The organism is Sphingomonas flavida (assembly GCF_036663655.1).
Lineage (GTDB): Bacteria > Pseudomonadota > Alphaproteobacteria > Sphingomonadales > Sphingomonadaceae > Sphingomonas.
Genome location: NZ_JAXOJH010000002.1, coordinates 113,111 through 169,271 on the forward strand (window position 1 = coordinate 113,111; position 56,161 = coordinate 169,271).

Genomic DNA, 56,161 nt, shown 5'->3' on the forward strand with positions numbered 1-56,161 from the left:
CGGCGTTGGTCGCGCCTTCGTCGTTGGACTTGGGCACCGGCAGGCGGATGCTGATGGTGCGGCCGTCGCCGACCGTCTGGATGTTGGCTTCGCCCACGCCCAAGCCGTCGACGACCGAACGGACCCGGTCTGCCGAAGGCGGGGTGGGGAATTTCTCCTCGATCATCAGGCCGCCGACGAAGTCGACGCCCAGATTGAGGCCCTTCACGAACGTCACGCCGACCGCCAGCAGGGTGAGCGCGAGCGTCAGCCCGAACGCCCAGCCGCGCAGGCGGACGAAATCGATGTTCGTGTTGTCGGGGACGAGTTTCAGGAGGCGCATGATCTGTTCTCCTGCCTCAAATGTTGATGGTCTTGGGCTTTTCGCGGCGCAACCACAGCGCCACGAGCATCCGCGTGAAGGTAACGGCGGTGAACACGCTGGTCACGATGCCGATCAGCAGCACGACCGCGAAGCCCTTGACGGGCCCCGAGCCGAGCACGAGCATGATCACGCCCGAGATCGCATGGGTCACGTTCGCCTCGAAGATGGTGCGGCTGGCTTCCTTGTAACCCAGCTCGACCGCCTGAATGACGTTTCGCCCGCGCCGTCGCTCTTCGCGAATGCGCTCGTTGATCAGCACGTTGGCGTCAACCGCGGTGCCGATGGTCAGGATGAAGCCCGCGATACCCGGCAGGGTCAGCGTCGCGTTCAACATCGCCATGACGGCCAGGATGACCAGCACGTTGATGACGACCGCGATGTTCGCATAGATGCCGAACCGGCCATAGGTGACGGTCATGAAGATGATGACCGCGACCGCCGCGATCGCCGAGGCCAGGATGCCCGCGCGGATCGAATCGGCGCCCAGGTCGGGACCGACGGTGCGTTCCTCGACGACCTTCAGGTCGATCGGCAGCTTACCTGAGCGCAGCGAGATCGCCAGCTGGTTCGCCGTGTCGACGGTGAAGTTGCCGCTGATCGAGGCGCGACCGCCCAGGATCGGTTCGTTGATGTTGGGGGCCGACAGCACCTGCCCGTCGAGGATGATCGCGAAGGGCTTGCCGGTATTTTCCTGCGTGATGCGCGCGAACTTGCGCCCGCCCTGCGCGTCGAAGGTGATCGCCACCTGCGGTGCGTTGGTCTGCTGGTCGAACGTCTGCTGCGCGTCGATCAACTGGTCGCCCGAGATGATGACCGGCCGCTTGACCGCGATCACCGGCGCACCCAGCGGATTGCCCGGATAGGGCAGGACTTGGCTGCCCGCCGGGGCATTGCCCTTGACCACCTCGGCCGGATTGGCGGTGGTGTCGACCAGCTTGAATTCCAGCTTGGCGGTCTTGCCGATCAGGTCCTTCAGCGCCTGCGGGTTCTGCAGGCCGGGGACCTGCACCACGATGCGGTTCGAACCCTGCTGGAGGATCGTTGGCTCCTTGGTGCCCAGCGCGTCGATACGGCGCCGGACGACCTCGGTCGCGGTCTTCATCGCGGTGTCGACCGCCTGGGTCAGGCCCGCCTGGGTCGGCTTCAGGACGAAGCGCGAGGTGTCGACGACGTTGATGTCCCATTCGCGCTGGCCGGTCATGCCCGCCCCGCCGCCGGTGATCGTCAGCAGCCGCTCGCGCGCCGCATCGACCTGCGACGGATCGCGCAGCATGAAGCTGAGCTGGCCGTTACGCACCGAGATGTCGCCGATGTCGATGCGCGGATTGCCGCGCCGCATCTCGGCCGCGACCTGGTCGCGCATCGTCTCCAGCCGCGTATTGGCGAGGTCGGCGGTGTCCGCCTCCAGCAGCAGATAGCTGCCGCCCGCCAGGTCGAGACCCTTGTTGACGCGCGGATGGGGGATCGCCCCCCATTTGTCGGTCATGCTTTCGGGCAGAAAGCTCGGGATCGCCAGCAGGCACAGCGCGCCCAGCAGCGCGATGATGGAAGCGACCTTCCAGCGGGGGAAATCCAGCATGGGGTCAGTCGTTCGCGGGCTTGGCGGTGGGATCGAGAATGTCGGTCAGCGTCGCCTTGACCACGCGGACGCGGACGTTCGGCGCGATCTCGACCTCGACCAGCTGGTCCTCGACGCGGGTCACCTTGCCGACGATGCCGCCCGCCGTGGTGACCTGATCGCCCTTCTTGACCGCCTCGATCGACGCCTGCAGCGTCTTCATGCGGCGCTGTTGCGGGCGGATCATCAGGAAGTAGAAGACGACGAAGACGACGATCAGCGGCGCGAGGCTGATGAACGAGGCGACGCCGCTGGAGCCGGCGGCCCCGGTTGCGGCGGCGGCCGCGGCGACTGGGGCGGTGAAGGGAATGAACATTCGGACCCGTCTATGCTGAATGGGCACGGGCACCGGTCGACCGATGACGATCGACAAGCCCCCATGTCGGATAGCCTGCCCGCTACCATCGCAGGCGGACAGGCGCAATGGAGAGGCGGATGTGGTGTCGGCGGTATCGCAACATCAAGGCTTGCATCCCGGATAAAACCCGCCTAGAGGCCGCCGCTCGGTCGGGGCGTAGCGCAGCCTGGTAGCGCATCACACTGGGGGTGTGGGGGTCGCAGGTTCGAATCCTGTCGCCCCGACCAATCTTCTACTGACATCGGTGGACGACGATAGAGCGGGCGAAAGCCCGCTTTTTTCGTGTTGGGCGTGTCCTGTTAGTTCGGCATGACGTGGGCGCCGGGAAGACCTTTGCCCCATGGCGGATCAAGATGCCCGGACTGATTGTCTGCTATTGGTGGATAGGCGCCGTCACGGAAATCGGTCCCGGCGTCCACCCCCCTCACGGCTGACCACTTGCGCAACTCGTCATTACGCTCCAGGGCGTTGGAGGTTGGCAGGCCAATCACGATCGGGCGTAACGTCTGGATCGGGGCAGCGACATTGATCCTCTCCGGTCTCACCATCAGCGGCTGCTACGGATGGGAGTGAGATCGGCAATCCTCCCCGTCGCTGGTGCCCAAGGACAGCCGGCGACGCGACACTGCAGCCAGTGCGCGCCGATCAATCCCGTGATATCTCGTAATAACATTGCGTTAGACATTCCCATGCGAATGTAATTGTCCCGTTCCCCTTGATCGCCGGGTTTCACCATTATGAAGCGCCCCCAACTCACGCAGACCGCTCCCTGCCGTATAGATCCCGATGTCTATGCGGCGTTGATTTCGGATCTGGCGTACAGCGCGGTACCCACCGCAATCATGGGGATCACTTTGGTCGGTATCGCGTCGCTGGCCTGGCTCCGGATTGGCAATCCTGTTTTCGCCCTTGCCGCGCTGACGGGAGCGGCAGGAACAGGCGGAAAACTGTTCCTGATGAGCTACCAGCGTGAGGCACTGAGGAATGAAACACACTGTGCTTCTACCGCCCGCTTCTACCAACAGCGGCATTTGGTCGTGACGCTGGCCACAGCAACTTCGATCGCAGCAACGGTGAGCCTGCTATTTTTCCATATCGACGCGGAATGGCATGTACTCGGGACGGCGCTCCTGTTCGCCTATTGCGCGGGTGTAGTGGCGCGTCTTGCCGTTTGTCCCGCGCTGGCGGTCGCGGCGCTGATCGTTGCCGCTGTTCCCGTCATAGTGGCATGCTGCTTTTGGAGCGATGTTCCGCACCGGGTCACGGCGGCAATGTTCGCCGTGTTTCTTGCAGGCAGTTTCGAGACGGTCCGACACGTCTATCGCAATGCCGTGCGCCATATCGCGACCGAGCTGGATATGGCGACGCTGGCACGCAACGACCCCCTGACGGGGCTTCTCAATCGTCTGGGGTTCAGAGAGGCGTTTCGCGTGACATCGGGCACGCCGGGCGGCCTCGCAATTCATTGCTTCGATCTCGACGGGTTCAAGCCCATCAACGATTGTCATGGCCATGCCGCAGGCGACCAGGTGCTCGTCGATGTTGCCCGGCGCATCCGAGCCTCTGCACCGGGTGCTGCGGCTGCACGGCTGGGCGGAGACGAGTTTGCGATCCTCCAGGGCGGCGTTGCTTGCACCGAGGACGCCATATCGTTGGCGGATCAGCTACTCGCGACGTTGCGCAAGCCATACGATATCGGCGACACCAGCGTGTATGTCGGAGCAAGCCTGGGGTTCGCGGTCGCATATGATGACGGCATGGATTTCGACGCGCTCGTGCGTGCGGCCGATCTGGCATCGTATCAGGTCAAGCGTGCGGGCGGCGGTGTATCGCAAGGACATGTCGACCACATGGACCGCCTCGCCGGGGGTGATCTTCGGATTGTTACCTGACGATGGCGACATCGCGCACCCGGTCTCCGCTGGCAAAACTGTTAGTCCAGCCTGCGTATGCCGTGCCTTCGCCGTCTCGTATGGAATTGAGTTTTGGGAATGGCAGGGACTGGGCCAGGCCGTGTAAAAACGGCTTCACAGCAGCTGGTCAGTATTTTCGGCGCGGCGCGTTGAAGGTTGAGCGTTGGCGCTCAGCTCTGAATTGCTGCGATCATTGCCCGGACGCCGAGGATGGCAATCAGCCGCTTGAAGTTATAGGCCAGAATATGGAGGCAGGCCTCGGTTCTGACGTGCTTCAGCGTTTTCGTTTGGAAGTGCGTCGAGCCCATCCATGCTTTCAGCGTGCCGAACGGATGTTCGACAGTCTGCCGGCGGATCCGCATGGCCTCTGGCGCACGATCAAAGCGCCGCTCCATCGCCTCGACGACTGCCTCATGTTCCCATCGTTTGACCCGGCGTTCCTTGCCGGTCGTGCATTGGTCATGGAGCGCGCATGTCTGGCAGTTCGAGCTCCAGTAGCTATGGAGCGTCATACCGGCCTCGACCGAGGTGTACCGATAGATCAGGTCTTCACCGGCGGGACAGCGATAGACGTTTTCCTGCTCCAGATAGACGAAGTCCTGCTTGCCGAAGCGACCTTGCGCCTTCGCCCCCGAGGTCAGCGGCCTGGGCACGAAGGCGGTAACGCCCATCCCCCCGCAGGTCCGGATGTCCTCGCCCTTGAAATAGCCCTTGTCGGCAATGGCATCCAAAGCCTCCACCCCCATGGCGTCCTTGGCTTTCGCCGCCATGAGGGCAAGTTGCCCGCGGTCATATCCAATGTTCAAAAGCTCGTGCGCGACGATGAGGTGATGTTCGGCATCGACGGCCGCCTGGAGATTGTAGCCGACGATGCTCGTGCCGCGCCCCGCACTCGCCATGGCGCGGGCGTCCGGATCGGTCAGCGACACCTGCTGGTCCGGCGCATTCCGGACTTCCTCCTCGCGTACCGCAAGATCGCGCAACTGCGTGCGCAACCGGGCGATCTTCTCCGTCAATCGCTTCGCCTTCGGCTCGGCAATGTCACTTTCTTCGCGGTCGGCACGATCAAGCGCGTCGAGATACCGGTCGATATTGTCCTGCACCTGCTTCATCCGCGAGGCGACCTTCGCGGCCGTGTAGTTCTTGTCGCGGTTGTTGACCGCCTTCATCTTGCTGCCATCGATGGCGACCACCGCGCGCGTGAACAGCCCCAATTGCCGGCACAGAACGATGAACTGGCTGCACACCGCCCGGATCGCAGCGCCATTGGCCTGGCGGAAGTTGGCGATCGTCTTGAAGTCGGGCGCCAACCGCCCCGTCAGCCACATCAATTCCACGTTGCGCTGTGCTTCACGCTCGAGCCGCCGGCTCGACTGGATCCGGTTCAGATAGCCGTAGAGGTAGATCTTGAGCATCGTCGCCGGATGATAGGCGGGCCGCCCCGTCTTGGCCGGCGTCATGCCCGCGAACTCCAGCGCCTTCAGATCCAGCGCATCGATGAACGCCTCGACCGCGCGAACCGGGTTATCTGCCGATACGTAATCATCAAGCGATGCAGGCAGCAGATAGTCCTGCCGACGGTCTTCCCCCTGAACGAAACGGCCCATGCCCAAGCCTCCCGAAACGTCGGAAAACCATAGCAGATTCCGAAGTTTTTACACAGCCTCGGGCGTTAGCTGCCGTTATGCGGCTTGCGAAACCGAGCATATTTTTCGGGTGACGACTGCGACCTGTAGCGCCCTCCGGCCCGATAGAGCGGCAGACGGTCCACGATCCAGATTAAAGATCGCAGAACCACGCGGAGGAAGAGATAGTCGACGATCAGGAACACGATGATAGCGGCCAGGCCTATCGCATTTAGCATCATCTGGCTCACAGCTGCTCTCCCGGTCGCTTCCTGACATACCAGCAAGTTGCAGCGTCTGCTATTGGGCAAAGCTGCCGCTCCTAACGCACCGTCATCCCGGCTGCCGCGATCTGTGACAAGAGGTTCGCCCGCACGGCGTCCGATACCGGCGGCAAGGGCCGGGCCGCCTTGCCGTGGCGCAGGCGTTCGCGGTCCTTTTCGTCCGGTTCGACGCGGCGCACCCGTACCGCGGCCTTGCCGACCGCGCGCAGGCCCAGTTGCTCGGCCGCGCCGCGTGACAGGTCGATGATCCGCGACGATCCCGCGAACGGCCCGCGATCGTTGACCCGCACGATGATCCGTCGCCCGGTATCCAGCGCCGTCACCTCGACATAGCTGGGCAGGGGAAGGGTGGTGTGCGCCGCCGTGGCCCAGCCGGGGCGGAAGCGTTCGCCGTTCGCAGTGCGCTTGCCCGATTCGCCGCCATACCAGCTGGCATAGCCCAGCATGTCGTAGGTCGCGTCCTCGGCGGGGACATAGGTGACGCCGCGTACCGTATAGGGCCGCCCGATCCGCACCGGCGTGTCGCTGACCGGCCGGTAATTCCCGCCCGAACAGGCCGCCACCAGGCAGGCCGCCGCCGGTGCCCAGCGGCGCCCCCAGCGGCACCATCGTCTCATATCCACCATGGGTTCCGGATTAGGCCGCGAGATGGGGGTGATAAAGCGGTTTGCGCCTCCATCCGCCGCAGACTATCCCCGTGCCGACCGGTATGGGCTTCCAGCCCGATCGCCGGTCAATCGCACCGGTGCCCCTCGGGGCTTGAAACGGGAACGGGGTGCAAATCCCCGGCTGTCCCTGCAACTGTAAGCGGTGAGCGCGCGACGCTGGTGTCCCGTTCCCTTATTGGGGCGCGAGGCACGGCCACTGGAGCGATCCGGGAAGGCTGCATCGCCGACGCTTCGACCCGCGAGCCAGGAGACCTGCCGATGCGAGTCGCTCTTGCCGCGATCCAGGGGATGGTCATGGCGAAGATATATTGTATCATGTGAGCGACGCCACGTGGCCGATGCGAATCGAATCCGACTCTGACGTGCGTCCGTCTGTGGTCGGCCCGGTCGGCCTTTGTCGCCATGGCGCCCGGGGGAAGAGATCCGCCCATGTCCGAAGTTTCCATCCGACCCTCGCTCAAGCGCCGCGTCACGTGGCTGATGGGTGCGCTTGTCATCGTCAATATCGCCGTCTGGGGCTGGGCGCTGAGCGTGTTCGCGGGCAACAGCCTGATGCTGGGCACCGCCTTGCTCGCCTATAGCCTGGGGTTGCGTCATGCGGTCGATGCCGATCACATCGCGGCCATCGACAATGTCACCCGCAAGCTGATGCAGGACGGCCAGCGGCCCATCGCGGTCGGCCTGTGGTTCGCGATCGGCCATTCCGCCATCGTCCTGATCGCGGCGACCACGGTCGCGCTTGCCGCCAGCACCCTGTCCGATTTCGAGGCGTTCGGGCAGAGCGGCGGGACGATCGCCACCATCGTCTCGGCCAGTTTCCTGTTCGCCATCGCGATCATGAACCTGATCATCCTGCGCGACGTGTGGACCCGTTTCCGCCGCGTCGCGCGCGGCGAGCCGATGGCCGAGGCGGATGCCGACATGCTGTTTTCGGGGCAGGGGCCGCTGTCGCGCCTGTTCCGTCCGCTGTTCCGGCTGATCCGGCGGAGCTGGCACATGGCGCCGCTGGGCTTCCTGTTCGGGCTGGGCTTCGACACCGCGACCGAGGTGGCGATCCTGGGTCTCTCGGGCTCGCATGCGGCGGACGGCGTGTCGCTGGCGACGATCCTGGTCTTCCCGGTGCTGTTCGCGGTCGGCATGGCGCTGATCGACACCGCCGATGGGCTCGTCATGCTGGGGGCGTATGAGTGGGCGTTCGTCCACCCCTTGCGCAAGCTCTACTACAATATGACGATCACGCTCGTCTCGGCACTGGTCGCGCTGGTGATCGGCGGTATCCAGGCGACCGCGCTGCTGGCCGAGCGGTTCGGCTGGACCTCGGGGCCGTTCCGTTATGCAGGCGAGCTGTCCGAGCATTTCAATATACTCGGCTTCGCGATCGTCGGGCTGTTCGTGCTCTGCTGGGGAGCGAGTTTCCTCCTCTATCGCTGGCGCGGGTTCGCCGCGATGGAGGCGCGAATTGCCAAGCCCGGCGCGGCGGGATAAATGCCGCACATCGGGGGCGAAAACTCCCGAAGATCGCGCCGGTGCCCCTTGGGGCTTCAAACGGGAATGGGGTGCAAATCCCCGGCTGTCCCTGCAACTGTAAGCGGTGAGCGAGCGATGCTGGTGCTGTTGGAGGCACGGCCACTGGAGTGATCCGGGAAGGCGCATCCCTTCGCTTCGACCCGCGAGCCAGGAGACCTGCCGGCGTCATGGTCGCTCTTGCCTGGACCCAGGGGGTGGTCGGGGCACGGTTCTCCGTCGGGGAGCGACGAAGCCATGCGGCCGGGGCCGCATCGGTCGCCGGTCAGCGGGGCGGACGCAACTCGCGCGCCCGTTCGTCACCGCTTCGGCGACAGGTCCCGTGTCCGCGCTCGCTCGTCCGGCGCGTCGGAGAATTACCATGCGTGACCTAACCAAGGTCCCCGTCACCATCGTCACCGGCTTTCTGGGCGCGGGGAAAACCACGCTCATCAGCCACCTGATCCGCAATGCGGGCGGTCGTCGCCTGGCGGTGGTCGTCAACGAGTTCGGCACGCTGGGCGTCGACGGCGACATCCTGCAGTCCTGCGCGATCCCCGACTGCCCGGCGGAAAACATCGTCGAGCTGGCCAATGGCTGCATCTGCTGCACCGTCGCCGACGACTTCATCCCGACGGTCGAAAAACTGCTGGCGATGGAGCCGCGGCCCGATCACATCCTGATCGAGACGTCGGGCCTGGCTTTGCCCAAGCCGCTGCTCAAGGCGTTCGACTGGCCCGCCATACGTTCGCGCATCACGGTGGACGGGGTGGTCGCGCTGGCCGATGCGGAGGCCGTCGCGGCAGGCCGCTTCGCCCCCGATCTCGACGCGGTCGAGGCGCAGCGCGCCGCCGACCCCAGCCTCGACCATGAAACCCCGCTGTCCGAAGTGTTCGAGGACCAGCTCGCCTGTGCCGATATTGTCCTGCTGACCAAGGCCGACCTGGCCGGGCCGGAGGGTGTCGCCAAGGCCCGCGCGATCATCGCCGCCGAAGCGCCGCGCCCGCTGCCGATGGTCGAGGCGGTCGACGGCATCGTCTCCGCCGAGATCGTGCTGGGCCTGGAAGCGGCCGCCGAGGACGACATCGCCGCGCGCCCCTCGCACCATGACGGCGCGGACGATCACGAGCATGACGATTTCGACAGCATCTCGGTGATGCTGGGCGAGGTGGACAGTCCCGAGGCGATCACGCAGCGCATCGTGACCCTGGCCGAGCAGCAGGATATCCTGCGCGTGAAGGGCTATGCGGCCGTGGCAGGCAAGCCGATGCGGCTGTTGGTCCAGGCGGTGGGTCGCCGGGTCCGCACCAGCTATGATCGCCCATGGGGTGCGGGCGAGCCGCGCGGCACGCAACTGGTCGTCATCGCCGAGCATGACCGGATCGACCGCGCCGCGATCGAGGCCGTGCTGAAGGGCTGAGACCAGTGCATCTCGTCTTTCGCGAGAGCCATGGGCTGGAGGAACAGGCGGTTCCACAGGATCTGGGGCAGCGCCCCGGTAACGTGGTCGTGCTGTCCTTCTCCGACAGCGACCTGAGCGCCTTTGCGGCGGGCTGGCGGGCGGGGGGATTTCCCTGGTCGTTGCGGCTGGCCAATCTGGCGACGCTGGTCCATCCGCTGTCCGTCGACACCTATGTCGAACAGACGCTGGTGCATGCGAAGGCGATCCTGATCCGGCTGATCGGCGGGGCGGCCTATTGGGACTATGGCCTGCGCGAGGTCGAGCGGCTGGCGCGGGAGCGGGGGATAGCGCTGGCGGTGCTGGCGGCGGACGGGCGCGAGGACCGGCGGCTGATGGCGGCGTCTACCGTTGAGGCGGCGGTGGTGCGGCGGTTGGGGGCGCTGTGCGATGCGGGGGGAGCGCAGGCGGCGGGTGTTGCCTTGGGGGTACTTGCCGAGACGGTATTGCCGGGGGCCTTGCTCCTCCCCAACCCCTCCCCCTGCCGGGAGAGGGGCTCTCGCGATGCGGAAGGTGTCGGTCCTGTAAGCGGGCGTTTAACCGGTGACGCGAGTGAACCGTTTGAAGAAGTGCAAGCGCGCACCACAAACACGCCCCTCCCGCAGGCGGGAGGGGATGGGGGAGGGGCCTCGCCCCAAGCGACCCCGCCTCTAATCGCCCCCGTAGGCGGTTGGTCGCCCGAGGGTATCGCCTGCCCGGCCGCAAGCTTATTCGCCGCAAGCCGCCCCCGCATCCTGCTGACCTTCTACCGCGCCTATCTCGCCGCTGCCGACCTGGAGCCCATCGCGGCCCTCCACGCCGCCTTGGCCGAGCGCGGGTTCGACCCCGTTGCCCTTTTCGTCCCTTCGCTGAAGGCCGAAGGTGCCGGCCCCTGGATCGCGCGCTGGGTCAAGGCCCTGACTCCCGCCGCGATCATCAACGCCACCGCCTTCTCCGCGCGCGGCGAGGATGACACCACCCCGCTGGACGGTGCAGGCGTGCCGGTGTTCCAGGTCGCGCTCGCCACCAGCGACCGGCAGGGCTGGGAGGGGTCGGCACGCGGCCTGTCGCCCGCCGACCTCGCCATGCACGTCGTCCTGCCCGAAATCGACGGACGCCTCTTCGCCGGGGTGGTCAGCTTCAAGCAACCGGGTGAGCGCGATCCCGATTTCGACATCGCCCTGCGCCTGCACCGTGCCGAGCCCGCACGGATCGCGGCGGTGGCGGACAAGGTGGCGGGCTGGGCGAGGCTCGCGGAGACTCCGGCGGCGGACCGGCGGTTGGCTGTCATGCTGTCGACCTATCCGGGCAAGGACTGGCAGGCGGCACATGCCGTGGGGCTGGACGGCTTTGCCTCGACGGATGCAATCCTGAATGATCTTCGCGACGCCGGTTATGATGTGGAGGCACAGGCCGACCTGCCCGCCGCGCTGCTTGCCCACCGGATGACATGGCCGGTCGCCGCCTATTGCGAGGCGCTTGCCGCCTTGCCCGAAACGCTACGCGCCGATCTGCTGGACAATTGGGGTGCGGCCGAGGCGGATCCGCTGGTCGACGGAGACGCCTTCCACTTTCCCGCGCTGGAATTGGGCAAGGCCATCGTCGCGCTCCAGCCCGAGCGGGGTCGTCGCGAGGCACGGGCGGATGACTATCACGACCTCTCCCGCTGCCCGCGCCACTCCTATGTCGCCTTCTATCTCTGGCTTCGGGCGCGGGGCATCGACGCGCTGGTCCATGTCGGCGCGCATGGCACGCTGGAATGGCTACCCGGCAAGGCGGTGGCGCTGTCCGACGCCTGCTGGCCCGAGGCGCTGACCCGCGACTGGCCGGTCCTCTACCCCTTCATCGTCAATGATCCGGGCGAGGCAGCGCAGGCCAAGCGAAGGCTGGGCGCGGTGCCGATCGGCCATGTCCCCCCGGCTTTGGTACAGGCCAGGACGGGTGCGGGGCTGGGGCGGCTGGAGGCGTTGCTCGACGAATATGCCAATGCCGACGGCCTCGACCCCGCCCGCCGCGACCGGCTACGCGCCAGTATCGCCGAGGAGGCGGAGAGCGTCGGGCTGGGCGATACGCTTGGGCTGGCGGGGGCGGAGGATTCGCTCGCCCGGATCGACGCCTTTGTCTGCGATGTGAAGGACAGCCAGTTCGGCGAGGGGCTCCACATCTTCGGACGCGGCGAGCAGGGCGCGGCGGAGCGGGCGGGATTGCTGGCCGGGCTGGATGGCAAGCGCGTCGCGGCGGGGCCTTCGGGCTCGCCGTACCGAGGGCGCGCCGATGTGCTGCCCACGGGCCGCAACCTCTACGCCATCGATCCTCGCGCGGTGCCGAGCCGTGCAGCGCATCTCCAGGGCGTCAAGCTCGCCGAGGAACTGATCCGCCGTCACATGCAGGAAGAGGGCGATCACCTGCGCACCCTGATCGTCGATCTCTGGGGTTCGGCGACGATGCGCACGGCGGGCGAGGAATTCGCGATGGCGCTCCACCTGATCGGGGTCGAGCCGGTCTGGGACCACCGCTCCGAGCGTGTAACGGGGTTCGAGGTGATGCCGCTGATGCGCTTCGACCGGCCGCGCGTCGACGTGACGTTGCGCGTGTCGGGGCTGTTCCGCGATGCCTTCCCCCATCTGGTCGCGCTGTTCGGGCAGGCGGTGCGCGCGCTGGCCGCGCGCGAGGAAGCGTCCGAGTGGAACCCCTATGTCGGCCAGGCGACCCCGCGCGTCTATGGCCCCGCGCCGGGTCGCTATGGCATCGGGCTGGACCCGAATGCAGGCTATGACGAGGCGGCGCGGATCGAGGCGGGGCAGAGCTGGCTCGCCGCCTCGGCGACTGCGCTGGACGATGGCGACCGGCGCGATGCGGAGGGGATCGCGGCGCGCGTGGCGGGCGCGCAGGCGTTCGTCCATCTCCATGACCTTCCCGAAAGCGACCTGCTGCTGGCCGCCGATTATGCGGCGCATCAGGCGGGCTTCGCGGCGGCACGGGCAGCGCTGGGGGAGGGGGCGGCCTCGCTCTATCATCTCGATACGCGCGACCCCGCCAATCCCAAGGCACGGACGCTGGCGGAGGAGATCGCCCGCACCGTCCATGCCCGCGCCGCTAACCCGCGCTGGGTGGAGGGGATGATGGCACATGGTTTCCGGGGCGCGGCCGAGATCGCCGCGACGCTCGACCATCTGGGCAGCTTCGCGCATCTGGCCGACGCGGTGCCCGCCGCGCTGATCGACCTGTACTGGGATGCGACGCTGGCGCAGGATGCGGTGCGCGACTTCATGGCGCAGGCCAACCCGGCGGCGCTCGCGGCGATGGAGGCGCGGTTCGCGGCGCTTTACGAGGCGGGACTGTGGCGGACGCGGCGCAATTCGGTGCTGGCGATGCTGGACGGCGCGGCATGAGCGGGTTCGAGGTCAAAGGCTGGTGCCCCGATGCGTGGCGGCCGATGATGGCGGGCGACGGACTGCTCGTCCGCGTTCGTCCGCCGCTGGGTCGGTTGACGGCCGAACAGGTCGAGGGGCTGTGTCGGGCGGCGCTCCGCCACGGCAATGGCCAGATCGACCTGACCGCGCGCGCGAGCCTGCAAATCCGGGGTGCCAGCGAGAAAAGCTGGCCCGACATGCTTGCCGAATTGCAGGCGCTGGAACTGGTCGATCCCGATCCGGTGCGGGAGGGGCGGGGCGCGATGCTCGTCCAGCCGGAATGGCGCGAGGGCGACGATAGCCATGTCATCGCGACCGAACTGCGCGCGCGGCTGGGCGAGCTGCCCGACCTGCCGGGCAAGATCGGCTTCGTGGTCGATGCGGGCCCTGCGCCGATGCTGGGCGATGCGCCCGGCGACTTCCGGATCGAGCGGGCGGCCACGGGCGAACTGCTGCTTCGCGCCGATGGGCGAGCGACCGGCGTGATCGTCGCGCGGGGGAATGCGGTCGAGGCGATGATCCGGCTGGCGCACTGGTTCGTTGAAAGCGGTGGCCATGATGCGGGCAGGATGGCGCGCCATGCGGCCCCGCTTCCGGCATGGGCGACGGGCGACGCGAGGCCTGCGGCTTCCATCACGCCGCTGCACCCCGGCGCGCATCCGATGGGGGCGGTCTATGGTCTTCCCTTTGGTCGTATCGACGCGGAAAGGCTGGGTGCCTTTGCGGACGACCGACGCGCACCCATCCGCCTGACCCCGTGGCGGATGCTGCTGGTCGAGAATATTGCCCCCGTGTCCGCCAAGGGCATGGTCCTGCAAGATGCCCCCATCCTGCATGTCGACGCCTGTGTCGGCGCGCCCGCCTGTCCGCAGGCCAGTGTCGAAACCCGCGATCTCGCCGCGCGCCTTGCCCCGCTGGTCAAGGGCCGCCTGCACATATCGGGTTGCGCGAAGGGCTGCGCGCGGGCACGGGCGGCGGACTGGGTGCTGACCGGGCGGGAGGGGGCTTTCGATCTGGCCAGAGACGCCCGCGCCGGGGCCGCGCCCCTTCACACCGGATTGACGCCCGAGCGGGCGGTCGCGCTTCTCGGAGCCTGTTGATGCCGTACACTTACGAAACCGATGGCGCGGCGATCTATCGCCAGTCCTTCGCCATCATCCGCGCCGAGGCGGAGCTGGACCGCTTCGATGCGGAGGAAGAGCCGGTGGCGGTGCGCATGATCCATGCCGCCGGCTTGGTCGAACTCGCACCCTCCATCCATTTCTCGCACGGCTTTGCATTGGCGGGGCGGCAGGCGCTGGCGAATGGCGCGGCGATCCTGTGTGACGCGCATATGGTCAGCGAGGGGGTCACGCGCACGCGCCTGCCCGCCGACAACCCGGTGATCTGCACGCTGCGCGATCCCGCCGTGCCGGCGCTCGCACGGGAGATGGGCACGACCCGCTCAGCGGCCGCGCTGGAGCTGTGGAGGCCGCATCTGGCGGGCGCGCTGGTCGCGATCGGCAATGCGCCGACTGCGCTGTTCCATCTGCTGACCATGCTGGAAGACCCCGACTGCCCGCGCCCGACGGCGATCATCGGCTGTCCGGTCGGGTTCGTCGGCGCGATGGAGTCGAAGGATGCGCTGTGGGAGGCGCAGCCCGTGCCGTGCGCCATCGTGAAGGGCCGCCCCGGCGGCAGCGCGATCACCGTCGCGGCGATCAACGCGCTGTCGAGCCGCGCCGAATGACGGTCGGTACGATCCACGGCGTCGGCCTGGGGCCGGGTGCGGCGGACCTGATGAGCGTGCGTGCCGACCGGCTGGTGCGCGGGGCGCGGCATGTCGCCTATTTCCGCAAAAGCGGACGGCGCGGCCATGCGCGCACCATCGTCGACGGCATGTTGCGCGACGACGTGGTGGAGTATCCGATGGACTATCCGGTCACGACCGAGATTCCGTTCATCGACCCGCGCTATAACGAATGCCTGTCGGCCTTCTATGCGCAGTGCACGGCGCACATCCTGTCGCTGGTGCAGGGCGGCGAGGATGTGGTGGTGCTGTGCGAGGGGGATCCGTTCTTCTACGGCTCGTTCATGCACCTGCACAGCCGGTTGCGGCCCCACGCGCCCGTCGCGGTCGTGCCGGGCATCACCGGCATGTCGGGCGCCTGGACCGCCAGTGGCGCGCCGATCACATGGGGCGACGATGTGCTGACCGTCGCGATGGCGACCCTGCCCGAGGCGGAGCTGACGCGCCGCATCGCCGAGACTGACGCGCTGGTCGTCATGAAGATCGGTCGCCACCTGCCCAAGCTGCGCCGCGCCATCGCGGCGGCCGGACGGGAGGATCAGGCCTGGCTGGTCGAACATGCCGCCCAGGCGGGGGAGCGTGTCCGCCGTCTGGCGGAGGTGGAGGACGCCCCCGCCCCCTATTTCTCGATCGCGCTGATCCATGGCCAGGGGCGACGGCCATGAGCGGCTGGCTGGTCGTCGTCGGACTGGGGCCGGGCGCCGACGCCATGGTCACGCCCGAGGTGTCGGCGGCGCTGGCGGAGGCGACCGACGTGGTCGGCTACATCCCCTACGTCGCGCGCGTGCCCGAGCGGCCCGGCCTGACCCGCCATGCCAGCGACAACCGGGTCGAGCGCGACCGGGCTCTCCATGCGCTGGAAATGGCCGAAGCGGGTCGGCGGGTCGTCGTCGTATCGTCGGGCGATCCGGGGGTGTTCGCCATGGCGGCGGCGATCTTCGAGCGGGTGGAGGAAGACCCCAGACGCTGGCACGACCTCGACATTCGCGTCCTGCCGGGCATCACCGCGATGCTGGCGGCCAGCGCGCAGGCGGGCGCGCCGCTGGGGCACGACTTCTGCGCGATCAACCTGTCGGACAATCTGAAGCCGCAGGCGCTGATCGAACGGCGGCTGGCGCTGGCGGCGGAGGCGGATTTCGCCATCGCGCTGTACAATCCCCGGTCCAAGGCGCGGCCCGATGCGCTGGACGCGGCCTTTGCGCTGCTGCGTGAGACGTGCGGCGACGATCGCCCGGTGCTGTTCGCCCGTGCCGTCTCCACCCCGGAAGAGCATTTGCGCATCGTGCCCCTGCCCGATGCGCGCGGCGAGATGGCCGATATGCGGACCGTCGTCATCATCGGGTCCAGTCGCACGCGGATGATCCCGCATGCGGGCCGGCCGATCCTCTACACCCCCCGGACGACACCGTGATCCAGCCAGTCCAGCACCTGCGCGACGCTGCTCGCCTGCGGCCGGTCGGGTATGGCGGGCCGGTCGATCATCACGACCGGCAGGCCCAGTGCGCGCGCCGCATCCAGCTTCGCCCGCGCGCCCGAGCCGCCCGCATTCTTGGCGACGATGACCTGGATTTGGTGTTCGCGCAGCAGCGCCAGTTCGCCCGCCAGCGTGAAGGGGCCGCGATCCACCACCAGATAATGGTGCGGCAGCGCGGGCGGCGCGGCGGGATCGACGAAGCGCAGCAGGTAGAAATGCTGCGCCGCATGGCCGAAATCGCCGATGGTCTGGCGACCGAGTGCCAGGAAGACGCGCGCCGCCTCGGTGCCCAACGCGACGACCGCTTCCGCCGTATCGGCAACGCGAATCCAGCGGTCGCCGGGTCCCGCCTCCCAGGCCGGGCGGGTCAGCGCCAGGAGCGGCACACCGGCCAGTTCCGCCGCCGCGATGGCATTGGCGCTGATCCGCGCGGCGAAGGGATGGGTGGCGTCGACCAGATGGGTCACGCCCTCGCGGGTCAGATGTTCCGCCAGCCCCTCGACACCGCCGAACCCGCCCACCCGCGTCGGAATGGCCTGCGCGCGCGGATGATCGGTGCGGCCCGCATAGCTGAGCATCGCATGTTCGCCGCGCGTGGCCAGCGCGGTGGCCAGCGCGCTCGCCTCGGTCGTGCCGCCGAGCAGAAGGATATGGCGCATGGCTGACTCCCAGGCCTGGCTGACGATCGTCGGGATCGGCGAGGATGGCTGGGACGGCCTGACCGCCCCCGCACGCGCCGCGATCGATGCCGCCGATAGCGTGATGGGCGCAGCCCGTCACCTGTCGTTGCTGGCTGGGCGAGGCGGGGGGGAGCGGATCGTCTGGCCTATCCCCTTTGCCGATGGCGTGCCGATGCTGCTGGAACGGCGCGGAGAGCGGGTGGTGATGCTCGCCTCGGGTGATCCGTTCTGGTTCGGGGCGGGTTCGGTCGTGACCCGCCATCTCGATCCGGGCGAATGGGTGGCCTATCCGGCACCGTCCACCCTGTCGCTGGCGGCGGCGCGGCTGGGCTGGCCGGTGGAGACGATCCAGGGCGTCGGGCTCCACGCCCGGCCGGTCGAGACGCTGCGCCCGCTCCTGGCGCCTGGGCAAAGACTATTGGCGCTGATGCGCGACGGGGCGTCGGTGACGGCGCTGGCGGCGTGGCTGGCCGAACAGGGTTTCGGCGACAGCGCGCTGACCGTGCTGGAGGCGCTGGGCGGCCCGCGCGAGCGCGTCCGGCGCGTGGCGGCGAACATGCTCGACTGGACCGACATCGCCCACCCGGTCGCAGTGGCGATCGAGCCTGCCGGACCGGGCCGCGTCCTGCCCTGTGCGAGTGGGCTGGACGATGACTGGTTCGCACATGACGGACAGATCACGAAGCGCCCGGTCCGCGCACTTGCCTTGTCGGCGCTCGCCCCGCGTCCGGGCGAGTTGCTGTGGGACATCGGGACGGGATCGGGATCGGTCGCGCTCGAATGGTTGCTGAGCAACCCCACCACCCGTGCGGTCGGTTTCGAGCGTGATCCCGCCCGGCTCGCCCGTGCCCGCGCCAATGCCGCGCGGCTGGGTGTCGAGCGGCTGGACCTGGTCGAGGGCGACGCGATCACGGGCCTTGCCGACCGGCCGCACCCGGATGCGGTGTTCGTCGGCGGCGGCCTGTCGCCGCAACTGGTCGAGGCCCTGCGCATGCTGCCCCATTGTCGCCTCGTCGCGCATGCGGTGACGCTGGAAACCGAGGCGTTGCTGACCCAGTGCCAATCGCGCTTCGGCGGGGAGTTGCTGCGCATCGAACTGGCGCAGGCCCGGCCGCTCGGCACCAAGCGCGGCTGGAAGGCGAGCTATCCTATCGTGCAATGGCGGGTCGCGTGGTGATTGCGGGTTTCGGATGCCGCGCGATGGCGACGGAGGCTTCCTTTCGCGACGCGCTGGCCGCGATGGGCGTACGGCCCGATCGCCTTGCCGTGCCGGAGGATCGCGCCGCCCTGATCGCCGGATTCGCGCAGAGGGAGGGGCTGCCCGTGACCGTGATTCCCGCCACCGCGCTGAACGGCATCGACACACCCACCCGCTCCGACCCCAGCCTGATCCATCGCGGCGTCGGCAGCGTCGCCGAAGCGGTGGCGCTCGCCGCCGCCGGGGCGGGGGCGCGGATCATCGTGACCCGCGTGATTTCCGCCGACCGCATGGCGACCTGCGCCATGGCTCAAGGACCTGACCAATGACCGTCCATTTCATCGGCGCCGGACCCGGTGCCCCCGACCTGCTGACCCTGCGTGGGCGCGACCTGATCGCGGCTTGCCCGGTCTGCCTCTATGCCGGGTCGCTGGTTCCGCAGGCGGTGCTGGCGCATTGCCCGCCGGATGCGAAAATCGTGAACACCGCGCCGATGACGCTCGACGAGATCATGGCGGAAATCGGTGAAGCGCACGCCAGGGGGCAGGACGTCGCCCGCCTCCATTCGGGCGACCTGTCGATCTGGTCGGCAATGGGCGAGCAGGTACGGCGAATCCGCGAACTCGGCATCCCCGTCTCGGTGACGCCGGGCGTGCCGTCCTTCGCGGCGGCGGCGGCGGTGCTGGAGAGCGAGCTGACCCTGCCCGGCATCGCCCAGTCGGTGATCCTGACCCGCACGCCGGGCCGCGCCAGCGCCATGCCCGAGGGGGAGTCGCTGACCGCCTTCGCCGCGACCGGCGCGACGCTGGCCATCCACCTGTCGATCCACAACCTGGCGAAGGTCGTCGCCGACCTGACCCCGCATTACGGCTCGGACTGTCCGGTTGCGATCGTCTGGCGCGCGAGCTGGCCCGAGCAGCGCATCGCCCGCGCGACGCTGGCCACCATCGAGGAGGCTGCCGCCGACGGGCCGGAGCGTACCGCGCTGATCCTGGTCGGCCGCGTCCTTGCCACCAGCGATTTCGCCGAGAGCAAGCTGTATGCGGAGGGCTATGACCGCCGCTATCGTCCCGGGAACACGCTGGCATGACGTCCATGACGACTCCGGGCCTGATGATCGCCGCGCCCGCCTCGGGCACCGGCAAGACGACGGTGATGCTGGGCCTGCTGCGCGCGTTTCGCGATGCGGGGCTGAGCGTGCAGCCGTTCAAGAGCGGCCCCGACTATATCGACCCCGCCTTTCACCGGGCGGCGTGCGGGCGGGCGTCGTTCAACCTCGACGGCTGGGCGATGCCCGCCGCGCTGCTCGACACGCTCGGCCAGCGCGGGGCGGACGCCGAACTGGTGCTGGCCGAGGGTTCGATGGGGCTGTTCGATGGCGTTGCCAGGCCCGGCGCGACCGGCATGGGGAGCAGCGCGGAGACGGCCAGGCGCATGGGCTGGCCGGTGATCCTGGTCATCGACGTATCGGGCCAGGCCCAGTCGGCGGCGGCCACCGCGCTGGGTTTCGCGCGCTACGATCCCGAACTGCGCGTGGCGGGGGTGATCCTGAACCGCGTGGCGAGCCCGCGTCACGAGCGGCTGGCCAAACTCGGTTTCGAGGAGATCGGCCTGCCGGTCTTCGGAGCTTTGCCCCGGCGCGGCGACCTGGTCCTGCCGGAGCGGCATCTGGGGCTGGTGCAGGCGGTCGAGCATCCCGAACTCGACCGGCTGATCGGCGATTATGCGGCGTTCCTGGCGGCGCATGTCGATCTGGAGGCGGTGCGCGCGGCGGCCTATGCCAAGCCCTTCGCCGTCGCCTCCGGCACGCTCCCGCCACCGCCCGCGCAGCGTATCGCGCTGGCGCAGGATGCGGCCTTTTCCTTCGTCTATCCGCATATGCTGGAGGGCTGGCGCGCCGCAGGGGCGGAAATCCTGCCCTTCTCGCCGCTGGCCGACGAAGCCCCCGACGCGTCGGCCGATCTAGTCTGGCTGCCCGGCGGCTATCCCGAGCTTCACGCCGGACGGCTTGCGGCGGCGGAGACGTTCCGCGCGGGGCTTGTCGCCCATGCCGCCTCCAAGCCGATCCATGGCGAGTGCGGCGGCTATATGGCGCTGGGCGAAGCGCTGGTCGATGCCGAGGGGGTGAGCCACCGCATGGCGGGGCTGCTCGGCCTCGTGACCAGCTATGCCAAGCGCAGGATGCATCTCGGTTATCGCCGCGCGACGCTGCTCGGCGAAGTGGCGGGGATGCCCGAGGGCGCGGTGCTGGGCGGGCATGAGTTTCATTATTCGACCGTGATCGAACAGCCCGATACCGCGCTGGCCCATGTTGTGGATGCACAAGGGGAAGCGGTGCCCGAAACCGGATCGCGGCGGGGGCAGGTGACGGGCACCTTCTTCCATCTGGTGGCGCGCTGGTGGTGAGCGGGTTCGTATCCCTTGTCGGTGCGGGGCCGGGCGATCCCGAACTGTTGACGCTGAAGGCGGTGCGCTGTCTGTCCGAGGCGGACGTCGTGCTGTTCGACGACCTCGCCGCCGGGCCGATGCTGGGCCACGCCCGCGCCGATGCCGAACTGGTCGCGGTCGGCAAGCGTGCCGGCCGTGCCTCGCCCAAGCAGGGTGAAATCGACCGCCTGCTGGTCGATCACGCCCTCAGCGGGAAACGAGTGGTGCGGCTGAAGTCGGGCGATCCCGGCATCTTCGGACGGCTGGAGGAGGAGATCCTGGCGCTGAAGGCTGCTGGAATCCCCTTCGAGATCGTGCCCGGCGTCAGCACGGCAAGCGCGGCGGCGGCGGCGGCGGGGTTGCCGCTGACCCGGCGCAACCAGGCACGGCGGGTGCAGTTCGTGACCGGCCATGACGTAACCGGCGCGCTGCCCGCCGATCGCAACATGGCGGCGCTGGCCGATGCGGGGGCGACGACGGTGGTGTTCATGCCGAAGCGCACCTTTCCCGCGCTGGTCGAGGCGCTGGTTGCGGCTGGCCTGCCGCCCCGGACGCCCGCGTTGATGGCCGAACATGTCGGCTGTCCCGACCAGCGGCTGACCCGTTCGACCGTGGGCGACCTGGCGGTCCAACTGGCAAAGGGTGTGTCGGACAAGGCGGCGCTGATCCTCTATGGTCCGTTGATGGAGGATCTGTGATCCATCTCGACCTGATCGGCATCGGCACCGGCAACCCCGACCACCTGACCCGCGCGGCCGAGGCGGCGATGCGTGCCGCCGACCTGATCCTGTTGCCGCGCAAGGCGGACAAGGCCGAACTGATCGACCTGCGCCGCGACATTTGCGCGCAGGTGCTGGCGGGGGCGGCGACGCGGGTGATCGAATTCGACCTGCCGGTGCGGGCGGGCGAGGGGGATTATCTCGACAATGTCGAACGCTGGCATGACGCGATCGCGTCATGTTGGGCGGCAGAGATCACGGCGCATCTGCCCGAGGGTGGCCGGGTGGCATTGCTGGTCTGGGGCGATCCCTCGCTTTACGACAGCACGATCCGCATCGCTCGGCGGCTGATCGCGGTCGAGCGGGTGACGGTGGTGCCGGGGATCACCAGCCTGCAACTGCTGTGCGCGGCGCACGCCATCCCGTTCAACGCGGTGGGCGCGCCGGTGATGGTGACGACGGGACGACGCCTGCGCGAGGGGGGCTGGCCCGAGGGGGCGGACAGCGTGGCGGTGATGCTGGACGGAGGATGTGCGTTCACCACGTTGGACCAGCCGGATGCGGCGATCTGGTGGGGGGCGTATCTGGGCATGGCGCAGCAGGCGGTCGAGGCCGGGCGGCTGGCGGATGTGGCGGAGCGGATCGTCGCGCGCCGGGCCGAACTGCGGCGGGCGCATGGGTGGATCATGGATGTGTATCTGCTGCGGCGCGGCGACGATCTGGCCGGGGAGGGCATCACCCCGGGCCGGGCCCTCACCCCAAACCCCGCCCCCCTGTCGGGAGAAGGGGTTTGATGCGTTTCGCCTCGCCACAAGCTTCATCCCTCCCGCAGGGGCGTTGTAGGGCGGTCACGCCGGGGGCATCTTTCACCTGCAATCAAGGTGGGGGAGGGCATCACCCCAAGCCGTTTCGCCTGCGGCTTCGCCCCCACCCCAAACCCCTCCCCCCTGCCGGGAGGAGGGGCTTAAGGCATATCGCTCTACTCCAGGCATCTCCCCTCCCGCAGGCGGGAGGGGCTGGGGGAGGGCAGGGCCGCGAGCTATGCCGCCCGTGGCTGTATCCCCTTGATATGGGGCTAGAACTCGATCCCCCTTTGCGCCTTCACGCCCTGTTCGCGGAAGGGGTGCTTCACTTGCGTCATGTCCGTCACCAGGTCCGCCGCCGCGATCAGCGCGTCGGGCGCGTTGCGGCCCGTAATCACGACATGCGTCATCGCCCCCTTGGTGGCCAGCACCTCCAGCACTTCGTCGACCGGCAGATAATCGTAACGCAAGACGATGTTCAGCTCGTCCGCGACGATCAGGTCATAGGACGGATCGGCGATCATCCGCTTTACCTCGTCCCACGCCGTGCGCGCGGTGGCGATGTCGCGGCTGCGGTCCTGGGTGTTCCAGGTGAAGCCCTCGCCCATCGCGTGGAAATCGACCTCGGGGAAGCGCGCCAGCACGGCGGCCTCGCCGGTGGTCATCGCGCCCTTCACGAACTGGACCATGCCGACGCGCATGCCGTGGCCGACCGCGCGGATCACCATGCCGAGCGCGGCGGTGGTCTTGCCCTTGCCCTTGCCGGTATGGACGATGATCAGGCCCTTTTCGGCGTCGCGCGCGGCGACCTTGCTGTCCTGCGCGGCCTTTTTCTTCGCCATGCGCTCGGCATGTTCGGCATCGGTTCGCATCATTTCTCTCCTGAAAGGCGAAGGGGCAGCCCCGCCACCACCAGATCGGTCGCGTCGCACATCCGTGCCAGCCGCTGGTTGAGCGTGCCCTGCGCATCGCGGAATCGCCGGGCCAGCGCGTTGTCGGGCACGATGCCGAAGCCGACCTCGTTGCTGACCAGCACGACCGGGCCCGGCGCGTCGGCCAGCGCGGCGACCAGCGCTTCGCCCGCCGCCGCCATATCCGCTTCGCCGAGCAGCAGGTTGGTCAGCCACAGCGTCAGGCAGTCGACCAGCAGCACCCGGTCGGCGCGGCTGTGCGCGGCAATCGCCTCGGCCAGCGCCAGCGGCGCCTCCACCGTCGTCCAGCGTTCGTCGCGATCGGCCTGGTGCCGCGCGATGCGGTCGCGCATCTCGTCGTCCCAGGCCTGGGCGGTGGCTATGAAGCAGCCGGTGGGCGTCATCGCCTCGGCCAGCGCCTGCGCGTGGCGGCTCTTGCCCGACCGCGCGCCGCCGAGGACCAATATGGTTCGGGGCTTCGTCATGCCCATCCGCATCGCGGGAGTGGCACGATGACGCAAGCGGAAATGGGCGCGCTGACCCATCATGGCGGCCGGATCGACACGGCCAGGGCGTTGTTCCCCCAGGTGATGAAGCCATGGCTGGACCTGTCGACGGGGATCAATCCGGTGCCATGGACGGCGCCCGAGGGACTTGCGGTCGACGCCGCCCCCTTGCCGGATCGCAGCGCACTCGCCCGGCTGGAGGCCCTGGCGGCGGCGCATTTCGACGTGCCTGTCGAGCGGGTGGCGGCGGTGCCGGGCAGCGAGATGGCGCTTCGCCTGCTGCCGCTGCTCGGCATGGCGCAGCCGATCGTCGCGGTGCGGCCCACTTACGGGACGCATGGCGCCATTGCCGCCGACCATGTCGAGCACGCCGCCTTGGACGATTGGACGGGGCGACCGGGCAGCCTGCTCCTCGCCAATCCCAACAATCCCGACGGCGTCTATCGTTCGCCCGAACACCTCGCCCGGCTGGCGGCGGCGCAGGCGCGGGCGGGCGGCTGGCTGATCCTGGACGAAGCCTTTGCCGACGCGATGCCTGAACCCGGTTTCGATGGCGACGAGCGGGTGGTGGCGTTGCGCTCGTTCGGCAAGTTCTTCGGATTGGCGGGTGTGCGGCTGGGCTTCGTGATCGCCGCGCCCGACGTCCTCGTGCGGCTGCGCGACCTGCTGGGCGACTGGCCGGTATCGGCCCATGCCATTGCCTGGGGCAGTGCGGCCTATGCCGATCGCACCTGGATCGCCGCGACCCGGACCGCGCTGGCCGAGCGGGCGCGTGCGATGGACGCGGTGTTAGCGCGCCACGGCCTGATGGCGCGGGGGGCGTGTCCGCTGTTCCGCATGGTCGAGACGCCCGACGCCGCCGCCATCTTTCATCGACTGGCGGCGGCGGGCATCCTGGTCCGCCCCTTTGCCGATGCCCCGAACCGGCTGCGCTTCGGCGTGCCCGCCGTGACGGCGGATTTTGAACGACTGGACGAGGCATTGCGACATGGCTGATCCCGTGGCCCTGATGGCGCTGGCGCTCGATGCCGCGATCGGCTGGCCCGACCGGCTCTATGCGCGCATCGGCCATCCGGTGGGCGGCTTTGCGCGCTTGCTGAACTTCGCCGAGCGGCTCGGCAACGGGCCGAAGCGATCCGAAGGCGTGCGGCGGGGGCTGGGCGTGCTGACCATGGTGCTGCTGATCGCGCTGACCGGGGGGATCGCCTGGGGGCTGGATCATGCCGTCCATGTGTGGCTCGGCCGCTGGGGCTGGATCGCGAGCGCCGTGCTGGCCTGGCCCGCGCTGGCGCAGCGCAGCCTGTACGTGCACGTGCGGCCCGTGGCGAACGCCCTGATGCGCGGCGACCTTGCCGCCGCGCGCAGCCTCGTCGCACGGGTCGTGGGGCGCGATACCGAGCGGCTGGACCAGGCAGGCGTCTCGCGCGCCGCGATCGAGACGCTGGCGGAGAGCTTTTGCGACGGCATCGTCGCGCCCTTGTTCTGGCTGCTGCTCGGGCTGCCGGGGGTGTGGGTGTACAAGGCGATCAATACCGCCGACAGCATGATCGGGCACAGGGAGCCGCGCTGGCGGGCGTTCGGCTGGGCGGCGGCGCGGATCGATGACGGGGCGAACTGGATCCCGGCGCGGATCGCCGGTGTGCTGGTGTGCGTCGCGGGGGCGGGCGGCTGGGCGGTGATGCGGCGCGATGCGCGCGCGCATGCCTCGCCCAATGCGGGCTGGCCGGAAGCGGCGATGGCGGGCGCGCTGGGCGTCGCGTTGGCCGGACCGGTCGCATATGACGGCGTGACCCAGATCAAGCCGTGGATCGGGCGCGGGGGGCGGGCGGCGTCGCCGACGGACATCGTCACGGCGTTGCAGATCTATGCGCGGGCCTGCCTGTTGCTCTGGGTGATCGCTGGAGCTGTCGCATGGCTGGTCTGATGATCCAGGGCACCGGTTCGGACGTCGGCAAGTCGGTGCTGGTCGCGGGGCTGTGCCGTCTTTTCGCCAATCGCGGTCTGACCGTCCGCCCGTTCAAGCCGCAGAATATGAGCAACAATGCCGCCGCGACCCCGGACGGCGGTGAGATCGGGCGGGCGCAGGCGACCCAGGCGATGGCGGCACGTGTCGCCCCGCATGTCGACATGAACCCGGTGCTGCTGAAGCCGCAGGGCGACCGCACCTCGCAACTGATCGTGCGCGGGCAGGTGCGGGGCATGCTGCCCGCCTCGCGGTGGCGCGAGGGGCGGATCGGCCTGCTGCCCGAAGTGGTCGAATGCTATCGCCGTCTGGAGGCGCAGTGCGATCTGGTGATCGTGGAGGGTGCAGGCTCGCCCGCCGAGGTCAATCTGCGTCCGGGCGACATCGCCAATATGGGGTTCGCGCGCGCGGCGAACGTGCCGGTGGTGCTGGCGGGGGATATCGACCGGGGCGGGGTGATCGCCTCGCTGGTCGGGACCAAGGCGGTGATCGACCCGGCGGATGCCGCGATGATCCGGGGGTTCCTGGTCAACAAGTTTCGCGGTGACCCCGCGCTGTTCGCCGACGGCATGGCGGTGATTGCCGAGCATACCGGCTGGCGATCGCTGGGGCTGATCCCCTGGCTGACAGATGCTGCGCGATTGCCCAGCGAGGATGCGGTGGCGCTGGAGCGGCCGATGGCGGGCGCGGGTGGACGGTTGGTCGTCGCTTGTCCGATCACCCCGCGTATCGCCAATTTCGACGATCTCGATCCGCTCCGCCTGGAGCCGCAGGTCGATCTGGTCATGGTCCGCCCCGGCCAGCCCATTCCCGACGCCGCGATGATCGTGCTGGCGGGGTCGAAGGCGACCATCGCCGACCTGGCCTTTGTCCGTGCGCAGGGCTGGGACATCGATATCGCCGCGCATGTCCGGCGCGGACGGCCGGTGCTGGGCCTGTGCGGGGGGTATCAGATGCTCGGGCGCATGGTCGCCGACCCGGACGGGGTCGAGGGCCCGGCGGGCAGCGTCGCAGGGCTGGCGCTGCTGGATGTTGAGACGGTGCTGACCGGCGCGAAGACGGTGCGGCCGGTCACCGGCGAGGCGCTGGGTGCGGCGTTCTCCGGCTATGAAATCCATCTGGGGCAAACCAGCGGCCCCGATACCGCACGGCCCGTGGGGCATCTGTCCGATGGCCGGGCGGAGGGGGCGATCAGCGCCGATGGCCTGGTTGCGGGGAGTTATATCCATGGCCTGCTAGGCGAAGCGGGGCAGCGTGCGGCATGGCTGGCGCGGATCGGTGTGGCGGGGCACGGGCCGGACCACCGTGCCGATGTCGATGCTGCGCTCGACGCCATCGCCGCCGTGCTGGAGGCGCATGTCGATGGCGACGCGCTGCTGCGGATCGCTCAGGGCAGGGCGTAGAACGCGGCGGCGAGCAGCAGGGCGGTCTCGGTCAGTTCTATGCCCGCGCCATGCACGTCGCCGGTGACGCCGCCCAGCTTGCGCCGGAACCAGAGCGACAGCGCCACGATGACAAGCGGCGCGACGGCCAGCGGCGGATAGAGCAGCCCCGATGCGAAGGCGACGACGATCCAGCCGATCATGTCGACCGGCCGCACCGCGCTCGCGACCATCGCGCCCAGCCCACCGAGGCGCAACGGCGGCAGCATCCGCGCCCAGACCAGCGGCCCGATCCGCGCCGCCGCCGGGATCAGCGCGAGGATCGGCCATGTGGCCGCGGGCAAGGCGTGGAGCAGCACCAGCTTGGCGAGCAACTGCAACGCCAATGTGGTGACCCCGAAGCTGCCGATATGCGGATCGGCCATGACCGCCAGCAGCCGCGAGCGATCGCCATGCGCCGCGCCGAGCCCGTCGGAAAGGTCCGCCAGTCCATCGAGATGAAGCGCCCCCGTCGCCCAGACCCAGGCCACCAGCGCCGCCAGCGCCCCCGTCCACGGATCGACCCGCGCCCCCAGCCAGCCCGCGCCCGCGACGATCACCCCGATGACCAGCCCCGCGACCGGATAGAGCCGGATGGCGCGGGCGAAATCGGCCTTGTCGGCCTCGACCCGCGGCATCGGCAGGCGGGTCAGGAAACCGAGCGCGACGATCAGCGTCCTCATGCCGTCACCAGCCCGCTGACCTGCGCCGAGCGGGGCTCGCCGTCCCACACCTCCAGCGTGACCAGGCTGGCATAGGGCAGGGCGAAGGCCCAGACCGCGCGGGCGTCGAAGCCGCACAGGATGTGCAGTGCCGCACGCATCGCCCCGCCATGGGTGACGACCAGCGTCGGCTCGGGCGGCAGGTCGGCGATCGCGGACCCGACCCGCGCGACCAGATCGGACCAGCGCTCTCCGCCCGGCGGCGGGGCCGCATCGGGGTCGTCCCAGAACCGGGCGAGCGCGCCTGCGTCGATCTGAGATGCGGCCATGCCGTCCCATGCGCCGAAATCCAGTTCCCGCCAGCGCGGATCGACCTCGGCCGGGCCGATCGCTTCGGCACAGGCGCGCGCGCGGGACAGGTCGGAGGACAGGCGGCGTGTGACTGGCAGTCCCGTCCCGCGCACTTTGCAATCGGCAATGCCCTTGGCCGTCGCCAGGCTGTCGGTCCGGCCCAGCATCCGCCCCGCCAGGACGGGTTCGCCGTGGCGGAGCAGATGCAGGCGGAACGTGGTCACGCGCCCGATACGCCCGCTTCGGCAAAGGTCGCCATGCCGTCATGAGCGGCCAGTGCCGATCGAATGACCGCGACTGCGACCGCCGCGCCGCTCGCCTCGCCCAGCCGCATGTTGAGCGACAATATGGGCTCCAGCCCCAGCCGGGCGAGCAGCAGCGTGTGGCCCGGCTCGGCCGAGCAATGCCCCGCCAGGCAATGGGCGGTGATGTCGGGATTGGCGGTGGCCAGCGGTGCTACGGCGGCGGTGCCGATGAAGCCGTCGAGCACGACCGGAATCCGCTTCAACCGCGCGGCCAGCACCGCGCCCGCCATCGCCGCGATCTCGCGTCCGCCCAGGCGGCGCAGGATCTCGAACGGGCTGGTGAGATGGGGCCGATGACGGTCCAGGCCGTCGGTCACCGCCTGCGCCTTGCGGGACAGGCCGTCGGCATCGACGCCCGTGCCCGGACCGACCCACAAGGCGGGCGTGCCGCCGAAGCTGGCAGCGGCCAGTGCGGCGGCGGGGGTCGTGTTGCCGATCCCCATCTCGCCCAGCACGAGCAGGTCGGCATCGCCCACCGCCTCGGCCCCGGCGGACAGCGCGGCCAGGCATTCCGCCTCGTTCATCGCGGGCGCGGTGGTGAAGTCGGCGGTCGGCCGGTCGAGGTCGAGCGGCACGACGGACAGCGCCAGTCCGGCGGCGGCGGCCAGCGCGTTGATCGCCGCGCCCCCCGCGGCGAAATTGGCGACCATCTGCGCGGTCACTGCCGCCGGAAAGGCGCTGACCCCGCGTGCGACGACGCCGTGATTGCCCGCGAAGATCACCGCGCGGCCGTTGGTGATCCGGGGCCGCTCGACACCCTGCCACCCGGCCAGGAAGATCGCGATATCCTCAAGGCGGCCGAGCGAGCGGAGAGGTTTGGTCAACTGGCCCTGCCGCGCGGTCGCCGCTTCGCGGGCCGCCATGTCGGGCTGGCTCAGCCTGTCCAGGGCAGCCTCGAACGCGGCGACGGTCGGGAACGGGCTCATTCGACGACAAATCCCTCTGGCGGCGTGCGGGTGATGAAATGACCCTTCACCCCCTGTGGCCACTGCTTGTACGGCACCTGGCCCCAGTCGCTGTCGGCATAGACGCGGGCATAGTCCAGGATGGCGCGCGCGGCATCGTCGTCGGGGGCGAACTTGCCCATCACGTACCCGACCTTGCCGGGGCAACGCACATACACGGTGCAGAAGGACTGGCACGCGAACAGGCAGGGCATTTCCTCGACCGCCACATCGGCATAAGCGGGGTCGGCGGCCTGGACGCGCCGCAGCGCATCGACCAGCAGCGCGCCGCCGCGCCGCCCGTCCTCATTCTCGCGCGCATCGTCGGACAGGCGGCAGGTGTTGCAGGCGATAACGGCGGGGCCGTTCGCGGCGGGTTTCAGCATCGGTCGGTCTCGGTCACGGGTAAATCTCCACAGGCGCTGTCGTCGCGCGCGGGGATAGCCCCGTTTCGCCCGGCACACCCTGACCGACCGAAGGACGACCGCGACGGGCAGGTCTCCTGGCTCGCGGGTCGGGGCCGGTCCGCCGCCTTCTCGGAGCGATGCTCCAATGGCGTGATGGCGGATGGCTCGCCGCTTACAGTTGCAGGGGCAGCCGGGGTTTTGCACCCCATTCCCTTTTGATCCCCAAGGGGAACCTGTCGCGCGCCGAGCGATAGGCGTGGGCGGGGAGGATGTCACTCCTCCCCGCGCAACGCCTTCAGGAAAAAGGCATATTGCCGCCGCATCGCGTACGCCACCGGTCCGGTGCTGCGCCCGGCGGTATGCTCGCCGCCGGGGATGACGAGGAGGTCGAAATCCTTGTCCGCCTTGATCAGCGCATCGACGACCTGGGTCGTGCTGGCCGGGTCGACATTGGAATCCTGTTCGCCGACGACCAGCATCAGCTTGCCCTGCAACTGCCCGGCATGGACCACGCCCGAGGCGTCCAGATAGCTCCGGTCGACCGGATAGCCCAGCCACTGTTCGTTCCAGTCGATCTTGTCCATCCGGTTGTCGAAACACCCGGCATAGGCGACCCCGGCCTTGTAGAATTCGGGGTGGAACAGCAGCGCGTTCAGCGTGCTCTGCCCACCCGCCGAGCCGCCATAGATGCCGGCACGGCTGATATCGACCGCCGGGTCCTTGGCGGCCAGCGCCTTCATCCAGGCGATCCGGTCGGGAAAGCCGCTATCGGCCAGGTTCTTCCAGGCGACGTCGTGGAAGGCCTTGGACCGGTTGGCGGTGCCCATGCCGTCGATCATCACGACGATGAAGCCCAGATCGGCGAGCTGCTGCATCCCCATGACCTTGTCGCCGCCGGAGAAGGCGCCGAACGGCCAGAAGGTCTTGGGCACGAAACTGTCATGCGGCCCGGCATAGATATTCTCGATGACCGGATAGCGCCTGGCCGGGTCATAGTCGCGGGGACGGACGACCAGGCCGTAAATGTCGGTCTTGCCGTCGCGGCCCTTGGCGGTGAAGCGCTCGGGCGGACGGAAACCGGCGGCGGTCAGCGCGGTGATGTCGCCCTTTTCCAGCGTCTGGATCAGCCGCCCGTCGCGCGCGTCGTGCCACTCCATCGTCTCGGGGCTGTCGGTGCGCGAATAGACATCGACATAAGTGGACATGTCGGGGGAGAAGCGCACCTCGTGCGTCGCATTCTCCTTGGTGAGGCGGGTCAGGTTGCGGCCGTCGAAATCGACCCGGAACCAGTGTTTGTAATAGGGGTCTTCGCCTGGCACGAAGCCGCTGGCCGAGAACCATATCTGGCGCTTGTCGTCATCGACCTTCGCGATATCGCGAACCAGCCAGTTGCCCCGGGTGATCTGGCGCACGACCCGGCCGGTCGTCCCGTCGATCAGGTAGAGATGCCGCCAGCCGTCACGCTCCGACGCCCAGAGGATCTCGCGGCCCAGCCCTTTCACGTCATGCGACCAGATCCGGTCGCGGAAGACGAAGGTCCTGGCGGTTTCGGTGACGGCGGCGCGCGCCCGGCCGGTGTCGGCGTCGACGGCGATGATCTTCGTCTCGCCGAAGCCGCGCTTCAGGTCGGCAAAGGCGAAGCTCTTGCTGTCGGCGCGCCATTCCGGCGCGGACAGGGTATAGGCATCGGCGAACAGACCGGGGTCGATCTCGGTCCGCTGGCCGTCCGCGACGCGGAACAGGACGGGGGTTTCCTGGTCCACCGCGTCGCCGGGCTTGGGATAGAGTTGCTGGATCACCTCGGGCTGCACCTTGCCCGGCGGTGCGGCGAGGATGCGGGTGACCATGCGGGCATAGCCGGGGCGGACGCGCTGGAGCGCGATATGTCGGCCGTCGGGGCTCCAGGCCAGGCTCTCGGGGTCGTAGAAATTGGCGGGGCTGCCGTCCTGGCTGCGCCATAGCTCCTTGCCGCCCTTCGCCTCGCGCACGACCAGATTGTCGTCGAGGACCAGCGCCTCCAGCCTGCCGTCCGGCGACAGGCGCGGATGATTGTCGGCGGGCACGCGCAGGTCGCGCACCACGCCGAAGCCGCGCGGGCGGCCGGGGTTTTCGGGCGCAACGACCGAACAGACCGGCTGGACCAGGGTGCAGCGATAGACGGTATCGTCATAGCCGATCGAGAAGCGGATCGCCGAACGATCGGGCGTATAGCTGAAATGCTCGAAGGGCAGGCGCAAGGGGGCGATGGCCTGACCCATCGCCTTGCCCAGAGCGGGCGCCAGTGCGGCGGCGTCGAAGGCGGCGGCCTTGGCGCGGGTGGCGGCGTCGACATCGACGAAGGCGAAGCCGCCCGCCACCGTCTTGCGATAATGGAAATGCCGCCCGTCCGCGTCCCACTCGGCGGGCGATGCGATGTCGCGGGTCAGCCATTGCCACTGCTCGCGAAGGGCCAGGGATTTTCCGATCCGGTCGGGCACGGTTTGTGCCGCGACCGGGGCGGCGGTCAGCAACAGGGCGAGGGTCAGCAGGGATTTCAACGCGCCGCTCCGATGGTGAAGCTGTAGGTCAGCGGCTTCAGCGCGATGCGGTAGGGCATGTGCGCGCGGCCATCGAGGTTCCAGCCGGTGTCGCCGCCGACCCCGGCCTGCGTGGCGTCGATCAGCAGCGAGCCGTCGCCATGGGGTGTGATGTCCGAACTGTGCGCCTGCGCAGGCGGCTTCATGGCAAGGTCGCCATAGGGGAAGGGCAGGGCGTTGACCGAGAGCGGCTGCGCGCCGGTCACGCGCAGGCCCGTGCCGGTGCCCGTCAGCTGGACCCAGCGGACATCGGTCTTGTTGCCGCTTTCCTGCGGTCGGGCATAGTCGTGATACTGGTCGGCCAGCCTGCCGTCCCAGCGCGCGATCATTGCGCCGGTCTTGCGGTCGGCATAGCTTTCCCAAGGCCCGCGCCCGAACCAGCTGACCTTGCCGAATTGCTGTCCCGGCGTCGCGAAGGCCAGGCCCACGCGCAACGGATCGGGCAGGGTCGCGCGGATCGGCGTGAAGCGCACGGTCGCGGTCGCGCTGCCGTCCGGGGCCATGGTCCAGCGGGTCTGCATCTTGACCGAGCCGACCCCCATGTCGTGATCGACGACGATGGCGTTCCCGTCGCGGCTGATCGCGTCGAGGCGGCGATGCTCGGAGAAATATTGCCACATCGCATGGCTCTTGGGCACGCCTGCGCCCACGTCATTGTCGGTGGGCGCGCGATAGAAATTGGGGGCACCGCCGGTCAGCAGCGTCTTGCCGTCGCGGGCATAACGGCGGACGAGGCCGGTCGCCCGGTCGATCTCCAGCACCGCATCGCCTGCCTTCAGGGTCATCGCATCGGTGCTTTCCTCCGGCGCGACCGATCCGGCGGGGGCGGCGGCGAAGACAGGGGCGGAGAGCGCGAACTGTTCCCAGCCGACGACATGGCCCGCAGGCAAGGGCGGGACGGCCCCCGCCCTGGTCCGTGCGCGCAGGATCAGCGAGCGTTCGGCGGTGGCGTCCTTCGCGGCGGGCAGGGTGAAGGACAGCGGCGCACTGGCTCCGGGCGCGACCGAAGGCGTGCCGATGCTGCCGCGCGCCGTCTCGACGCCGTTCTCCAGCACCGCCCAGTCCAACGTGAAGCGCGACAGGTCGATATGGTCGTGGCGGTTGACCACCTGCCAGCCGCCGCCGTCATGGGTGAAGTGGACCGGCGACTGGACATGCGCCATCTCGTAATATTCGGGATCGGGGGTGCGGTCCGACTGGATCACGCCGTCGCCGACCGGGCTGTCGTCGCCGTGCAGCCCGGCATCCTTGGGATCGGGATCATAGTCCAGGCCCTGGCCCCAATAGGGGCGGCCCGCCTTGTCCTTCAGGATCATCGTCTGGTCGACCCAGTCCCAGACGAAGCCGCCCTGAAGCTTGGGATATTTGCGGAAGACATCCCAATAACCCTGAAAGTCGCCCAGGCTGTTGCCCATCGCATGGGCATATTCGCACAGGATCAGCGGCTGGGTGAATTCGGGCCGGGTGGCGTAATCGGCCAGCTTCTCGACATCGTCATACATCGGCGCGAAGATGTCGACATAGGCGTTGGTCGGATGCCGCCAGCCGCTCATGCTATAGCCCAGGAAATTGATCAGCCGCGTCTTGTCATGCTGGCGGACCCACTTCGCCGCCGCCTCGAAATTGGGGCCGACGCCGCTTTCATTGCCCAGCGACCAGAAGATGATCGAGGGGTGGTTGCGGTCGCGCTCGACCATGCGCTGCACCCGGTCGAGATGCGCGGCGGCCCATTCGGGCTTGTGGCCCAGGTTCAGCGTCGGGTCGTTCTTTTCCTGGGTGAGGCTGAGGTAACCGTGGCTCTCGATATTGGCCTCGTCCATCACGTACAGGCCATATTCGTCGGCGAGGTCGTACCAGCGCGGGTCGTTGGGATAGTGCGAGGTGCGGACCGCGTTGATGTTCGCGGCCTTCATCAGCTCGATATCCTTCCGCATCGTCTCCTCGGACACGATGCGGAAGGTGTGCGGGTCATGCTCGTGCCGGTTGACGCCGCGGATCATGATCCGCTTCCCGTTCACCCGCACCTCGCCGCCCGCCACCTCGACCGTGCGGAAGCCGATGCGGCGGCTGGTCGCCTCGATCAGCTTGCCCCTGGCGTCGAGCAGTTCGACCAGCAGCGTGTAGAGGTTCGGGTCTTCGGCGCTCCATGGCTTCACGCCCGGAACCTCGGCGGTGATCGTCGCGCCGGTGCCGGACGGCGTGGCGGTGCGGGTCAGCACGGTGCGCTTGCCGTCGAACAGGGTCGCCCGGACGCTGGTTCCTTCCGCCGCGCCTGCCAGATCGACCTGGGCCGACAGCGCGCCGTCGCGATAGTCATGGGTCAGCCCGGCATCGATGCCCAGGTCGCGGATATGGGTCTGAGGCGCGGCATAGAGGGTGATCGAGCGCTCGATCCCGTTGACCCGCCAGAAGTCCTGATCCTCCAGATAGCTGCCGTCCGAATGGCGATACAGCTCGATCGCGATCGTGTTCCTGCCCGGCCTGGCGGCGCGGCTGATGTCGAATTCGGTGGGGAGCTTGGAGTCCTCCGAATAACCGATCTTCTGCCCATTGACCCACAGATAATAGGCGGCCCCCGCCGCGCCGATGTTCAACAGCAGGCGGCGTCCGGCGAACTGCGCAGGCACTGTGAAGTCGCGCCGATAGGAGGCGACCTCGTTCAGCCGGTGTTCGATGAACGGTTCGTTGCGCGGAAAGGGATAGCCGCTGCCGACAAAGACCGGGCGGCTCAAGCCTTGTGCCTGGAGGATGCCGGGCACCTGCACCTCGCGCCAGCCCGACACGTCGCGGGCCGGATCCTCGAAGCCGATCGGCCGCGCCTCCGGATTGGGGGACATATGGACCTTCCACAGGCCGTCCAGCGACAGGTGATAGCGCGACTTGGCCACATCGCCGGACAGGGCGGCGGCGCGGGTCTCGAACCCGGCGAAGCTCGTATGCATCGGCTCTGCGCCGATATGGTTGACCGCCGGGTTTTCCCAGTCCGGGTGGGGGGCAGGGCCTGGGGCGGTCTGTGCAAAGGCGTTGCCCGCGATCAGCGCAGACAGTCCTGCGCACAACAACAGCCGGGGGCTCGCCATATCACTCATCCTCTTTTCACGACGCGAGGAGCCTAGATTATACGGAATACAGTTTAAAGGGGGATCATGCCAAAGGTTGAAAACAATGATATAAAGTTACATATGGAGTGCGGGGGCGATTGGTAAGGCACGATGATATGATCCACGGCAGCAAGGGCGCGCACAGGCGGGCCCGCCCCGACGATGGCGAAGTGCCCTCCGGCTGGCACCTCGACGGGTTGGCGATTTCCGCATCCGCCCTGTGCCTGCTGCACTGCCTGGCATTGCCCGTCGCGATCGCCTTCCTGCCTGCGCTGTCGACCTGGCTGAACGTCGGCGAACTGTTCCATGTCCTGATGCTGGCGATCGCCATCCCGCTGAGCGGCCTGACCCTGATTCTTGGCTGGCGGCGGCATGGTTCGGTGGCGCCCGTGGTGATCGGCACCGTTGGGCTGGCGCTGCTGGTCGCCGGTCTGGGATTTGAGGGGCGGACGTCAGGCACCGTGCTGACCGTGGCGGGGGGGCTGGTCCTGGCGCTGGCGCATGTCCATAACCTGCGCGCGGCCAATATGGCACGCCTCGCCGCGCTGTAACCATCGCTTTTTCCCGCCCCCGCCCTTGACCGCAGGCCGACCTTTCGCGCACTCGCGATGGCCAGAACATCCCATCAAACGGGCGCGGAGACAGGAATGGCCGGGGCGGAAGATCGTATCGTTGCAGGCGTCGAGCTGGGCGGAACGAAATCGATTGTATTGATCGGCCGCGGCCGCGACATCCTGGTGTCCGAACGCCTGCCCACGACGACCCCCGCCGTGACCCTGGCGGCGCTGCGCCAGCGGTTGGCCGAATGGCACGAGCAATATCAGCCCGAGGCGCTGGGCATCGGCAGCTTCGGCCCGATCGCGCTCGACAAGACCGATGCCGATTACGGCCATATGCTCGCCACGCCCAAGCCCGGCTGGGCAGGGGCCGATGTGCTCGGCGCGCTGGGCGAGGGGTTCGGCGATCGCGTGGTGATCCACACCGACGTGACCGGCGCCGCGATGGCCGAGGGGCAGTGGGGCGCGGCGCGCGGCCTGTCCGACCATGTCTATGTCACGGTCGGCACCGGCGTCGGCATGGGCATCATCGTCAACGGCCAGCCGGTGTCGGGGCGGATGCACCCGGAGGCGGGGCATATCCGCGTCCGCCGCATGGCGGGTGACGATTTCGTCGGAGCGTGCCCGTTCCATGGCGACTGCCTGGAAGGACTGGTGGCCGGGCCGGGCATCGCCGCGCGCGTCGGGCGTCCGGCACAGGAGCTGGCGGCGGACGATCCCGCCTGGATCTTCGTCGCCGATGCGCTGGCCGAGAGCTTTTCCGGGCTCTTCCTGACGCTGGCCTGCGGTCGCATCGTGATCGGCGGCGGCGTCGGCGTCGGCCAGCCACAGTTGCTCGACATGGTGCGCGCCGCGACGGTCGACAAGCTGTCGGGCTATCTGCCCTTCGTCAACGCCGCCGAGGTGGCGAACCGGATCGTCCATGCGCAACTGGGCGACCAGGCCGGGCCGCTGGGTACGCTGGCCCTGGCGCGGACCGTGCTGGATTGACCTGAAATCCCCCCCGTGCCGGGGAGGATGTAAAAATCCCTGTCCTACAGTGAACCGATATGGTTCCTCTGCCTCTCGCAACCGGGGGAGAGCGACATGGGGCAGGGGGACGAGACGAACGTCGAGGCATTGATCGCGCAGGTGATCGCGCGCGAGGGGGATTATAGCGACCATCCCGCCGATCGCGGCGGCGCGACGCGCTTCGGCATCACCGAGGCGGTCGCGCGCGCGGACGGTTATACCGGACCGATGCGCCGCCTGCCGCTGGCACGGGCCGAGGCGATCTACCATCGCCTCTATTGGACCGCGCCGGGCTTCGACCGCGTGGCGATCCGCGCACCGCGACTGGCGGAGGAGCTGTTCGACACCGGCGTCAACATGGGGTCGGGCGTCGCCGCGGGATTTCTGCAACGCGCGCTCAATGCGCTCAACCGCCAGGCCCGCGACTATCCCGATCTGGCGACGGACGGGCGGATCGGGCCCATGACGCTGGCCGCGCTCGACGCGTTCCTGCGCCACCGGGGCGCGGCGGGGGAGGTCGTGCTGCGGAAGGCGGTCGAGGCGATGCAGGGAGAGCGCTATCTGCAACTGGCCGAACGTCGCCCCGCCAACGAGGCCTTCCTCTATGGCTGGCTGGCGGATCGGCTGTCATGAGCGCCGAGACCGACCGGTGGACCCGGCGGGCGCGGCCGAGTTTCCTGTACGTCATGTACGTGCTGCTGCTCGGCAGCCTGCCGATGGCGGTGCTGGCGGGGGTGCGGCCCGCGATGGCGGCGGCGATGACGCGCGGGCTGGGGGCGTATCTGAACGCGATCCCCGAGCCGCTCTATGCGCTCTTCGCCACCGGCTATCTGGGCTATACCGCCGCGCGCGAATGGGGAAAGCGCCGTCAGTAGAAGCGCGCCAGCGTCAGCACCCGGTCCTGCCCGTCACAGGTGCGCAAGGTGACGCGGGTGCCGGGCGTCCCGATCGTCCAGCGGGCGATCGGACTGTCGACATAGTCGCGGGGAATCGGCTGTCCGTCGATCGCGCAGATGGTGTCGCCCTCGCGCCAGCCGCTCGCCTCGGCCGGGCCGCCGCGCATGACGTGGAGCACACGCAACCGGTCGCTGGCGACGCCCAGCAACAGCCCGGCGGTCGAACGCTGGGCGGGCGTGTCCGCGCCGGGGCCGGGCTTCAGGATCATCCGCCCCGCGCCTGGATCGAGCAGCACGCGGTAGCGTTGCAGGAAACCCGATCCGATCCGCCCGGCCGCGCCGACCGACTCGCTGAACCCCTGTGCCGGTTCGATCCGCACCTCGACGCCCTGCGCGGTCAGCGTGCCCAGCCGCACGGTGGGCACGATCGCCAGATCGTTGACGGTGGGGCCCGCCAGTCCGAAGCCGATCGCGGTCGTCGTCGGCAGCGTCAGCTTGGCCGCACGCCATCCGGCCTGCGTCACGGTCAGCGCCGATCCGTCGCCGGTGTCGACGATCACCGGCGACAGCCGCGTCGCGCCCAGCCCGACCACGCTTTCATACACCCGCCGCTCGGCCGACACGGTCAGCGGCGCGGTCGCCCCGGTAAAGGGCATCCGGCCCGAGGGGAGCAGGCGGAACCGCTTGTTCGCATAATCGATGTCGAGCGCGTGCGGCGCCAGCAGGTCGCGCCCGACCAGCAGGTCGACGGCGGTCGCATCCCCCGTCGCCAGCGCGGGCAACGGGGCCACGACCACGCCGCCGCCCTTGCGGGTCAGCCCACCCAGGCTGAGCGTGCGCGTCGGCATCCATCCGATCGCGACCGCGCCGCCGATCGCACTGGCCTGCCCGCCGGGACGGATATTCGCCTTCGCCGCCAGCGGAGAGGCTTGCGACAACAGGGTGAAGCTGACTCCGGTGTCGAGGATCGCGGTGACGCTCCGGTCGTCGATCGTCATGGCGAAGCGGATCTGGTTGCCCGGTGTCAGCTGAAACGGAATCCAGCGCCCTTCGGCATCGGGTGCCAGCGTCGAGACGCCGGGATCGCGCGCGGCGGCCGCGACGACATCCTCGGTGCCCTTGTCCTGACGCACCGCGCCGCCTTGCGGGGCGGACACGGTGTCACGCTCGCGCATCGCATGGGGGAGCGCGATCGCCGCGACCAGGAACAGGGGAAGGGGCAGCAGGTAAAGGGGACGTGGCATCACGCCCCAACGCCTAGCCGAAGGGGAAGCTGCGTGCGAGTCGGTGTCGACGGCTTCGACGACCACCATAGGGAGGGGGCGACGCCGAAAAGGACCGATGCCCTACAGGTGCCCTACAGGCACGCCTCCAGCAGCGCCTTGTCGAACCCGAACTGCTTGGCCTTGTCGAGCGTATAGGGGCGCAGGCCCGCCGAGCGATACTCGCCGATGATCTTGCCGTCGGTGCCCTCGTCCAGATATTCGAAGCTGAACAGCTCCTGGGTAACGATCACCGGTCCTTCCATGCCGATCACCTCGGTGATGTTGGTCACCCGGCGGCTGCCGTCGCGCAGGCGCTTGACCTGGATGACCAGATCGACCGAGTCGGCGATCTGGCGGCTGATCGCTTCCTTGGGCACCTTGATGTCCGACATCATCACCATATTCTCCATGCGGGCGAGCGCCTCGCGCGGGGAGTTGGAGTGGAGCGTGCACATCGAGCCGTCATGGCCGGTGTTCATCGCCGCCAGCATGTCGAAACACTCGGCCCCGCGAATTTCGCCCAGGATGATCCGGTCGGGCCGCATACGCAGCGCGTTCTTGACCAGGTCGCGGATGCTGATCTCGCCCTGGCCCTCCAGATTGGCGGGGCGGGTTTCCAGGGGCAGCCAGTGCGGCTGTTGCAGGCGAAGCTCGGCCGCGTCCTCGATCGTCAGGACGCGCTCGCCCGGGTCGATCATCTTGGACAGCGCGTTCAGCATCGTCGTCTTGCCCGAACCGGTGCCGCCGGAGATAACGATGTTGAACCGGCAGGCACCCGCGATCTTGAGCAGCGTCGCCATGTCCTGGCTCATCGACCCGCCGGTCGCCATCATGTCGAGGGTGATCGGCTTGGCCGAGAATTTGCGGATCGAGATCGCGGTGCCGCGCAGGGAAAGCGGCGGCACGATGACGTTGACGCGGCTGCCGTCCTTCAGCCGGGCATCGGCCAGCGGCGTGGTCTGGTCGACGCGGCGGCCGACCGAATTGACGATACGCTGTGCGACCTGGAACAGATGCTCCTCGTCGCGGAAACGGATACCGGCCAGCTCCAGCCGGCCCTTGCGCTCGACATAGGTCTGCTCGGGGCCGTTGACCATGATGTCGGTGATGTCGGCATCGGCCAGCAGTTCCTCGAGCGGACCCAGGCCCAGCAGCTCGTCGACCAGCACCTTTTCCAGCGCGAACTGCTCGCGCCGGTTGAGCGTCAGCTTCAGCTCGGCCAGCACCTCGCCGATGATCGGGCGGAATTCCTCGGCCAGCTCGTCCTTGCCCAGCGTGGCGGCGGCTTCCGGGTCGACGCGCTCCAGCAGGCGGGGGAGGACCTGTTCCTTGATCCGGTGGATCGATGCCTCGAAGCCCTCGCCGCGCGCCGGGGTGGGGTCGACCGGTGCGGCCTGGCGCTCGGCCAGTCGCTGCATCGCGTCGGCGGCGGTGGCGGGCGCGACCGTTGCGACGGCCTCTGCCAGGGCGCTGAGCGGCGGGAATTGCTGTCCGCCGGGGGCGGGCGCTTCCGCCTCGACCCGGGGGGCGGGGCCCGGTCCGTGCATCGGACGCGCGACGCCGAAGGCGGGGCGTCCCCCGGGCCCGCTACCCAAACCCAGACGGCGACCGAACGCGCTCATGCCGATTTTTCCCAAGACATCGGCCATGTTCGTAATTGGCAAGATTTACCATATGCCTAACCGATCGCGGTTGCGGGGGAAGGAGCGGCCGGGATATGGCCCCGTCCCATGCTGAGCCGGTTTGCCCTTGTCCCGCTGTTGTCGGCCATGCTGATCGCTATCGGCCTGTTGCCCGTCGCGGCGGGGGCGGACGATATCGCCGCGACCGCGCGCGGCGTGGTGCGGGTGGTGACCATCGCGATGGTCGATGACGAGGTCGCGGGCTTCGGCCACGGATCGGGCTTTGCCGTCGCACCCAACCGCATCGTCACCAACGCGCATGTCGTCGAACTGGCCGAGCGCTATCCCGACAATGTGGTGATCGGCGTCGTGCCTTCGGAGGGCAGCAAATCCTATCAGGGCCGCGTCATCGCCTATGATTCGCGCCGCGACCTGGCGCTGATCGAGGTGAGCGAGGCGAAGCTGCCCCCCGCCGCGCTGTTCACCGGCCCGGTGACCGAGGGGGATCAGGTCATCGCGCTGGGCTATCCCGGCAATGTCGACCTGGCCACGGCGCAGTCGGCGGCGGACTATATCCGGCCACTGTCGCCGGTCCGGTCGCAGGGCGTGGCGTCGGGCCGTCGCGCGCTGACCGGGATCGAGGTTCTGCTCCACACCGCCAGCATCGCGCGGGGCAATTCGGGCGGGCCGCTGCTCGATCCGTGCGGCCGGGTGATCGGCGTGAACTCGGCACTGACCCGCGCCGATGACGGCGATTCCACCTTCGGCTTCGCGATCGCCGATACCGAGCTGATGGCGTTCCTGCGCGCGGCCAACCAGCCCTATGTCTCGGTCGGCGTGCCCTGCACCTCGATCGAGGAGCGGCTGCGCGAGGACAGCGCCGCCGATGCCCGCGCCGTCGTCGAGGCGGCGACCGCCAAGCGCGAGGCGGCGAGCGCCGCCGCGCTGCGCCGCGAAGAGGCGCTGAACGCCGCACGCGCGCAGGCCGAGCGGTCGCGCGAGAACATCATGGCGATCGCGGCCCTGCTGCTGGTCGCCGGGGCGCTGGTGATCGGCGGCGCGGGGCTGCTGGAGACACGCGGGCAGCGTCGCCAGGCGGTCATCGCCGTCTCGGTCGGCGGGGTGGCGATCGTCGTGGCGATCGTCGTCTTCCTGCTGCGTCCCTCCGCCGACGTGACCCTGCCGCGCGAGGCGATGGCGACGACGACCGGCCCGACGCCGCCGGGCACCGCGATCGGGCCGCTATTGTGCACCCTTCAACCCGACCGCAGCCGGATCACCGTTTCCTCGACCGCCGAGATGCGGCTCGACTGGGGCGCGAACGGCTGTGCCGACGGCAAGACCCAGTATCTGGAGGGCGAGGGCGGATGGCAGCGGATCATCGTGCCCGACGAGGAGCCGACGGTGACGGTCGCCCGCTTCGACCCCATGACCCGCACCTATACCCAGACGCGCTACATGCTGCCCTCGGCGACGATGGAGGCGATCCGCAAGCTGCAGCAGCCGACCACCCCGCGCGGATGCGTGAAGACCGACACGGCGCTGCAGAATCTGCAAGGCGTGCAGGCACAGATCCGCCAGCAGCTGCCGCCCTTGCCCAACGAAAAGCTGGTCTATGGCTGCCGCGCGGGCCGCTGACGCCAAAAAGGGCTTGTCCCCAATCCCGTGATCCGGTGAGATGACCGTCCGATTAGGGGGCGGCTTGGGAGGGCCGGGGGAATGAGCAAGTGGGGAATGGGCGTGCGCCGCTGGATGACGGCGGCGCTGATGGTTGTGGGCGCGGCGCTGTCGGCGTCGCCCGCCAGTGCGGAGTGGCGCGAGGCGCGGGCCCGGCACTTCATCCTGTACGGCAACATGTCAGAATCCGACATCCGGGCGATGGCGACGCGGTTGGAGCAGTTCGACGCCGTGCTCCGCTATTTCTTCGCCCTGCCCGAGATCGAAGGGCAGGAAAGCAACCCCGTCACCGTTTATGTCGTGCCGAACGGGGCGGCCGTCCGGCGGCTATATGGCAAGGGCAGCGACAACGTCCTGGGCTTCTACCAGCCGCGCGTGTCGGGTTCGGTGGCCTTCACCCCGATGCGCGGCGAGGGGGACAATCCCAACGACATGCAGCCGCAACAGGTGCTGTTCCACGAATATGCGCACCATTTCCTGGTCGGCAATTCGAGCAGCGCCTATCCCGCATGGTTTTCCGAAGGGTTTGCCGAGTTCACCGGGACGGCGAAGTTCGATCGCACCGGGGTCATGGTCGGCGTGGCGGCGCAGCACCGCGCTTACGGCCTGCTGATGGCCAGCAAGCTGCCGATCGAGACGCTGTTCGATTCGTCGCGCCGCAAGCTGGACAGCATGCAGCTGGAACAGGTCTATGGCCGGGGCTGGCTGCTGACCCACCTGACCATGTTCGACCCGGCGCAAAAGGCCAGGCTGGGCCAGTATTTCAAGCTGCTCAACACCGGCACGCCCAGTATCCAGGCGGGTAATCAGGCATTCGGATCGCTCAAGGATCTCGACCGTGATCTCGACCGCTATCTGCGTCGCGGAACGATTCCGGGCGTGCTGGTGCCGTTCGACCGGCTGGGCACGCCGCAGGTCGCGGTGCGGGTGCTGAGCCCCGGCGAACAGGCGCTGATCGGCTATCGGATGCAGTCCGATCGCGGCGTCGACGACAAGACCGGGCGTGATCTCTATGCGCGCGCCGCGACGGCGGCGGCGTCCTATCCGCAGGATACGGTGGCGCAGGGGTGGTTCGCCGAAATGGCCTATGACGCGAGCGAGGATGCGGCGGCGGAGGCGGCGGCGGACCGGGCGCTGGCGGTCGACGCCAAGTCGCAGCAGGCACTGCTCTACAAAGGCCTGATCCATCTGCGCCGTGTCGAGACGGCCAAGAGCCACGACCCCAAGCTGTGGGAGGAGGCGCGCAGCTGGATCGTGAAGGCCAACCGGGCGGACCCCAACGCGGCCGAGCCGCTGGCCGTCTTCTACCGCAGCTTCATGATGCAGGGCGAAAAGCCCCGCGCTTCGGCCATCGCCGGGCTCGGCCGTGCATTCGAACTGGTGCCGCAGGATGGCGGACTGCGCATGATGCTGGTGATGCAAAAGGTTCGGGAGGGGGCGATCGACAATGCCAAGGCGCTGCTTCGTCCGCTCGCCTTCAACCCGCATCTGTCCGCCGACAACCCGGCCGCCCAGATGCTGACGGTGCTGGAATCGGGTAACCAGGAGGCGATTCGCATCCTTGCCGGACCTTCCCCGGCACCGACTGCCGCCCCCTGAGCCGGATCATCCCCCCGATACCCATGCGCGCAACACCGCCTCGACAAAGGCGGTGTGCCGTGTGGGCTCGGCAAGCTGCGGGTCGGGCGTCGCGGTCGCGGCGACCAGGCGGGTCATGCGGTCGAGCGTAGCCGGCCCGGCGGGCTTCAGCTCGGCCCTTGGGAACAAGTCGCGAAGCCGCTCGGTGTCGCTCTCGAACGCGATCCGCGCCAGCCCGCGCGGTGTGGCCGCGATCAGCAGGGCCCCGAGCGGCGAGGGCAGGATCGCCCATTCCACCGTCACGCCGTCGCCGCCGCGCCGCCACTGTCCCGGCGCCATGCCCAGCCGCTGTTCGCTGTCCGCATAGAAGCGGCTGGGCCCGGCATAGCCCGCCTCGTAAAGCGCGCGCGTCACGCTGTCCGCGCTGGCCAGGGCTTCGGCGGCACGGGCCCCGCGCAGCGCGCGGGCATAGGCGGCCGGGCTGACCCCGGTCGCGCGCTTGAACAGGCGGTGGAAATGATGCGGGGCATAACCGACCTGCGTGGCGAGCGTGGTGAGGGGCGGCGTGTCTTCCGCCGCCTCCAGGATCGCGATGGCCGCAGCCACCGCCTGTCGGTCGCGCGTCACCGCATCGGGCAGGCAGCGCAGGCAGGGGCGATAGCCCGCCGCGCGCGCCGCCTCGCCACTGGGGTGGAAACAGACATTCTCGCGCCGGGGCCGCCGGGCCGCGCAACTGGGGCGGCAATAGATGCCCGTCGTCTTCACCGCGACCACGAACCGTCCGTCCGCCGCGCGGTCGCGGCGGTGGAAACTCTGCCAGGCGGCGTCTTCGTCGAAATCGGTCATCGGGTCGGCTTTCGGTCGCTCGCCGGGGGCGGGGCGGTACGATCCTAGCAGCGCCGCTGTGGCAATCATCCCACGGCTTGCGGCCAAAGCCGTTAAAATGGCGTCATCATCCCGTCACAAGATGCGCCACGCACCTTGCATCGATTGGTTCCCGATGCTAACCGCCCGCCAACCCATCGGAGGCGCGTTTTTCGCGCCCCGTTCCCCATGGGGCCAACCCGTTCGTTGTTCGAGGAATTCGCATCCGTGGAGATGTCCGGCGGTACTATAAGCGGCACAGGCGGCATCCAGGCGAGCCTGGGTGGACGTTATGCGCTCGCGCTTTTCGAGACGGCCGCTGAGCGCCGTTCGATCGACACGATCGAGGCCAGCCTCGTGACCCTGCGCGACGCGCTGGCCACCAACGAGGATCTGGCGGCGCTGACCAAGAGCCCGGTCGTGGCGCGCGGTGCCGCCGTGAAGGCGATCCTAGCCGTGGCTGACACGCTCGGCCTGGACGCGATCACCAAGAATTTCCTCGGCGTCCTTGCCGAGAATCGGCGCCTGTCGGCGCTGCCGCAGATCATTCGCGCCTTTCGCCAGCTGGCCAGCCGCCATCGCGGCGAAGTTGCTGCCGAGGTGACGAGCGCCCACCCGCTGACCGAGGCACAGGTCGCAGAGCTCAAGCAGCAGCTGCGCACCCGGGTCGGCCGCGAAGTGTCGGTCGACCTGTCGGTCGATCCCGATCTTCTCGGCGGGCTTGTCGTCCGCATCGGTTCCCAGATGATCGATAGCTCGATCCGCACCCGTTTGAATGCGCTCGCCAGCGCGATGAAAGGCTGACGTTCCCATGGATATCCGCGCCGCAGAAATCTCCAAGGTCATCAAGGACCAGATCGCCAATTTCGGCACCGAGGCCCAGGTCAGCGAGACCGGCCAGGTGCTGAGCGTCGGTGACGGCATCGCGCGCATCTACGGCCTCGACAATGTCCAGGCGGGCGAGATGGTCGAGTTCGCCAATGGCGTGCAGGGCATGGCCCTCAACCTCGAGGCCGACAATGTCGGCGTCGTGATCTTCGGCTCGGACGCCGAGATCAAGGAAGGCGACACCGTCAAGCGCACCGGCACCATCGTCGACGTGCCGGTCGGCCGTGGCCTGCTGGGCCGCGTCGTGGACGGCCTGGGCAACCCGATCGACGGCAAGGGCCCGATCGAGGCGACCGAGCGCCGCCGCGTCGAGGTGAAGGCACCCGGCATCATCCCGCGCAAGGGCGTGCACGAGCCGGTGCAGACCGGCCTGAAGGCGATCGACGCCCTCGTCCCCGTCGGCCGTGGCCAGCGCGAGCTGATCATCGGCGACCGCCAGACCGGCAAGTCGGCCGTCGCGATCGACGCCTTCATCAACCAGAAGGCGGTCAACGCCGGCACCGAAGAGTCGAAGAAGCTCTACTGCATCTACGTCGCCGTGGGTCAGAAGCGCTCGACCGTGGCACAGCTCGTCAAGACGCTGGAAGAGAATGGCGCGATGGAATATTCCATCGTCGTCGCCGCGACCGCGTCGGAGCCCGCCCCGCTTCAGTTCCTGGCGCCCTATACCGGCACCGCGATGGGCGAATATTTCCGCGACAACGCGATGCACGCGTTGATCGTGTTCGACGACCTGTCGAAGCAGGCCGTTGCGTACCGTCAGATGTCGCTGCTGCTGCGCCGCCCGCCGGGCCGTGAAGCCTATCCGGGCGACGTGTTCTATCTGCACAGCCGCCTGCTGGAGCGTGCGGCCAAGATGAACGACGCCAACGGCGCCGGTTCGCTGACCGCGCTGCCGATCATCGAGACGCAGGCGGGCGACGTGTCGGCCTACATCCCGACCAACGTGATCTCGATCACCGACGGCCAGATCTTCCTCGAAACCGACCTGTTCTTCGCGGGCATCCGCCCGGCGATCAACGTCGGCCTGTCGGTCAGCCGCGTCGGCTCGGCCGCGCAGACCAAGGCGATGAAGAAGGTGTCGGGCTCGATCAAGCTGGAGCTCGCCCAGTATCGCGAAATGGCCGCCTTCGCGCAGTTCGGCTCGGACCTCGACGCCTCGACGCAGAAGCTGCTGAACCGCGGCGCGCGCCTGACCGAGCTGCTGAAGCAGCCGCAGTTCTCGCCGCTGCCCTTCGAGGAGCAGACCGCGTCGATCTTCGCGGGTACCAACGGCTATATCGACAATGTGCCGGTGGCGCAGGTCGTCCGCTACGAAGCGGCGATGCTGGCGTACCTGCGCAACGATCACGCCGACGTGCTGGCGATGATCCGCGACACCAAGGATCTGGGCGACGAGGCCAAGGGCAAGCTCAAGGCCGCGCTCGACCAGTTCGCGAAGATCTTCGCGTAAAAGCAGAAATGGCCCTCTCCCCTTGCGGGAGAGGGTTGGGTGAGGGGGCGCCGCAAGCGACCCCGCCCGTGGCAACCCCTCACCCCGACCCTCTCCCGCGAGGGGAGAGGGAGGCAGAAGGACGAAGATGGCGAGCCTCAAGGCCCTCAAGATCCGGATCAACTCGGTCAAGTCGACCCAGAAGATCACCAAGGCGATGAAGATGGTCGCCGCCGCCAAGCTGCGCCGTGCGCAGGACGCGGCGCAGAACGGCCGTCCCTATGCCGAGCGCCTGGAAACGGTGATGGCCAGCATGGCCGCGCGCGTGGGCGGCGTCGGTGCGTCGCCGCTGCTGGCGGGGACCGGCAAGGACGATGTCCAGCTGCTGGTCGTCGCCACCTCGGAGCGTGGCCTGGCGGGGGCGTTCAACACCAACATCGTTCGCGCCGCGCGCCGCAAGGCCGAAGAGCTGACCGCTCAGGGCAAGACGGTGAAGTTCTACCTCGCGGGCAAGAAGGGGCGCGTGCTGAAGCGCTTCTTCCCCAACGCGATCCTCGCCGATCACGACATGAGCGCGATCAAGGCGCCCAAGTTCGACGACGCGCGCGTGATCGCCGACGACCTGATCGCCCGTTTCGAGCGCGGTGAGTTCGACGTGGCGCACCTGTTCTATTCGAAGTTCGTCTCGGCGCTGGTGCAGGACCCCGTCTCGCAGCAGCTGATCCCCGTGCCGATGCCTGCGCCCAGCAAGGGCGAAGCGTCGGTCGAGGCGGTCGCCGAGTTCGAGCCGAGCGAGGAAGACATTCTCGAGGCGCTGCTGCCGCGCAACGTCGCGGTGCAGATCTTCCGCGCGCTGCTGGAGAACCAGGCCGGTTTCTACGGTTCGCAGATGAACGCGATGGACAACGCCACGCGCAATGCGGGCGACATGATCCGGCGTCTGTCGATCCAGTATAACCGCACCCGCCAGGCGGCGATCACCACCGAGCTCGTCGAGATCATCTCGGGCGCCGAGGCGCTCTGATGCGTTTCGCGCTCCTTCTGGGCCTGACGGTCGCACTGGCCGGATGCGGCCAGGCGTCCGATCAGCCGAGGGGCGCGCCCAAGGCGACGCCGACGCCGTTCGTGAAGGGCGGCTGGGCCACCGTATTCGCCGATCCGGCCGAGACGGTCAGCCTGCTCGACCGCATGGGGTTTCGCATGAGCGGCTATACGCCCGTCCAGGGCGTGTACCGTGCCATCGCGCAGGCCACGCCAATGGCGGATCCGGCGGCAGCGCCGATCAACATGGCGAACCTGATGGTCGAGGGTGATGCGTCGCGGCTGAACACGCTTCGCTACTCGCTCGACCTCGTCAATCTCGACACCAGCCCGTTCGCCAAGACGCAGTTCATCCGCTGGGTGACCAAGCCGATGGATCAGCTGGGTCTGGACGGCAAGGATGCGGTGTCCGCCGCCATCCAGACCGAAAGCGCCACCACCGGCCACCTGACCGGCGCCGATTACCGTGTTACCCGTGACAAGATCGACGGTGGCCGCCGTCTGGTCGTAACCTTTACCCGCCCCGAAGTTATGTCGGGCCAGCAGAACCAAGGAAGCAATGATGGCAACCGCCGCTGATGACATCCGGCCGACCACGGCCACCAACAATGTCGGCACGATCGCCCAGGTCATCGGCGCGGTCGTCGACGTTCACTTCCCCGAGAACCTGCCCGCGATTCTGTCGGCGCTGGAGACGGACAATAACGGCACCCGCCTGGTCCTCGAAGTCGCGCAGCATCTGGGCGAGAACACCGTCCGCACGATCGCGATGGACACGACCGAGGGCCTGACCCGCGGCCAGACCGTGACCGACACCGGCAGCCAGATCCGCGTGCCCGTGGGTCCCGCGACGCTGGGCCGCATCCTGAACGTCGTCGGCGAGCCGATCGACGAGCGTGGCCCCGTCGCCACCGACCTGCGCGCACCGATCCACGCCAAGGCGCCCGAGTTCATCGAGCAGTCGACCGAGAGCGCGATCCTGGTCACCGGCATCAAGGTCATCGACCTTCTCGCGCCGTACGCCAAGGGCGGCAAGATCGGCCTGTTCGGCGGCGCGGGCGTCGGCAAGACGGTTCTGATTCAGGAACTGATCAACAACATCGCCAAGGGCCATGGCGGCACCTCGGTGTTCGCGGGCGTCGGTGAGCGTACCCGCGAGGGTAACGACCTGTATCACGAATTCCTCGACGCGGGTGTTATCGCCAAGGACGCCGAGGGCAACGCGATTAGCGAGGGTTCGAAGGTCGCGCTGGTTTATGGCCAGATGAACGAGCCGCCGGGCGCCCGTGCGCGCGTCGCGCTGTCGGGCCTGACCATCGCGGAATATTTCCGCGACCAGGAAGGCCAGGACGTGCTGTTCTTCGTCGACAACATCTTCCGCTTCACCCAGGCGGGTGCGGAAGTGTCGGCGCTGCTGGGCCGCATTCCGTCGGCCGTGGGCTATCAGCCGACCCTGTCGACCGACATGGGCGCGCTGCAGGAGCGCATCACCTCGACCAACAAGGGTTCGATCACCTCGGTGCAGGCCGTGTACGTGCCCGCCGACGACTTGACCGATCCGGCGCCGGCCACCTCGTTCGCCCACTTGGACGCGACGACCGTGCTCAACCGCGCCATCTCGGAGCTGGGCATCTACCCGGCCGTCGACCCGCTGGATTCGACCAGCCGCGTGCTCGAGCCGCGCATCGTCGGCCAGGAGCATTACGAGACGGCCCGTGCGGTCCAGTCGCTGCTCCAGCGCTACAAGGCGCTGCAGGACATCATCGCGATCCTGGGCATGGACGAGCTGTCGGAAGAGGACAAGCTGACCGTCCAGCGCGCCCGCAAGATCCAGCGCTTCCTGTCGCAGCCCTTCCACGTCGCGGAAGTCTTCACCGGCATCTCGGGCAAGTTCGTCCAGATCGAAGACACGATCCGCTCGTTCAAGGCGGTGGTCGACGGCGAATATGACCACCTGCCGGAATCGGCCTTCTACATGGTCGGCGGCATCGACGAGGCCGTCGCAAAGGCCGAGAAGATGGCTCAGGAAGCCTGATGACATGGGGGGACGGTTCGCGCCGTCCCCCTCTTTCCTCTCCCTCCCCGGGGGAGAGCGATGCGAGATAGACAACCCATGCTGCACTTCGAACTCGTCACGCCCGAAAAGCTCCTCCGTTCGGAGGACGTGCATATGGTGGTCGTGCCCGGCACCGAGGGTGATTTCGGCGTGCTGGAAGGCCATGCGCCCTTCATGTCGACGATTCGCGACGGCGCGATCCAGGTATATCGTACCGAAAAGGGCGAGCCGGAATCGATCCAGATCCGTGGCGGCTTTGCCGAGGTCGGCCCCAAGGGCCTGACCGTGCTCGCGGAGCATGCGGGCTGATCCCATAAATTGGTCTACCGGCGATCGCGCCGATGACATGTTGATGGGGGCATCATGCGGTTGGTCTATGCGATACTGGCCCATGATGCCTTCGATCAGCTCGAACGGCTGATCCACCGCCTGCTGGCGGACGCACCCGAAGATCGGGTTTGCCTTCACATCGATGCCAGGGCCACGCCGCCCGATGCCTTTCTGAACGGCCTGTCCGACGCCGTGCGCGCGCGGGTGACGATCGTGAACCCAGCCATTCCAGTCCATTGGGCGCACTGGTCGCAGACCGTGGCGATCGCCCGCCTGCTCGATGCCGCACTGGCCGAGCCCTTCGATCTGGTTCACGTCATCAGCGGTCGCGACTGGTCATTGTGTTCGCGCGCCGAGATGGTCGCGGCGATCGAGGCGGCCCCGGAGGGCACCTGCTTCATGGATCGGCGCGACGATGACCTCGGCTGGCGGATGAACGACTGGTGCTTCATCGACCGCCATCTGCGCCCGCGTGCCGATCCGACGCCCTTGTCCTGGCGGATCGCGGTCCTGCGCAGCCGGATGTCGGCCTGGGCGGATCGCGGGATCAAGCGGCTGCGCGGTCCCCGCACGGAACCGCTGGGGCCATGGGCGACGAGCTGGACATGGTGGTCGCTGCCCGGAGACGCGGCGATAGCGGTGCGCGATGCCACCGACAGGCTGATGGCGAGCGGGCGGCTGCGGCATACGCAGGCCAGCGACGAGCATGTCGCCCCCACCGCGCTGATCGCGGCCGGTTTCGGTGACCGGATGCAGCCGGCTCGGCGGCTGGTTCGCTTTGCGCCGGGCCAGTGGAGCCCGATGACACTGACCCACACCGATCTGGAAAACCGGCCGGGGGATGCCTGGTTCGGGCGGAAGTTCGATGCGAAGGTCGATCCGGCGTTCCTGGAAATCTGAGGCTTTTCCGTGCACCAGGGCCCTCTTTCCTGTCCGGGGGAGAGGAAAGAGAGAGTTCAGCGGTGTCGGCCCGCCCGCTCAGAGAAAGCTGTACGGGTCCACATCCACCGCGACACGCACCTTCGCGGACCATTCCAGCCCGCCCAGCCACTCACGGATCACGTCCTGCACCGCCAGCGCGCGACGGGCATGGACGAGCAGGCGGAAGCGGTGCCGTCCACGCAGCATCGCCAGCGGGGCGGGGGCGGGGCCGAAGACGTGCATGCCGTCGACCCTGGGGGCGGCGCGCGCGATCAAATTGGCGGTGGACTGCGCCGCGCCCTGATCCTCCGACGAGATGATGATCGCGGCATAGCGACCGAAGGGCGGCGCATCGGCGTCGCGCCGTGCCTCGGTTTCGGCGGTGTAGAACGCCTCGGCATCGCCGGTGACGAGCGCCTGCATCACCTGCGCCTTGGGGCTGTGCGTCTGGATGAAGACATGACCGGGCTTGGCACCGCGGCCCGCACGCCCCGACACTTGGCGGATCTGCTGGAAGGTCCGTTCCGCTGCGCGCAGGTCGCCCCCCTCCAGCCCGAGGTCGGCGTCGATCACCCCGACCAAGGTCAAATTGGGGAAGTGATAGCCCTTGGTGATCAACTGCGTGCCGACGACGATGTCGATATCGCCCGCCTCCATCCGCCCGACGAACTCGGCGGCCTTGGCGGGGGACCACATGGTGTCGGAGGTGACGACCGCGATCTTCGCCTCGGGGAACAGCGCGGTCGCTTCGTCGGCGATACGTTCGACACCGGGGCCGCAGGCGACCAGCGAGTCCTCGCCGTCACATTCGGGGCAGGCGCGCGGGGTCGGCAGGACATGGCCGCAATGATGGCAGGCCAGCCGCCGCACCAGCCGGTGCTCGACCATCCAGGCGGTGCAGTTGGGGCATTGGAAGCGATGGCCGCAGGTCCGGCACAGCGTCAGCGGGGCATAGCCGCGCCGGTTGAGATAGAGCAGCGACTGCTCGCGCTTCTCGAACGTCTGCTTCATCGCCGCGACCAGCTTTGGCGCGATCCAGCGGCCGCGTTCGGGCGGGTCCTGGATCAGGTCGATCGCCTCGATCGTCGGCATCTGCGCCGGGCCGAAGCGGCCCGGCAGCTTGACCTCGGTATAGCGGCCCAGCGCCACCTGTTGCCGCGTCTCGATCGCGGGGGTGGCCGAGGCCAGGATCACCGGGCAGGGCTCGAACTTGCCGCGCATCACCGCCACGTCGCGCGCATGGTAATGGACACCGTCTTCCTGCTTGAAGCTGGTCTCATGCGCCTCGTCCACGACGATCAGGCCGAGATTGCGATAGGGTAGGAACAAGGCCGAGCGCGCGCCGACCGTCACCAGGCCTTGGCCGCTGGCGATGGCCCGCCAGGCGCGCCGTCGCTGCGACGAGCGCAGGCCGGAGTGCCAAGCCACCGGCTCGCAGCCGAAGCGATCGTGAAAACGCTTGAGAAAGGGTTCGGTCAGCGCGATTTCGGGCAGCAGGACGAGGACCTGCCGTCCCTCGGCGATCGCCTCCGCCACCGCCTCGAAATACACCTCGGTCTTGCCCGATCCGGTGACGCCGTCGAGCAGTACCGGCTGAAAGGCGTGCGCGGCGACCCCGGCGACCAGCGTATCCGCCGCCGCGCGCTGATCCTCCGACAGGACCGGGCGATGATGGTCGGGGTCGGGCAGGGGGAAGGGGCTGTCGATATCGACCTCCACCCCCTCGATCGCGCCGTTCTTCACCAGCCCCCGGATCACCGCGTCCGACACATCGGCCATCGTCGCCAGCTCGCGGATCAACCCCTGGCGATCGCCGATCCGCTCCAGCGCCTGCGCCCGCTGCGGGGTCAGGCGGTCGGGAACATGGCCGGTGACGCGGTATTCGGTGGCGGTGCGTGCGCCCTCCAGCGCGGAGGTGGAGGACAGCGCCATGCGCACCACCGCGGCGGGCGGGGCGAGATAATAGTCCGCCGTCCACTCGATCAGCCGGCGCAAGGGGGTGGGCAAAGGCGGCGCGTCGGCCACGCCCAGCAGCGGGCGCAGGCGGTTGTCGCCGACCTCCGCATCGGACGGCATCCGCTCGGCCTCCCACACCACGCCCAGCAGCTGGCGGGGGCCGAGCGGCGCGACGACGATCGACCCCGGCTCGACCGTCATCCCGTGCGGAATACGATAATCGAGCGGACCGAGCGCGGAGTTCAGGACGAGGACGCGGGCACGCGAGGACATGAGCCCGCTATATGGGGCGGAGGGTCTGTGAGGGAAGGGTGTCCTCATTCGGATCGCCGCCATGGTTCGGTCAGGACATGAGCGTTCTCGGCTGGCCAGCCACGTAAAACCGCGGTTAGACAGAGATGACATGATTTGGATCGGAAGAATGCCCCTCCCCTGAAGGGAAAGAGCCATCGAGTTGATGTCATTATGCTTGAGGAAGGGGAGGGTCGATCATGACGCGCGTGACGGGGCTCAATCACATCACCCTGGCGGTCGGCGATCTCGACCGTTCCCTGGCCTTCTATCGCGACGTCTTGGGTTTCAGTGTGCGCGCTGTCTGGACCGGCGGCGCCTATCTGGAGGCGGGATCGCTCTGGCTGTGCCTGTCAGTCGATCGAGAGGTGCGCTTGTCGCCCCATCCGGATTATACCCATATCGCCTTGTCCGTGGCCGAGAAGGATTATGCACCTCTTCGCGCCCGGTTGATTGCGCTGTGCCCGATCTGGAAGCAGGATAGAAGCGAGGGCGCTTCGACCTATTTCCTCGACCCGGACGGACATAGGATGGAAATCCATCTGGGATCGCTCGAATCGCGACTGCGTCATTATCGGTCCGACCCGACCAGCGGCGTACATATCCTCGACGGATGACACGGTATGGCAGGCTACCCGGCGCGGCGTCGATCGCTGCGGCGCCGCTCACCCACCCGGTCGCGCTTGGCGGCGTAGAGGCGGCTGTCGGCATGGTGCATGAAGTCGCGCACCGTCGTGCATTCCTCAGGGCGCAGGCTCATGCATACCGTGCCCGCGCAGCTCATCGTCAGGCCGTCCATGGTCACCGCAACGGACATCAGCGCCTCGATCCGCGTGCGCAGCTGTTCGGGTTCGGCAAGCAGCATGGGATCATGGACGATCACGCCGAACTCGTCCCCGCCCAGCCGCGCCACGAAGCAATCCGTCAGCCAGTTGGCGAGCAGCCGGGCACCGATCGTGCGCAGCACCTCGTCCCCCGCCAGATGGCCCATCGTGTCGTTGATGAGTTTGAACCCGTCCAGATCGATCAGCACCAGCCCCAGCGGCGTCCCGTCCGTGACGGACCGGTCGATCGCCGTCTCCAATGCGCGGTCATAGGCGGCACGGTTGGACAGGGTCGTCAGCGCATCGGTATCGGCATTGCGGCGCAACTGGGTCTCGAGCGCGTGGCGTTCGGTCACGTCCTGGAACATGCCAACCAGGCCATGGGGTTTGCCATCGACCATCTCGCGCTCGCCCATCACGCGGACGCGGCGCAGACGACCGAGCGCGGTCACGAAGTCGAGTTCGATGTCGAACGGATCGCCGGTGCGCAGCGTATCCTCGATCGTCGCCCGCAGCACCTCACGCGACGCAGGCGGATAGTAGGACAGCCCCTGTTCGAGCGTGAATTTCTGGCCTGGCGCCAGTTCGTGGATGCGATAGACGCCGTCGGACCACATGGCCTGTCCGGTCGCCATGACGACGCGCCACGATCCGGTCAGCGCCAGCCGCTCGACCTGGCGAACGGTGCGGTCCTTGGTCCGAAGATCCTCGGCCTGACGCTCGCTGAGTTCGGCCATGGCATTGGCCCGCCGCGCGATCGCCCGCGCGGCGATCAGCGCCTCCGCCAACTTGGCCAGATGGCGCAGGGTCTGTTCGCCCACCGGGCTGAGCGACCGGGGCGTGTCGTCCATGACGCAGAGCGACCCGATCGCCTGGGGCGTTCCGTCAAGGTCGGGGACGCGGATCGGCATCCCGGCGTAAAAACGCGTGCCGTCCTCGCCGGTGACCAGCGGGTTGACCGAAAAACGCGGATCGCTGGTCAGGTCGGGAACGATCATCAGGTCGGGGGACCGGATGGTGTGATCGCAAAAGGCGACCTGACGGGGCATTTCGCTGGGCACCGGGCCGGTCGCCGCCTTCACCCAGAAACGGTCGCGATCGGCCAGTGTCAGCGCGGCGAGCGGACAATCCAGCATGTCGGCGGCCAGCGAGACGAGCGCATCGAACTCCGCCTCCGGCTCGCTGTCGAGCAGCGCATGGGCCTGGAGCATGGCGAGGCGGCGTTCCTCGTCAAACGGCAGCGATATGGGGAATGTGGCGGCCATCATATAAGGATGATAACGCAAATAGTTGTAAAAATCTCAAATTCGCCGCGAATATTATCGTATTTTATCAACGATTCCGGATGTGTATGCGCGGTGCCTGCACCACGCCCGCCCGGATGACGCATTTGTCACGTTATGGTCACCCCGGGGTAGCCCGGCGGGCGCTAGCCCAGGATCCACGGAGTTCGAAGAGCTCGGCGCCCGATACTCCCGGGGGTGCCGTCGGGGCCGGCGGAGAGCGCGCTTTCCGCCGGCCTTTCCATGAC

At 68.3% G+C, this 56,161-nt stretch carries 51 protein-coding genes, 1 tRNA gene and 3 riboswitches (1 of these 55 only partly in view); of the genes, 32 read left to right on the forward strand and 20 right to left on the reverse strand.

Translation table 11 applies throughout. From position 1 onward, the window contains the following. The 3 genes in view from secF to yajC are tightly spaced (at most 16 nt apart) and all read right to left on the reverse strand, a layout consistent with a single transcriptional unit that may run on beyond the window. On the reverse strand, positions 1–322 hold the start of the coding sequence (gene secF / locus U1703_RS02675) for a protein translocase subunit SecF (protein ID WP_332784482.1). The gene continues 659 nt to the left of window position 1, outside the view; the window shows 322 of its 981 coding nt (coding positions 1–322); the start codon lies at positions 320–322; the stop codon falls past the left edge of the window. Between the two features lie 16 nt (positions 323–338). After that, the gene (gene secD / locus U1703_RS02680) at positions 339–1,943 is read right to left on the reverse strand and encodes a protein translocase subunit SecD (RefSeq protein ID WP_320451838.1); all 1,605 of its coding nucleotides are present in this window, start codon (positions 1,941–1,943) and stop codon (positions 339–341) included. 4 nt (positions 1,944–1,947) lie between these two features. Continuing rightward, a complete protein-coding gene (gene yajC / locus U1703_RS02685) occupies positions 1,948–2,298 on the reverse strand; it encodes a preprotein translocase subunit YajC (protein WP_320451839.1) in 351 nt (116 codons plus the stop codon). 192 nt (positions 2,299–2,490) lie between these two features. Between yajC and U1703_RS02690 the strand changes: the two genes are divergently transcribed. Together U1703_RS02690 and U1703_RS02695 are read left to right on the forward strand one after the other, a co-directional pair. Then, positions 2,491–2,567 (forward strand) — tRNA-Pro (locus U1703_RS02690). 510 nt (positions 2,568–3,077) lie between these two features. Further along, entirely contained in the window at positions 3,078–4,232 is a 1,155-nt protein-coding gene (locus U1703_RS02695; protein WP_332784483.1) for a diguanylate cyclase domain-containing protein, read from the forward strand. Positions 4,233–4,423: 191 nt separating this feature from the next. Here U1703_RS02695 and U1703_RS02700 read toward each other — a convergent pair whose 3' ends face one another. The 3 genes from U1703_RS02700 to U1703_RS02710 all read right to left on the reverse strand — a co-directional run bounded on the left by U1703_RS02700 (position 4,424) and on the right by U1703_RS02710 (position 6,779). Then, entirely contained in the window at positions 4,424–5,860 is a 1,437-nt protein-coding gene (locus tag U1703_RS02700; RefSeq protein WP_332784484.1) for an IS1182 family transposase, read from the reverse strand. 65 nt (positions 5,861–5,925) lie between these two features. Further along, complete coding sequence (locus U1703_RS02705) at positions 5,926–6,129, reverse strand: hypothetical protein (RefSeq protein WP_332784485.1); 204 nt, start codon at positions 6,127–6,129, stop codon at positions 5,926–5,928. A gap of 71 nt (positions 6,130–6,200) precedes the next feature. Next, positions 6,201–6,779 (reverse strand): septal ring lytic transglycosylase RlpA family protein, encoded by a 579-nt coding sequence (locus U1703_RS02710; protein WP_320452797.1) that lies wholly within the window; start codon positions 6,777–6,779, stop codon positions 6,201–6,203. Positions 6,780–6,888: 109 nt separating this feature from the next. Continuing rightward, positions 6,889–7,104, forward strand: a riboswitch (cobalamin riboswitch). A 155-nt stretch (positions 7,105–7,259) separates the two neighbouring features. Between U1703_RS02710 and U1703_RS02715 the strand changes: the two genes are divergently transcribed. The 7 genes from U1703_RS02715 to cobJ all read left to right on the forward strand — a co-directional run bounded on the left by U1703_RS02715 (position 7,260) and on the right by cobJ (position 16,384). Further along, the gene (locus U1703_RS02715; protein ID WP_332784486.1) at positions 7,260–8,315 is read left to right on the forward strand and encodes a HoxN/HupN/NixA family nickel/cobalt transporter; all 1,056 of its coding nucleotides are present in this window, start codon (positions 7,260–7,262) and stop codon (positions 8,313–8,315) included. A gap of 22 nt (positions 8,316–8,337) precedes the next feature. Next, positions 8,338–8,535: riboswitch (cobalamin riboswitch) on the forward strand. 180 nt (positions 8,536–8,715) lie between these two features. Continuing rightward, on the forward strand, positions 8,716–9,753 hold the full coding sequence (gene cobW, locus U1703_RS02720) for a cobalamin biosynthesis protein CobW (RefSeq protein ID WP_332784487.1): 1,038 nt from the start codon (positions 8,716–8,718) through the stop codon (positions 9,751–9,753). Positions 9,754–9,758: 5 nt separating this feature from the next. Continuing rightward, positions 9,759–13,163: a cobaltochelatase subunit CobN gene (gene cobN, locus U1703_RS02725; protein WP_332784488.1), complete on the forward strand. Its 3,405-nt coding sequence runs from the start codon at positions 9,759–9,761 to the stop codon at positions 13,161–13,163. Next, the gene (locus U1703_RS02730) at positions 13,160–14,284 is read left to right on the forward strand and encodes a ferredoxin-like domain-containing protein (RefSeq protein ID WP_332784489.1); all 1,125 of its coding nucleotides are present in this window, start codon (positions 13,160–13,162) and stop codon (positions 14,282–14,284) included. Before cobN ends, U1703_RS02730 begins: the two co-directional genes overlap by 4 nt. Then, positions 14,284–14,913, forward strand: a complete 630-nt coding sequence (locus tag U1703_RS02735) for a precorrin-8X methylmutase (RefSeq protein ID WP_332784490.1) — start codon at positions 14,284–14,286, stop codon at positions 14,911–14,913. Before U1703_RS02730 ends, U1703_RS02735 begins: the two co-directional genes overlap by 1 nt. Further along, on the forward strand, positions 14,910–15,638 hold the full coding sequence (gene cobI, locus U1703_RS02740; RefSeq protein ID WP_332784491.1) for a precorrin-2 C(20)-methyltransferase: 729 nt from the start codon (positions 14,910–14,912) through the stop codon (positions 15,636–15,638). Before U1703_RS02735 ends, cobI begins: the two co-directional genes overlap by 4 nt. Next, positions 15,635–16,384 carry a precorrin-3B C(17)-methyltransferase gene (gene cobJ, locus U1703_RS02745; RefSeq protein ID WP_332784492.1) on the forward strand — a complete coding sequence of 250 codons (750 nt, stop codon included), beginning with the start codon at positions 15,635–15,637 and terminating at the stop codon, positions 16,382–16,384. Before cobI ends, cobJ begins: the two co-directional genes overlap by 4 nt. On the opposite strand, the gene U1703_RS02750 is transcribed toward cobJ, so the two are convergent. Then, positions 16,360–17,106 (reverse strand): cobalt-precorrin-6A reductase, encoded by a 747-nt coding sequence (locus tag U1703_RS02750; RefSeq protein WP_332784493.1) that lies wholly within the window; start codon positions 17,104–17,106, stop codon positions 16,360–16,362. The two genes, cobJ and U1703_RS02750, sit on opposite strands and share 25 nt — an antisense overlap. Between U1703_RS02750 and cbiE the strand changes: the two genes are divergently transcribed. From cbiE to cobF, 6 genes are read left to right on the forward strand one after another with little or no spacing between them, the layout of a single operon-like run. Beyond that, entirely contained in the window at positions 17,105–18,304 is a 1,200-nt protein-coding gene (gene cbiE / locus U1703_RS02755; RefSeq protein ID WP_332784494.1) for a precorrin-6y C5,15-methyltransferase (decarboxylating) subunit CbiE, read from the forward strand. The genes U1703_RS02750 and cbiE overlap by 2 nt on opposite strands. Further along, positions 18,286–18,654 (forward strand): cobalamin biosynthesis protein, encoded by a 369-nt coding sequence (locus tag U1703_RS02760; RefSeq protein ID WP_443025747.1) that lies wholly within the window; start codon positions 18,286–18,288, stop codon positions 18,652–18,654. Before cbiE ends, U1703_RS02760 begins: the two co-directional genes overlap by 19 nt. Further along, a complete protein-coding gene (gene cobM / locus U1703_RS02765; RefSeq protein WP_332784495.1) occupies positions 18,651–19,415 on the forward strand; it encodes a precorrin-4 C(11)-methyltransferase in 765 nt (254 codons plus the stop codon). Before U1703_RS02760 ends, cobM begins: the two co-directional genes overlap by 4 nt. Positions 19,416–19,420: 5 nt before the next feature. Then, complete coding sequence (locus tag U1703_RS02770; protein ID WP_332784713.1) at positions 19,421–20,731, forward strand: cobyrinic acid a,c-diamide synthase CobB; 1,311 nt, start codon at positions 19,421–19,423, stop codon at positions 20,729–20,731. Next, the gene (gene cobA, locus U1703_RS02775; protein WP_332784496.1) at positions 20,728–21,450 is read left to right on the forward strand and encodes a uroporphyrinogen-III C-methyltransferase; all 723 of its coding nucleotides are present in this window, start codon (positions 20,728–20,730) and stop codon (positions 21,448–21,450) included. The genes U1703_RS02770 and cobA overlap by 4 nt, the downstream gene beginning before the upstream one ends. Next, positions 21,447–22,265, forward strand: a complete 819-nt coding sequence (gene cobF, locus U1703_RS02780) for a precorrin-6A synthase (deacetylating) (RefSeq protein ID WP_332784497.1) — start codon at positions 21,447–21,449, stop codon at positions 22,263–22,265. Before cobA ends, cobF begins: the two co-directional genes overlap by 4 nt. 281 nt (positions 22,266–22,546) lie before the next feature. On the opposite strand, the gene cobO is transcribed toward cobF, so the two are convergent. Together cobO and cobU are read right to left on the reverse strand one after the other, a co-directional pair. Further along, the gene (gene cobO / locus U1703_RS02785) at positions 22,547–23,146 is read right to left on the reverse strand and encodes a cob(I)yrinic acid a,c-diamide adenosyltransferase (protein WP_414712051.1); all 600 of its coding nucleotides are present in this window, start codon (positions 23,144–23,146) and stop codon (positions 22,547–22,549) included. Beyond that, the gene (gene cobU, locus U1703_RS02790) at positions 23,146–23,670 is read right to left on the reverse strand and encodes a bifunctional adenosylcobinamide kinase/adenosylcobinamide-phosphate guanylyltransferase (RefSeq protein WP_332784498.1); all 525 of its coding nucleotides are present in this window, start codon (positions 23,668–23,670) and stop codon (positions 23,146–23,148) included. Before cobU ends, cobO begins: the two co-directional genes overlap by 1 nt. Before the next feature lie 27 nt (positions 23,671–23,697). On the opposite strand from cobU, the gene U1703_RS02795 reads away from it, so the two are divergent. The 3 genes from U1703_RS02795 to U1703_RS02805 are packed head-to-tail and all read left to right on the forward strand — an operon-like array spanning position 23,698 to position 27,057. Next, positions 23,698–24,687, forward strand: coding sequence for an aminotransferase class I/II-fold pyridoxal phosphate-dependent enzyme (locus U1703_RS02795; RefSeq protein ID WP_332784499.1), 990 nt, complete (start codon positions 23,698–23,700; stop codon positions 24,685–24,687). After that, positions 24,680–25,615, forward strand: coding sequence for an adenosylcobinamide-phosphate synthase CbiB (cbiB, locus tag U1703_RS02800; RefSeq protein WP_332784500.1), 936 nt, complete (start codon positions 24,680–24,682; stop codon positions 25,613–25,615). The genes U1703_RS02795 and cbiB overlap by 8 nt, the downstream gene beginning before the upstream one ends. Continuing rightward, the gene (locus tag U1703_RS02805) at positions 25,603–27,057 is read left to right on the forward strand and encodes a cobyric acid synthase (protein ID WP_332784501.1); all 1,455 of its coding nucleotides are present in this window, start codon (positions 25,603–25,605) and stop codon (positions 27,055–27,057) included. Before cbiB ends, U1703_RS02805 begins: the two co-directional genes overlap by 13 nt. On the opposite strand, the gene cobS is transcribed toward U1703_RS02805, so the two are convergent. The 6 genes from cobS to U1703_RS02835 all read right to left on the reverse strand — a co-directional run bounded on the left by cobS (position 27,042) and on the right by U1703_RS02835 (position 35,400). Continuing rightward, the gene (gene cobS, locus U1703_RS02810) at positions 27,042–27,758 is read right to left on the reverse strand and encodes an adenosylcobinamide-GDP ribazoletransferase (protein WP_332784502.1); all 717 of its coding nucleotides are present in this window, start codon (positions 27,756–27,758) and stop codon (positions 27,042–27,044) included. The genes U1703_RS02805 and cobS overlap by 16 nt on opposite strands. Then, positions 27,755–28,312 (reverse strand): histidine phosphatase family protein, encoded by a 558-nt coding sequence (locus U1703_RS02815; RefSeq protein WP_332784503.1) that lies wholly within the window; start codon positions 28,310–28,312, stop codon positions 27,755–27,757. The genes cobS and U1703_RS02815 overlap by 4 nt, the downstream gene beginning before the upstream one ends. Beyond that, the gene (gene cobT / locus U1703_RS02820) at positions 28,309–29,319 is read right to left on the reverse strand and encodes a nicotinate-nucleotide--dimethylbenzimidazole phosphoribosyltransferase (protein ID WP_332784504.1); all 1,011 of its coding nucleotides are present in this window, start codon (positions 29,317–29,319) and stop codon (positions 28,309–28,311) included. The genes U1703_RS02815 and cobT overlap by 4 nt, the downstream gene beginning before the upstream one ends. Then, positions 29,316–29,723, reverse strand: a complete 408-nt coding sequence (locus U1703_RS02825) for a DUF1636 domain-containing protein (RefSeq protein ID WP_332784505.1) — start codon at positions 29,721–29,723, stop codon at positions 29,316–29,318. The genes cobT and U1703_RS02825 overlap by 4 nt, the downstream gene beginning before the upstream one ends. An 89-nt stretch (positions 29,724–29,812) precedes the next feature. Then, a riboswitch (cobalamin riboswitch) is annotated at positions 29,813–29,996 on the reverse strand. Positions 29,997–30,016: 20 nt separating this feature from the next. Beyond that, a complete protein-coding gene (locus U1703_RS02830; protein WP_332784506.1) occupies positions 30,017–32,281 on the reverse strand; it encodes a S9 family peptidase in 2,265 nt (754 codons plus the stop codon). Further along, positions 32,278–35,400: a glycoside hydrolase family 2 TIM barrel-domain containing protein gene (locus U1703_RS02835; protein WP_332784507.1), complete on the reverse strand. Its 3,123-nt coding sequence runs from the start codon at positions 35,398–35,400 to the stop codon at positions 32,278–32,280. The genes U1703_RS02830 and U1703_RS02835 overlap by 4 nt, the downstream gene beginning before the upstream one ends. A gap of 137 nt (positions 35,401–35,537) precedes the next feature. Between U1703_RS02835 and U1703_RS02840 the strand changes: the two genes are divergently transcribed. From U1703_RS02840 to U1703_RS02855, 4 genes are all read left to right on the forward strand, one after another. Next, positions 35,538–35,972 carry a MerC domain-containing protein gene (locus tag U1703_RS02840; protein WP_332784508.1) on the forward strand — a complete coding sequence of 145 codons (435 nt, stop codon included), beginning with the start codon at positions 35,538–35,540 and terminating at the stop codon, positions 35,970–35,972. A 96-nt stretch (positions 35,973–36,068) separates the two neighbouring features. Next, complete coding sequence (locus U1703_RS02845; protein ID WP_332784509.1) at positions 36,069–36,968, forward strand: ROK family protein; 900 nt, start codon at positions 36,069–36,071, stop codon at positions 36,966–36,968. Positions 36,969–37,064: 96 nt separating this feature from the next. Further along, positions 37,065–37,622, forward strand: coding sequence for a glycoside hydrolase family 108 protein (locus U1703_RS02850; protein ID WP_332784510.1), 558 nt, complete (start codon positions 37,065–37,067; stop codon positions 37,620–37,622). After that, entirely contained in the window at positions 37,619–37,864 is a 246-nt protein-coding gene (locus U1703_RS02855) for a 3TM-type holin (RefSeq protein ID WP_332784511.1), read from the forward strand. The genes U1703_RS02850 and U1703_RS02855 overlap by 4 nt, the downstream gene beginning before the upstream one ends. Here the strand turns inward: U1703_RS02855 and U1703_RS02860 are convergent. Next, positions 37,858–39,129 (reverse strand): aspartyl protease family protein, encoded by a 1,272-nt coding sequence (locus U1703_RS02860; RefSeq protein WP_332784512.1) that lies wholly within the window; start codon positions 39,127–39,129, stop codon positions 37,858–37,860. The two genes, U1703_RS02855 and U1703_RS02860, sit on opposite strands and share 7 nt — an antisense overlap. 113 nt (positions 39,130–39,242) lie before the next feature. Further along, positions 39,243–40,772 (reverse strand): TadA family conjugal transfer-associated ATPase, encoded by a 1,530-nt coding sequence (locus tag U1703_RS02865; RefSeq protein ID WP_320452794.1) that lies wholly within the window; start codon positions 40,770–40,772, stop codon positions 39,243–39,245. 108 nt (positions 40,773–40,880) lie between these two features. Here U1703_RS02865 and U1703_RS02870 point away from each other — a divergent pair, with 108 nt between their 5' ends. Then, on the forward strand, positions 40,881–42,410 hold the full coding sequence (locus U1703_RS02870; protein ID WP_332784513.1) for a S1C family serine protease: 1,530 nt from the start codon (positions 40,881–40,883) through the stop codon (positions 42,408–42,410). Between the two features lie 81 nt (positions 42,411–42,491). Continuing rightward, complete coding sequence (locus tag U1703_RS02875) at positions 42,492–44,048, forward strand: hypothetical protein (protein ID WP_332784514.1); 1,557 nt, start codon at positions 42,492–42,494, stop codon at positions 44,046–44,048. A 6-nt stretch (positions 44,049–44,054) separates the two neighbouring features. Here U1703_RS02875 and U1703_RS02880 read toward each other — a convergent pair whose 3' ends face one another. Then, complete coding sequence (locus tag U1703_RS02880; protein ID WP_332784515.1) at positions 44,055–44,942, reverse strand: bifunctional transcriptional activator/DNA repair enzyme AdaA; 888 nt, start codon at positions 44,940–44,942, stop codon at positions 44,055–44,057. 183 nt (positions 44,943–45,125) lie between these two features. Between U1703_RS02880 and U1703_RS02885 the strand changes: the two genes are divergently transcribed. From U1703_RS02885 to U1703_RS02915, 7 genes are all read left to right on the forward strand, one after another. Next, the gene (locus U1703_RS02885) at positions 45,126–45,695 is read left to right on the forward strand and encodes a F0F1 ATP synthase subunit delta (protein ID WP_320452793.1); all 570 of its coding nucleotides are present in this window, start codon (positions 45,126–45,128) and stop codon (positions 45,693–45,695) included. A gap of 7 nt (positions 45,696–45,702) precedes the next feature. Continuing rightward, entirely contained in the window at positions 45,703–47,232 is a 1,530-nt protein-coding gene (atpA, locus tag U1703_RS02890; protein WP_332784516.1) for a F0F1 ATP synthase subunit alpha, read from the forward strand. A gap of 127 nt (positions 47,233–47,359) precedes the next feature. Continuing rightward, the gene (locus U1703_RS02895; protein ID WP_320452735.1) at positions 47,360–48,235 is read left to right on the forward strand and encodes a F0F1 ATP synthase subunit gamma; all 876 of its coding nucleotides are present in this window, start codon (positions 47,360–47,362) and stop codon (positions 48,233–48,235) included. Next, positions 48,235–48,831, forward strand: a complete 597-nt coding sequence (locus U1703_RS02900) for a hypothetical protein (protein ID WP_332784517.1) — start codon at positions 48,235–48,237, stop codon at positions 48,829–48,831. The genes U1703_RS02895 and U1703_RS02900 overlap by 1 nt, the downstream gene beginning before the upstream one ends. Continuing rightward, a complete protein-coding gene (gene atpD, locus U1703_RS02905; protein ID WP_320452792.1) occupies positions 48,815–50,287 on the forward strand; it encodes a F0F1 ATP synthase subunit beta in 1,473 nt (490 codons plus the stop codon). Before U1703_RS02900 ends, atpD begins: the two co-directional genes overlap by 17 nt. A 78-nt stretch (positions 50,288–50,365) precedes the next feature. Next, on the forward strand, positions 50,366–50,617 hold the full coding sequence (locus U1703_RS02910; protein ID WP_320452733.1) for an ATP synthase F1 subunit epsilon: 252 nt from the start codon (positions 50,366–50,368) through the stop codon (positions 50,615–50,617). A 54-nt stretch (positions 50,618–50,671) separates the two neighbouring features. After that, positions 50,672–51,538, forward strand: a complete 867-nt coding sequence (locus U1703_RS02915) for a beta-1,6-N-acetylglucosaminyltransferase (RefSeq protein WP_332784518.1) — start codon at positions 50,672–50,674, stop codon at positions 51,536–51,538. Between the two features lie 78 nt (positions 51,539–51,616). On the opposite strand, the gene U1703_RS02920 is transcribed toward U1703_RS02915, so the two are convergent. Further along, the gene (locus U1703_RS02920) at positions 51,617–53,788 is read right to left on the reverse strand and encodes a primosomal protein N' (RefSeq protein ID WP_320452731.1); all 2,172 of its coding nucleotides are present in this window, start codon (positions 53,786–53,788) and stop codon (positions 51,617–51,619) included. Positions 53,789–54,006: 218 nt separating this feature from the next. Between U1703_RS02920 and U1703_RS02925 the strand changes: the two genes are divergently transcribed. Next, on the forward strand, positions 54,007–54,423 hold the full coding sequence (locus tag U1703_RS02925; protein WP_332784519.1) for a VOC family protein: 417 nt from the start codon (positions 54,007–54,009) through the stop codon (positions 54,421–54,423). A 14-nt stretch (positions 54,424–54,437) separates the two neighbouring features. On the opposite strand, the gene U1703_RS02930 is transcribed toward U1703_RS02925, so the two are convergent. Then, complete coding sequence (locus U1703_RS02930; protein ID WP_332784520.1) at positions 54,438–55,895, reverse strand: sensor domain-containing diguanylate cyclase; 1,458 nt, start codon at positions 55,893–55,895, stop codon at positions 54,438–54,440. Between the last annotated feature and the right edge of the window lie 266 nt (positions 55,896–56,161).

Coding starts and splice junctions, on each gene's coding strand:
- U1703_RS02760 (WP_443025747.1), top strand. CDS start 18,286: ATGGCGGGTCGCGTGGTGATTGCGGGTTTCGGATGCCGCGCGATGGCG.
- U1703_RS02850 (WP_332784510.1), top strand. CDS start 37,065: ATGGGGCAGGGGGACGAGACGAACGTCGAGGCATTGATCGCGCAGGTG.
- cobW (WP_332784487.1), top strand. CDS start 8,716: ATGCGTGACCTAACCAAGGTCCCCGTCACCATCGTCACCGGCTTTCTG.
- U1703_RS02695 (WP_332784483.1), top strand. CDS start 3,078: ATGAAGCGCCCCCAACTCACGCAGACCGCTCCCTGCCGTATAGATCCC.
- cbiB (WP_332784500.1), top strand. CDS start 24,680: ATGGCTGATCCCGTGGCCCTGATGGCGCTGGCGCTCGATGCCGCGATC.
- U1703_RS02710 (WP_320452797.1), bottom strand. CDS start 6,779: ATGAGACGATGGTGCCGCTGGGGGCGCCGCTGGGCACCGGCGGCGGCC.
- U1703_RS02875 (WP_332784514.1), top strand. CDS start 42,492: ATGAGCAAGTGGGGAATGGGCGTGCGCCGCTGGATGACGGCGGCGCTG.
- U1703_RS02700 (WP_332784484.1), bottom strand. CDS start 5,860: ATGGGCCGTTTCGTTCAGGGGGAAGACCGTCGGCAGGACTATCTGCTG.
- secD (WP_320451838.1), bottom strand. CDS start 1,943: ATGCTGGATTTCCCCCGCTGGAAGGTCGCTTCCATCATCGCGCTGCTG.
- U1703_RS02730 (WP_332784489.1), top strand. CDS start 13,160: ATGAGCGGGTTCGAGGTCAAAGGCTGGTGCCCCGATGCGTGGCGGCCG.
- cobS (WP_332784502.1), bottom strand. CDS start 27,758: ATGAGGACGCTGATCGTCGCGCTCGGTTTCCTGACCCGCCTGCCGATG.
- U1703_RS02880 (WP_332784515.1), bottom strand. CDS start 44,942: ATGATTGCCACAGCGGCGCTGCTAGGATCGTACCGCCCCGCCCCCGGC.
- U1703_RS02885 (WP_320452793.1), top strand. CDS start 45,126: ATGTCCGGCGGTACTATAAGCGGCACAGGCGGCATCCAGGCGAGCCTG.
- U1703_RS02845 (WP_332784509.1), top strand. CDS start 36,069: ATGGCCGGGGCGGAAGATCGTATCGTTGCAGGCGTCGAGCTGGGCGGA.
- cobU (WP_332784498.1), bottom strand. CDS start 23,670: ATGACGAAGCCCCGAACCATATTGGTCCTCGGCGGCGCGCGGTCGGGC.
- cobI (WP_332784491.1), top strand. CDS start 14,910: ATGACGGTCGGTACGATCCACGGCGTCGGCCTGGGGCCGGGTGCGGCG.
- U1703_RS02865 (WP_320452794.1), bottom strand. CDS start 40,772: ATGAGCGCGTTCGGTCGCCGTCTGGGTTTGGGTAGCGGGCCCGGGGGA.
- U1703_RS02770 (WP_332784713.1), top strand. CDS start 19,421: ATGACGACTCCGGGCCTGATGATCGCCGCGCCCGCCTCGGGCACCGGC.
- U1703_RS02825 (WP_332784505.1), bottom strand. CDS start 29,723: ATGCTGAAACCCGCCGCGAACGGCCCCGCCGTTATCGCCTGCAACACC.
- U1703_RS02895 (WP_320452735.1), top strand. CDS start 47,360: ATGGCGAGCCTCAAGGCCCTCAAGATCCGGATCAACTCGGTCAAGTCG.
- yajC (WP_320451839.1), bottom strand. CDS start 2,298: ATGTTCATTCCCTTCACCGCCCCAGTCGCCGCGGCCGCCGCCGCAACC.
- U1703_RS02870 (WP_332784513.1), top strand. CDS start 40,881: ATGCTGAGCCGGTTTGCCCTTGTCCCGCTGTTGTCGGCCATGCTGATC.
- cobT (WP_332784504.1), bottom strand. CDS start 29,319: ATGAGCCCGTTCCCGACCGTCGCCGCGTTCGAGGCTGCCCTGGACAGG.
- U1703_RS02805 (WP_332784501.1), top strand. CDS start 25,603: ATGGCTGGTCTGATGATCCAGGGCACCGGTTCGGACGTCGGCAAGTCG.
- U1703_RS02910 (WP_320452733.1), top strand. CDS start 50,366: ATGCTGCACTTCGAACTCGTCACGCCCGAAAAGCTCCTCCGTTCGGAG.
- cobM (WP_332784495.1), top strand. CDS start 18,651: ATGACCGTCCATTTCATCGGCGCCGGACCCGGTGCCCCCGACCTGCTG.
- U1703_RS02855 (WP_332784511.1), top strand. CDS start 37,619: ATGAGCGCCGAGACCGACCGGTGGACCCGGCGGGCGCGGCCGAGTTTC.
- cobJ (WP_332784492.1), top strand. CDS start 15,635: ATGAGCGGCTGGCTGGTCGTCGTCGGACTGGGGCCGGGCGCCGACGCC.
- atpD (WP_320452792.1), top strand. CDS start 48,815: ATGGCAACCGCCGCTGATGACATCCGGCCGACCACGGCCACCAACAAT.
- cobO (WP_414712051.1), bottom strand. CDS start 23,146: ATGCGAACCGATGCCGAACATGCCGAGCGCATGGCGAAGAAAAAGGCC.
- U1703_RS02735 (WP_332784490.1), top strand. CDS start 14,284: ATGCCGTACACTTACGAAACCGATGGCGCGGCGATCTATCGCCAGTCC.
- U1703_RS02915 (WP_332784518.1), top strand. CDS start 50,672: ATGCGGTTGGTCTATGCGATACTGGCCCATGATGCCTTCGATCAGCTC.
- atpA (WP_332784516.1), top strand. CDS start 45,703: ATGGATATCCGCGCCGCAGAAATCTCCAAGGTCATCAAGGACCAGATC.
- U1703_RS02900 (WP_332784517.1), top strand. CDS start 48,235: ATGCGTTTCGCGCTCCTTCTGGGCCTGACGGTCGCACTGGCCGGATGC.
- U1703_RS02925 (WP_332784519.1), top strand. CDS start 54,007: ATGACGCGCGTGACGGGGCTCAATCACATCACCCTGGCGGTCGGCGAT.
- U1703_RS02750 (WP_332784493.1), bottom strand. CDS start 17,106: ATGCGCCATATCCTTCTGCTCGGCGGCACGACCGAGGCGAGCGCGCTG.
- cbiE (WP_332784494.1), top strand. CDS start 17,105: ATGGCTGACTCCCAGGCCTGGCTGACGATCGTCGGGATCGGCGAGGAT.
- U1703_RS02840 (WP_332784508.1), top strand. CDS start 35,538: ATGATCCACGGCAGCAAGGGCGCGCACAGGCGGGCCCGCCCCGACGAT.
- U1703_RS02835 (WP_332784507.1), bottom strand. CDS start 35,400: ATGGCGAGCCCCCGGCTGTTGTTGTGCGCAGGACTGTCTGCGCTGATC.
- U1703_RS02715 (WP_332784486.1), top strand. CDS start 7,260: ATGTCCGAAGTTTCCATCCGACCCTCGCTCAAGCGCCGCGTCACGTGG.
- U1703_RS02930 (WP_332784520.1), bottom strand. CDS start 55,895: ATGGCCGCCACATTCCCCATATCGCTGCCGTTTGACGAGGAACGCCGC.
- U1703_RS02795 (WP_332784499.1), top strand. CDS start 23,698: ATGACGCAAGCGGAAATGGGCGCGCTGACCCATCATGGCGGCCGGATC.
- U1703_RS02920 (WP_320452731.1), bottom strand. CDS start 53,788: ATGTCCTCGCGTGCCCGCGTCCTCGTCCTGAACTCCGCGCTCGGTCCG.
- U1703_RS02860 (WP_332784512.1), bottom strand. CDS start 39,129: ATGCCACGTCCCCTTTACCTGCTGCCCCTTCCCCTGTTCCTGGTCGCG.